Source organism: Acidaminococcales bacterium, from assembly GCA_031290885.1.
Lineage (GTDB): Bacteria > Bacillota > Negativicutes > Acidaminococcales > JAISLQ01 > JAISLQ01.
In genome coordinates, this window is the sequence record JAISLQ010000063.1 from 1 (window position 1) to 41,998 (window position 41,998).

Genomic DNA, 41,998 nt, shown 5'->3' on the forward strand with positions numbered 1-41,998 from the left:
AATGCTTATTCGCGCCGGCGCTCTTTCCGGCTGCGTACCCGGTGGAAAAAGCCGCCTGCAAATTAAAGCCGCCGGTATAGCCGTCAATGTCCAACACTTCGCCGGCAAAATAGAGACTGTCGACGATCTTGGAACGCATGGTGGCCGGGTCTATCTCTTTGGTGGAAACCCCGCCTGCCGTAACGATCGCCTCCGCCCGCGGCCGGGTATTTGTTACAGCAAACCGCAGATCCTTGAATGCGTTCAAAAGATCGCGCCTTTCTTTTTTCGTCAGTTGATTGGCGAATTTATCGGCATCAATCCCCGCTTCTTGCAAAAGAACCGGGGCAAGGGCGCCGGGCGTAAGTTCCGCCAGCGCGTTCCCCATCTTTTTCCTGCTGTGTTTGGCAAAATCCCTTTGCAGCCGCGCGTCTAATATTTGTTCTTCCAGCGCGGGTTTTAAATCTATCGACAGTTCAACCCGCGCGCCTTTGTCAAGGTAATTTCGCGCAAGATTGCTCACAGTAAGGATTATCGGCCCGGACAACCCGAAATGCGTGAAGATTAGTTCGCCGAACTCTTTTTTGCCCTTTAGCCCGTTGGCTACAAGCGCCGCCGTGACGTTGCGCAGCGACAATCCTTGCAGCCTTTTTGCATAAGGAGAATCGGTTTCCAGGGGAACCAGCGAGGGACGGGGCGTTACTATGGTATGCCCGCAACTTTCCGCCAGTTTGAACCCGCTGCCGTCAGAACCGGTAGAAGGATAGGACGCGCCGCCGGTGGAAACAATCACGCCGCGCCCGGCGATAAAAGTATTGTCGCGAAGCCTGACGCCGGTTATCCGGCGATTTTCAACAACCAGGCCGCAAACTTTGCTGCCGAGAAAAATCCTGCCGCCATAGCCGGCAAAAACTTTCAGCAAAACATCCCGCACGTCAGCGGCTTTATCGCTGGCGGGAAACACCCGTCCGCCCCGTTCGGCCTTGGTGCAAAGCCCATGCCCATGAAAAAAATCGATGAGCTTCCGATTGTCGAACGCCTGCAGGCAGCTATGCAGGAAAACGCCGTTGCCCGGTATGTTCTTTATCATTTCATTTATATCACAAGTATTGGTAATATTGCAACGCCCTTTGCCGCAAATAAGAAGTTTGCGCCCGGCTTCGGCCATGTGTTCAAGTATGAGTGCCGAACGCCCGGACGCGGCGGCGGTTATGCCCGCCATCAGGCCGGCCGGGCCCGCTCCGGCAATGATAACGTCATAGATCATTTTTCCCTCTCGCCAATTCATAGAGCCGGGCAACTTCGCTTTCGTCAAGTTCCCGGACGCCGCCGCGTTTAAGCCCGGCGAGCGACAAACCGGCGAATTTTGTCCTTTTCAAGGCGCGCGCGCAATGCCCTATAGCGTCGCACATGCGCCGCACTTGGCGATTGCGCCCTTCGTGGATGGTTATGTCAAAAACCGTCATGCCTTTTTCCGGCAGGTATTCCACCAGGGAAAGCGCGGCCGGGGCGGTCATTCCGTCTTCCAGCTCTATTCCGATGCGCAGCCTGTCAAGTATTTGCTCGGATATTATGCCCAGTGCCCCTACACGATAGGTCTTGCTGACTTTATGTTTGGGATGGGTGAGCAGTTGCGACAATTCGCCGTCATTGGTCAAAAGCAGGGCGCCTTCCGTGTTGTAATCCAAACGGCCTACCGGGAAAACCCTCTCCGGCAAATCTTTGACATAATCGCCGATGGACGTGCGCCCTTCCGGGTCGGACAAGGTCGTTACAACCCCGCGCGGCTTATAGAACAAATAATAACGCTTTGCCCGCGCTTTCACCCTTTTGCCGTCAAGAAAAATTTCATCGGCCGCCGGGTCAACCTTGCTCCCCAATTGCGTAACCGGCCGGCCGTTGACCGCAACGCGCCCGGCGCTGATTATTTTCTCGGCTTCGCGCCTTGACGCTATGCCCGCCTTGGCCAAAAATTTCTGCAATCTTTCCCGCATTTGCTAAATCCCCATTGTTAACCGCTTACGGCTTAATCGTTGCCCAAAGGCGCGTTTTGCACGCCAACCTCCGCTTTGGTAAAAAGCGGGATGGCCTTTATTTCTTCACCATCATACAAAATTCTGAGCGTACCGGCGTGTTGGCTGACGTTTACAGGCGCGAACAACATGCTTTCCGCCTTTATTTCCAGAGTATATTTGTCATAATCGCCAACGACCGGCAGCACAACGTCTTCTTGGGCAACCAGTTCGGCGGCCGACTCGCCTTTATATACGTAAACGGCCTTAACTGGCGCGCCTTTTTTATAAACTACTTTCGGCGTTATCAGGGAAAAGCCGTAGTCCAGCAGTTTTTGCGCATCGTTCCAACAGAAAGGCTCCGAATAAAACAGCACGGCGATCAACTGCAGGCCGTTACGCTTGGCGGACGCCACCAGGCAGTGTTTTGCCGAACGCGTGGAGCCCGTTTTTATGCCATTGGCGCCAAAATAGCTTCGCAAAAGCTCGTTGGTGTTCTTTAATACAAGCGGTTGATCACGGTTTTTTCGCGGCCACGCCTTTTTATCGGTAGCGACGATCTCGGCGAAAGCCGGATGACGGATGGCGTAACGGGCAATCATGGCCATGTCGCGGGCAGTGGTGTAATGGTCAGGATCAGGCAGGCCGGACGGGTTGTTAAAATGGCTGTTATAGGCGCCAATGTCTTGGGCGGTGCGGTTCATCATTTGCACAAAGCCCTTCACGCTGCCGCCGATATGCTCGGCAATGGCGATCGCCGCATCGTTTCCCGACTCCAGCATCATCGCGTAATAAATGTCCGCCAGAAAATATTCCTCATCCGCCCTAAGATAACAGCTTGAACCTTCAGCGCCGGCCGCGTTGGCGCTTACGGTAACAATGTCTTTGCGCCCGCTGTTTTCAAGGGCGGTGATCAGGGTAAGTATTTTGGTCGTGCTGGCCGGATAGGCTTTGCTGTCGGCGTTTTTCTCATAAAAAACCTTGCCGGCGTAAGCGTCGATCAAAATAGCGAAACGCGCGTCGGTTTTCGGCGGTTCTGGATGCGCGGCCGATACGCCCGTCGCATTGAGGAAAAAAGCGGCAAGCAAAAGTGCCAGAAATCCTGTTGTTAAGCGCAAATTAAGTCTGTTCATCAAAAAATTTGTCCAATTCTTCCTCGGGAAATATTTTGTCAGGCAATTTCGGCAGATCCAGCAGCGAATTTAACCCGAAAGCAACCAGAAACTCCTTGGTCGTGGCGTAAAGAATCGGCCGGCCCGCAGCGTCTTTGCGCCCGGCTTCCTTGATCAAGCCGGAATCCAAAAGGTTGTTTAATATCCTATCCGACTTGACGCCCCTGATAAATTCTATCTCCTGCTTGGTTGCCGGCTGGCGGAAAGCAATTATGGCCAAGGCTTCCATGGCAGCCGGCGACAGATTGGCGTCGCGCGTCATGGACAGTTTCTCGACCGTTTCCGCCAATTCCTTCTTCGTGCACATCTGGTAGCCGCCGGCGACCTGCCTTATGGTTATGCCGTGATTGTCCCTGCCGAACTCCTCTTTAATGTCAAAAATAATATCTTCGATGTGCTCGGTGGGAATGTCAAGCATTTTGCCGATTCTCTCCGCCGCGATCGGCTCTCCGCTGGCAAACAGGATAGCTTCCACGTGGGCGCGGAATTTATCGTAAAACACTTTTATCATCCCCGGCATAAAGGTAAATGGCGCCAAATTTTTCCGGCTGCGTTATTTTTATCAAGCCTGTGCGCAAAAGTTCCAGCGCCGCGAGAAAGGCGGCGACAAGTTCGCCGGCGCTTCCCGACCTGATAAGCGTTTCTTTCAGGGTAAGCGCCCCTCCCTTTATTTTCAGGAGGCTGAGGATATCGGCAATTTTGTCCTGGACATTAAACTCATCGGAATGTATATAAGCGTCTATGCCGCTTTTTTCTCCTAATAGCGAAATTATGGCGGCCAACAGCCGCTCCACAGGGAAACGCCCCGGCAGCATGGCGCCGGTGCCCACGACAAGCGGCTTGCGCGTGGCGAACAAAGAATTTTTTTTCAACAGCCCGGCCAATTTCTCACCCATAAACTTAAAGCGCCGGTAATTAACCAAGCGTTCGGTCAACGCCTGTTTGGGATCGCTTTCTTCCTCGCCGCCAAACGCTTCCTCTTGCGCAGCCGCCTGCTTAGGCAGCAGCAAGCGGGACTTTATCTGCAAAAGCATTGCCGCCATCACCAAAAATTCACTGGCAATGTCCATATCAAATTCCCGCATGGCAAAAATATAGGCAAGATATTGCTCCGTAACTGCGGCGACAGGTATGTCATAAATATCGATCCGCTCTTTGTTTATAAGATGCAGCAGAAGGTCGAGCGGGCCTTCAAATTTTTCGGTTATTATTTTATACTTTTCCGCCGCCTCCGTTACCAAAGCCGCATCGCTTCCCTGACGGCCAGCATGGTCTCCCCCGCCGCTTGACGGGCGCGCCCGGCGCCGTCTTCCAGCACTTCCCTTATGTACTGCGGTTTGCGCAAAAGGTAGCTGCGCCGCTCATGGATCGGCGCGAGCGCTGCGATCATGTTGTCGGCCAGGAGCTTCTTGCAGGCCACGCAGCCGATTGCGCCGCTTTCACATTCTTTGCGCAAATTTTCGTATACGGAGCCGCCGAAATGCTTATGGAAAGCATATACTGTACACACATCCGGATGGCCTTTATCGGTTTTTCTGACCCGCGCCGGATCCGTTATCATCTGCCGCACTTTTTCCCGCAATTCTTCCGGCTCCGCGCCCATAGGTATGCAATTGTCATAAGATTTGCTCATCTTTCGCCCGTCAATGCCCGGCAGAATCTTGGCTTCGGTCAAAAGTGCCTCCGGTTCGGGGAAAACGCGCCCGTACAAATAATTGAAACGCCGCGCCATCTCCCTCGACAGTTCCACGTGCGGTATCTGATCTTCGCCCACCGGCACGTAATCGGCCTTATACAGCACGATGTCGGCGGTCATCAGGACAGGGTAGCCTAAAAAACCGTAAGTATTTATGTCTTTGCCCTGCGCCCCCAACTGCTGCAATTTGTCTTTATAGGTAGGCACGCGCTCCAGCCAGGAAAGCGGCGTGTTCATCGAAAGATACAAATGAAGTTCGGCGTGTTCTTTTACCTGAGACTGAAGAAAAATAATGTTCTTTTGGGGATCCAGCCCAGCGCTCAGCCAATCGACCGCCATCTGGAAGATGTTTTCCTTGAGCTGGCCGGTGTCGCTGTAAGAAGACGTAAGGGCGTGTATGTCAACAATGGAAAAATAACATTCATAGTCATATTGCAAATCCACCCAATTCTTCAAGGCGCCCATATAATTGCCCAAATGAAAGCGCCCTGACGGCTGCATGCCGCTAAAAATACGTCTGTCAGGCATTTTTGTCTCCTTAGGATTAAAATATCAGGCCCACAAACACGCGCATGGCCAAAAGCAGAGTTTGCGCCAGCGGCGACAAAAGCTTGCCCGCCAGGCCGGTAAACACTATCGCCAGAAGTATTATGTTGCTGTAGTCGCCCAGCCTCGCCAATTGCCACGCGTACCGCCCCGGCAGCGCCCCCATGAGTATTTTTGACCCGTCAAGCGGCGGCAGGGGGATAAGGTTAAAGAGGCCGAACCACACATTGTAAAGCTGTACCCAATAAAGAAAAGAATATACGCCGACGCTTAAAAACCCGGCAAAATTCAAAGCGCCGAGCAGAAAAGTCGCCAAGAAAGCCAAAAAGAAATTAGCGCCCGGCCCGGCAAAGGCCACCGCCATCAAAGATTTGGGCACATTGCGAAAATACCGCGAGTTTATCTGCACCGGTTTGGCCCAGCCAAACCCCGCCACCAGGAGCATAAGCGTGCCGATAGGGTCAAGATGCGCCAAGGGGTTCATCGTCAGCCGCCCCATATAACGCGGCGTCGGATCGCCTAACGAGTCGGCCACCGCAGCGTGGGCGTACTCATGTACCGTCAGCGCGATCAGCAGCGCGGGTATGCGATATATAACATTAATGTCAAAATCCAGCATGTGTTTTCCCCCAAAGCCATATCGAACGCTTTCATTATACTAAATTTTTGCCGGCGAGTAAAACATTGCACAATAATAGGGCTGCGGGTTTGCTCCGCAACCCTATGCCGCGCGGCTTAATTCATTTGCCGGTAAAAACGGGCGCGCGTTTTTCCTTGAACGCCTTTATGCCTTCCGCAAAATCATCCGTGCCCAAAAGCATGCCGGTAGCAAAAGCCTCGAAATCCAAAGTTTCGCCCAGCGCCGCGTTGTAGGTATTGTTCAGCGCCCGTTTGGTCATTTCCATGGCCAGCGGCGCCGAAGACGCCATCGCGTCCGCAAAATCCATTACCTGCCCGTAAAGCTCCTCCGGCGGCAGCACGCGGTTTACGAGCCGCAACTGTAAACATTCCTGGGCGCAAAGCATGTCGGCCGCGAACATAATTTCCTTTGCTTTAAGCAAGCCAACGATCCGCGGCAAATGGTAAAACCCGCCGCAGTCAGGCGAAAGCCCGACCCGGGCGAAACTTTGCACAAATTTCGCCGTGTCGGCGGCGAACACAAGGTCGCAGGAAATCGCTATGTTAAAACCCGCCCCGGCCGCTACCCCGTTCACCATAGCGATGACCGGCTTGGGCATTTCGTAAATAGCCTTTATAATTTTGCCCGCTTTGGCGATGAACGCCCGGCGTTCGTCCGCCGTTGACAAGGTGGAGAGAAAATCAAGGTCGCCGCCGGCGCAAAAAGCCCTTCCCGCGCCGGTAACGACAACCGCACGTATGTCCTTGCCGTTTTCCGCCCGGGCAAGGCTTTCGGTTAATTCGTCCACCAAGCCGCCGGTAAGGGCATTTAATTGTTTGGGGCGGTTCAAGGTGATAAGGGCCGTTCTACCTTTAGTTTCATATAGTACCGCGTTTTCAGACATACCGATCACCCTCTCATAAGCTGTAATTAGGAGCTTCTTTGGTTATGACTATATCGTGCGGATGGCTTTCCTTGAGCCCCGCGCCGGTCATGCGGATAAATTTTGTCTTGCTGATCATCTCTTCGATATCGCGCACGCCGCAATAACCCATTCCCGCCCGCAGGCCGCCCACCAGTTGATAAAGCGTGTCCATGACAAAACCTTTGTAAGGTACGCGCCCTTCAATGCCTTCCGGCACAAGTTTGCCGACATTTTCCTGGAAATACCGGTCTTTGCTGCCGTGTTCCATCGCCCCCAAAGAACCCATGCCGCGATAGACTTTGTAGGAACGGCCCTGATATATGACCTTCTCGCCCGGGCTTTCCTCCGTACCGGCCAATATGCCGCCAATCATGACGCAATTGGCTCCGGCCGCGATCGCTTTGGCAATGTCGCCCGAATATTTTATGCCGCCGTCGGCAATCACCGGCACGCCCTTGCCCCTGGCAATCCGCGCGCAGTCGTACACGGCGGTTATCTGCGGCACGCCAATGCCGGCAATGACGCGGGTAGTGCATATCGAACCGGGGCCTATGCCTATCTTCAAAGCGTCCGCCCCCGCTTCAATGAGGGCTGCCGCAGCCTCGCCGGTGGCAATGTTGCCAGCGATAAGCTCAACGCCCGGAAAGGTTTTTTTGATATTGCGCACCGTTTGGATAACCCCTTGAGAATGGCCGTGCGCCGTATCCACCACCACGACGTCCACTTTCGCGGCCACTATGGCGTCCAGGCGATCGATCAGGTCGCTGCCAACCCCTACCGCCGCAGCGACCAAAAGCCGGCCATTGGAATCTTTCGCCGAATTTGGATATTTCAGCGCCTTTTCAATGTCCTTGATGGTGATGAGCCCTTTTAAGTTCCTGTGTTCATCGACCAGCGGCAGCTTTTCTATTCGGTGTTTGCGCAATATCTCCTTGGCTTCGGCCAGCGATGTCCCGACCGGGGCTACAATAAGGCCGTCGCTGGTCATGCTTTCTTTTATCTCACGGCCAAGGTTTGTCTCGAACCTAAGGTCGCGGTTTGTTATGATTCCGACCAGTTTGCCGTTTTCGGTTATCGGCACGCCTGATATATGGTATTTTTCCATCAATTCGGTGGCATCGGACAATTTGTGCGCCGGCGACAAGTATATCGGGTCAACTATTACGCCGTGCTCCGATCTTTTAACTTTGTCTATTTCGTCCGCCTGCGCCGCTATAGGCATATTTTTATGGATAACGCCGAGGCCGCCTTCCCTGGCCATGGCAATCGCCATGCGGCATTCGGTTACCGTATCCATGCCGGCGCTCATGATAGGGATGTTAAGCGCGATGTTTCTGCTTACCTTTGTCGACACGTTTACTTCGTGCGGCAACACATCCGACTGACTGGGAACGAGCAGCACATCGTCAAAAGTAAGGCCTTCTTTGCCAAATTTATCATCGCGCATGTCCAACTTCCCCCTTTTGCGAAACAACCAAAGCGTACCGTCAATTTATTCCTTGCGGCGCACGCCGCCCCGCCCGATTCCACGGCCGGACTATTTTAAACATGATAGCACAATCTTCCCCCGCAGTCTACACAAAATATTCGCCGCCCCCGGCAAGGATATTTGTCGAGCTTCGTATTGCAATATTTTTACATTTATTATATATTAAGGATATGTTAAGGCAAAGTAAAAAATTCCCCTGTCAGTCATGCTGACCGCCGAAATAATTATTATTGGAAACGGCTGATGTCAAAATGCTGAACGAGTGTACGCGCGATATGCAAAAACTAATGGCGGAACTGGAAGTTTGCCGCAGCCAATTAGCGCGGGCGCGACTGGTTGCTACGGAATTGGAACGGGAAAACAAACTTTTGGCCGCCAAGTCCGGGCGGAATCCTTTCGCCGCCGCAGAAGAAAAAAGTCTGCATTGGCTGTATAACAAGCTCGTGCTGGAAAGCTGCCCAGAAATAATTGTGTTCTTTGACGAAAATCTCCGTTTTGTCATAGGGTCCCGTGCCTGTATAAACGAGCTCGGGCACTGCGAAAACACAAACATCGGCGGATTTGCCCTAAAGGATGTTTTTGCTCCGAAAGTCGCGGAGAGCTGGATTGCGAACATCGAAAGGCAGTGCGCGAAAGTATTGAGGACGCGCCTTTCCTGCCGGGACAGCGGCGTGATACCTTATATTGGCGGCACTTTCGGTTACGCGCAGACGAGCGTTTCCCCAGTTATGGACGAGTCCGGGGTTTGCCGCGGCGTCCTGCTGGTAATCAATGATATAACCGAACTTACCTTGACAAAGGAAAGAGCTGAAGCGGCGGCCTTGTCAAAGAGCAGTTTCCTCGCGAACATGAGCCATGAGATCCGAACGCCGATGAGCGCGGTAAAAGGGCTTGCCGAGCTTTTGCTGCGGACGGGCCTTAACCATCTGCAAAAAGACTATGCCCGCAATATATTAAAATCAGCCGATATGCTTTTAAGCATTATAAATGACATATTGGATTTTTCCAAGATAGACGCCGGCAAGATGGATATAACTACAACCGCTTACAAATTTGCGGATTTTCTTGACGACATTGTTGTGCTCGTGAATTTGCGCGCAAAAGAAAAAGGGCTTTTGTTTTTTGTGGACATTGATCCGGCGTTGCCGTCCGTATTAAAGGGCGATGAAATAAGGATAAAACAAATAGCTTTAAATATTTTGTCCAACGCGGTTAAATATACCAAAACCGGCTGGTGCCGTTTTTCTGTGAAAGGCGAGCGTTTTGACGATAAGGTTAAGATGGTTTTTCAGGTCGCCGATACCGGCATCGGCATCAAAGAGGAGGATTTGCCGGGCATCTTTGACGCTTTCTTCCGTTCCGACCTGCACACAACGCGCGGCATAATGGGCACCGGCCTCGGGCTGGCCATAGCCAAGCGGTTGCTTTTGGCAATGGACGGCGATATTTCCGTTAAAAGCATATATGGCCGGGGCACGGTTTTTACCTTCCAATTAGCGCAGGAAATTGCCGATCCTACGCCGTTGGCGGATACAGGCGCTAACGCCGGAAAATACGCGCTGGTTCTGGATGACGGACTGCGCGGCGCGCAGCTTAACGGCATAATCAAGTTGCTGGGGGTAAAGACCGCTTATTGCTCTGACATTGAAGATATCAGCGTATTCAGTTCCGAGCGCTTTACCCATTGCGTTTATTCCGAGGAGTTAGTCGGCGGGTCGCTGTCTAAAATACAAAACATGTTCGCGGACTGTGAATTTGTCGCCATAAAGGATACGCGCTTTTCTTTGCGCGATACTGAAAACAGCGGCGAGACAGCAATATATGAGCCGTTTACCCTCACTAAAGTAAACGCGCTTTTCAATAAGGATCGGCGCGATGCCGAACCGGCGGACGATTCCTTCGGCGGCAATGTCAAATTTACCGGCGCCAAGGCCCTGCTCGTTGACGACAATGATATAAACCTGATGATTGGCGGCGAAATGCTGCGCTCTTACGGGCTGAACGTGACAGAAGCCGAAAACGGGCAAAAGGCGGTTAATTTTTGCCGTGAAAAGAAATTTGATATAATTTTCATGGATCATATGATGCCGACAATGGACGGCATAGAGGCCGCCGCCCGGATACGCGCCTTAGGAAGCGGCCTTAACGGGGACACCCCCATTGTTATGTTCACCGCCAATGTCGTGAGCGGCGTAGCCGATGAATACAAGGCGCTCGGGCTACAGGATTTTGTCGGCAAACCTGTCGAGATGAAGGAATTGTACAGGGTACTATCCAAATGGCTGCCGCCGGAAACCCAGCACGGCGGGGCAAGCAAAGATAAGGCGGCGGATGCGCCGCCGCAGGCGGTTTTTGATTTGCTGGAAGCGATGGAGGGCTTTGGAGTGTACGCAACTGACGCGGTGAGGGAATTGGGCGGCGACTTGCGTGAATATATAACGCGGCTTGAAACAATTGCAAGCATTTTGGCCGACGTGCCCAAACAGCTCAAAGCCTTGGCCGCTGCCGGCGATTTGGAAAATTTCTCCGAACAGATAGAACAGGTGCAGGATCTGCTCTATCAGATCGGCGCGCGCGATTTTGCCGGGCGGGCCAAGAGTTTGGCCGCCGCCGCCCGAAATGGCAATACTGCTTATATAAACATGGATTTTAATAATTTCCTGGACAGCTTGCATTTGCTGGAAAAAAAGTTGGAAGTCTTAGCGCCGCTGGCCAAGGGCAAAAGCATGCAAACATCCTTGCTCAACAACTCTTCATATATCAGGCTGTGCATAACCAAGGTGCAAAAAGCCTTGCAGGAAAAAAAGACCTACGAAGCGCTAGCCAACGTGGAAATACTTTTGGGCGTTTCGCTTGACAAGCGGCTTGACGCGCATTTTATCCAGATAATGAAAAGCATAGAAACGCACGACTACGACGGCGGGATAAAATTATGCGAAAACCTGCTGCAAAATTATTGAACGCCGGAGTTGCCCAACATTCAGCGGCAAACACAATCTCCCGCCGGACAGTGCCCCGTTCAATGGAAAATCGCCTCTATTTGCCGCATTTCGCTTTATCGGTATTGCCCGCAAGGTAATCCAAGCTCACGGCAAAGTATTCTGCGAGCAAAATCGCTTTGGAAAACAATAAATCCGCCCCGCCCGATTCTATGTCACGGTAATGCCGTTCGCTGCAATTTAAAAGATACGCCATATCCTTCAGAGTAAATTTGCTTTTTTCCCGCAATGTTTTTAAGCGATCGTGAAAAACAGCCATCGCCATTCCCCCTTAATGCAGCTTAGCTTAATTTTAGCCCGATTTTGTGCTTTTCAATAGCAACTGCCAGTTTTTTTTACATTTTTTGCGATATTTTTACTTTGCGGCGCGCCGCGCTCTCCCGCTTGTGCAAATTGCGCGCGCAAAACAAAACGCAGCGGAAAAGCCGCCGTTAAACGGCGGCGGCGACACGCCTTGGCAAAGCTATGCTGCTCTAAGATTTAAGATTTGCGAGGTAATTTGCGCGCTGCGCGGCTCAAACGCAGGCGAACCCGTAGGTTCGGCGATGCTTCAGGGCAAAGCAGGGCGATAAATCGGCCGCAAAGTCAGTATGCCTTTAACCTGACAACAGTATTAGTCGCATGATGGCCACAAGCATGAATAATTTTAAAAGGAGTGTTCGGTTATGAAAAAGTTATTGCGAATTTTCTCGTTCGCGGCTATTTTTATGCTGCTGTCTCACGCGGCGGTTTTCGCGGCCAGCATTGACTGGAGCGATGCAAGCATCACCGCCGAAGGGATTGGCGTCTTTCCCGCGATTGACAATCCCGGCCAGGCGAGAGCGATGGCGCGCAGGGCGGCTATCGTGGACGCTTACCGAAATCTGGGCGAATATGTCGAGAGCGTACGCGTTACCTCAGAAACTACTGTGAAAAATTCCATAGTGGAAAACGATGTTGTCAAAACAAAGATGTCCGCAGTCATAAAAGAAGCTGTAGTCATCGCGGAGAAACCTGACGGCCACGGCAATTACCTGGTCGTGCTGAAAATGCCCATTTATGGCAAGAACAGCCTGGCCAGCGCGGTACTTCAGCCGCCGGCAACCGTTAAGCCCTTCCTGCCGCCGACGGCAAGCGAGCCGTCCCCGCCGCCTGCCATTGGCAAGCCGGCGAAAGGCGGCTATACCGGGCTGGTTGTCGATTGCCAGGGACTTGAATTGTCGCCGGTCATGTCGCCGATCATTTATGATGAACACAGGCGGCCGATATACGGCTACGACAATCTCGATTACCAGAAGGTGATCAGCCTTGGCATGGCGGACTATGAAAAAAGCGGCAAAAATTTCAGAAGGTCCGGCGACAATCCGCTGATCGTAAAAGCCATCGCGCTTGACGGCCACGGCGGCAACCCGGTCATTTCGGAAGCCGACGCCAACTATATATTGGCGGAGAATACAAAGACTCATTTTCTGGACAATTTAGCCGTTGTGTTTATTTCGTAAACAGAGAGCCGGTGAATTACATTGAAAAAGCGTATCGTAAATATTATCCATAGCGCCGCGCTGATTGTAGTCGTGGCTGTTTGCGCGCTGGCTGTCCTCCCCTGCCCGCTTGCGGCGGCGAAAAAACGCATCGCCGTCCTTCCGTTTAAGAACGAGTCGCAGATGCATGATTCTTTTTTCGGCAATGGCTTGGACGATCATCTTAACGCAGGGCTGTTCCAGACCAAAACTTATGAAATCATAGACCGCAGCAATTTAGATGCCGTCCTTAAAGAACAGCGCCTTGGCGCCACGGGAATCATTGACCCGCAGACAGCGGTTAGGATCGGGAAAATACTGGGGGTCGACTACCTGGTAATCGGCAACATAATATACGCCGGAATCGACGATTCCATTTTTTTAAATACCGGCGCGAAAGTTTCCATTGCGGTACGCATGATTGACGTCGCCACCGGCGAGATAATATTTGCGGAAAAAGCGGATGGGCGAAAAAACGCGAGCAAACTTTTAGAAAAATATTCCAACAGGTACAACCTTAGTCTGCCGGACGCCAAATTTATTTTCGCGGAAGCCGCCCGGCGGGCGGTCGAAAAAATAGTGTCGGCCCTTTATGACATCAATCCGCTGGAGGGCTACGTGGTGGCGCTTGACGGGCGCAACGCGATGATCGATCTTGGCCGCGCACATGGGATAGCCAAGGGGCAGGCTTTTGTCGTCTATCGCGCGGGCGAGGTCATCCGACATCCAGCAACCGGCGCGGTGGTCGGCGTAAAAAGGTTGGAACTGGCCAACATCAAAATCACGGAAGTTGACGCCGCCACCTCCATCGGCATCCTTTCCGGCGAGGACAAAGACTTGGTGCGGCCGGGCGACAAGGTAAGGAAAAAAGCACCCTGAGCAAGGAGCGTAAATTGGCATGGCTACAAAAATATCGGTTTTTTTGTTGCTTTTGTTTCTGTCTTTGGCCTCGCCGGCTTTGCCGGCGGACGCCAAAGAAGTGATCGCGCAAGGAAGCGGCGACACGCGCGACGCCGCCGTAAGCGATGCCTTGCGCAGCGCCATCGAGCAGACCGTCGGCACATTTGTTTCTTCGGAAACATTAGTGCGGGAGCAAGTGCTGGTCAGCGATCAAATTTACGCCAATTCCAAAGGTTTTGTCAACGGGTTTTCCGTAATCTCCGAGCGGGTGGATGCCAACGGCCGCCATGTTGTTTCCGTCAGGGCCAATATTGATACCGCTCCTGATTCCGCGCTGATGCGGGAGTTGGAGAAACTAAATTTGATCAAGCATTTGCTGCGCGACCCCCGTATTGCCGTTACCATACCCGAGTACCATATCGGCGCCCGCTTCCCGGATCCGGCGGGAGAGACCGAAGTGGTCAACGCTTTGATCGAGGCGGGCTTTACCCGCATTGTGGACGTTGGCCATGTGGAAGCCGTAAAAAGCGGCAAGGCGGCCAGAGCCGCGCTTGGCGGCGACAGAGCCGGCGCGCGCGCGATCGCGGCGGGATATGGCGTTGATTACTTAATCGTTGGCGAGGCGTTCAGCGAATACGTAGGCAATATCGCCGGCAGCGGCATGTTTTCCTGCCGCGCCCGCATAGAAGCCAAACTGCTCAAAGCCGACACCGGCGAAATTATCGCCGCCAAAGGATTGCACGCCGGCGGCGCGGACATCAGTCCGGGCGCGGCCGCGAAGGCGGCCCTGCAAAATGCGGGCAAATTGCTCGGCGAGTATATGGTAGACAAACTGCTGCCGTACGCCGGAACCTTAGACAAAGGATTGCAAATAACCATTACGAACGCCCATAACTTTTCCCGCCTTTCCATGCTGGAGTCCGAACTTAAAAAGACGAGCGGCGTTAAGGAAATTTATATCAGAGAGTATAACAACGGCGTGGCGATCATTGATATAAATTACAGCGGCAGCCCACAAAGCCTTGCCCGGATATTGGAACAGTCCCCCGTTTTGCCTTTGACGATTACGGCGATCGCCGGCAATTCCATCGGCGCGTCGGCGCTTTGACGGCTGCGGCGGCTGACTTAAACGCCAATACATAATACAAGCGCGGATGTTTTTTACTTTGAGTAAAATATCCGCGCTTGTTTGTCCGCCAAGCCGAAAGTGAAACGTTTTGAGGTTGCCGGGAAACAATACGGCGGCAAAGGATGTATAAGGGATATGCCTATATGCCGGCGGGCGGTTTGCGTCCCGGCGTCCGCTACGCGTGTATTATCGTTTGCAAAAAAGCCTGTGTGCGGCTTTCGCGCGGACAAGTGAATATGTCCTCCGGCGCGCCTTCTTCGATTGTCAATCCATCGTCCATATACACTACCCTATCCGCGACTTCCCGCGCAAAGCCCATTTCATGGGTAACTATCAGCATGGTCATGTTCTCCTCCGCCAGATGGCGCATGGTTTTCAATACCTCGCCGGTCAGTTCCGGATCAAGCGCGGAAGTAGGCTCGTCAAACAGCATGATGTCAGGCTGCATGGCAAGAGCCCGGGCGATAGCGACCCTTTGTTTCTGCCCACCGGAAAGCCGGCTGGGGTAGCTGTCTTTTTTGTCTGTCAGCCCAACCTTGCGCAAGAGTTTTTCCGCTTCCGGCATTATGCTTTCCGCAGCAATTTTTTTCACCAGCATGGGCGGCTTAATTATGTTTTCCAGCACGGTAAAATGCGGAAAAAGATTAAAATGCTGAAATACCATGCCCATCTTGGCGCACAGGCGGCGCGCATCCGCATCCCGCGCGTATCTTGCCCTGCCGTCCGCCCCCGTGGCGGCCAGCGTCTCGCCCGCGATGTTTATTTCACCGCTGTCAATGTTTTCCAGACGGTTAAGGCAACGCAAAAAAGTGCTTTTGCCGGAACCGCTGGCGCCGATAATGGCGATTACTTCACCTTGCCGGACGCGAAGCGATACTCCCTTAAGCGCCATAGTTTCATGAAAGCTTTTGCGGATATCGACCGCGTTTATTATGTCCATGACTGCTTTGCCGCCTGTTTTTTACGATTATTTTTCATAGGCCGAGTAATGTTTTTCCAGACCTTTGAATATCCAAGTCAGGATAAGGGTCATGCCGAGGTAAAAGGCGGCGGCTACGCCGAAAGGGGCGGTATTGAAGTCCCTTTGCACAATGCTGCGGGTAACGCGCATGAGATCGCCCATGGCCAGAACGTAAATAAGCGAGGTGTCTTTGACCAAAGTTATTATTTCATTGCCGGCCGGCGGCAGGATATGCCGTATTACCTGCGGCAGGACGATATGGCGCATTGTTTGCGCGTAGGTCATGCCGAGTGTTTTAGCCGCCTCATACTGCCCGCGGTCTATCGCCTGTATGCCGGCGCGAAATATTTCCGCGAAATAAGCGGCGTAGTTGAGCGCGAAAGCCGCCAGCGCCGCAGGAAAATCCGCCAGCGTGATGCCAAAGCCCGGCAACGCGAAATAAAAAAACAAAAGTTGCAGCATGAGCGGCGTGCCGCGCAGCAGCCAAACATAAACCCCTATCAGCGTACGCAAAACCCGCCAGGGAGACAGACGGGCAAGCGCGAGAAAAAGACCCAGCGGCAAAGACAGGACAAGCGTCGCGAAGAACATTTTTAACGTTACGCCAAAGCCTTCCAGCAAGGGCGGCATTATGCCGATAAGATAGTCAAAGCGCATTTTGGGTCAAAATTTTAAAGCTTTTCATTTCAAGATGTCCGAGCCAAACCATTTTGTGGAGATTTTCGCGGACGTGCCGTCCTTTTTCATTTCATCCAACACTTTTTGCAGCGCCGCGAGCAACGCCCCCTCGCTTTTGCGCAATCCCACGCCGTATTCTTCCGTACCGAAATTGTCGGCTAAAACCCGGTACTGCCCGGGCTTCATAGCGGTGTAATAGCGCCCGACAATTTCGTCAATGACAACGGCGTCCAGGCGCCCAAGGTCAAGATCCATCAAGGCCGCAATAAAATCGCCGTATTTTTTGAACTCTTTAAAAGATTTCAGCACGGCGGGTTCTTTCTCGACGGCGTCAACGCTGGTGCTGCCGTCCTGGGTGCCGATGGTTTTACCTTTCAGGCCGGCTTTGTCTTTGATGGGCGATTTGTCTTTGACAACGATTATTTGCCTGTTTTCCATATAAGGTTTGGAAAACAGGATGTTTTCTTTGCGTTTTTCTGTTATGGTCAATCCGTTCCACAGCATGTCCACGCGCTTGCTGGTCAGTTCGGCTTCTTTGCTGTTCCAGTCAATAGGCTTGAATTCAACCGCCGTTTTTAGGCGTTTGGCGGCTTCCTGCGCCATTTCAATGTCAAAGCCCGTAAGTTTGCCATCTTTGTCGCGAAAACCCATCGGCGGGAAATTGTCGTCAAGCCCTATGATGATTTTAGGCGGAATTTCGGGCGGCTTACCGGCCGGCGCCGCCGGCGAAGAACCGCAGCCGGCGCATAAAGCGGCCAGCAGCGCCACGGCAGCCGTTAGCATTAAAAGATTTTTCCTCATCAAGTAGCACCTCCCAAATATTGGCAGTTGTTTACGTTCCCTAGGCATCGCTTGCTACACATTATATTAAATTATGTGGCGCGGCAAGGGCAAAAGGAATATTGGGGCAAAAACGGAAGATTTCCGGCACAAAACTTGCTTGGCAATTAAAAATAGCGTATTTTGCCCTATTTTCCCGATAGTTGAAAACCCAGTATGGTGATATAGTATTAGGTAGCGCAGAAAAATGGGCGGGGGGATTTATTTGCAAAGGGAAAAAATATACGCTGTCCTTTTAAAACACGTACATTCCGAACAGCTTTTAAGGCATGGGGCGGCGGTGGAAATAGCTTTGCGCGCCTATGCTGAAAAATTCGGCGCCGATCCTGATTATTGGGGAGCGGTGGGTCTTTTGCACGATATTGATTTTGAAAAATATCCGAACGAACACCTCAAACATTCGCGTGAAATACTTCTGTCGGAGGGTTTTGCCGAACAATTTGTCATTGACGTCATATCGCATGATCGGGAATGGGAAAAAGAAAGATCACTTTTGCAAAAGGCGCTTTTAGCTTGCGATGAGATGACCGGTTTTGTGCTGGCCTGCGCTTTGGTTCGCCCCGACAAAAGCCTCGACGCGCTGGAAGTCAAGTCGGTTGTGAAAAAAATGAAGGACAAAGCCTTCGCCAGGGCGGTGAGCCGGGAACTTTTGGCGGAAAGCGCCGCCGATCTGGGCGTTGATTTGAAGGAGCATATAGATTTCGTGCGCGCGGCTTTGGCCGCGAAAGTAAAAGACGAGCCTTACGCCGGGCTGAAATTTCTCGGGTAGGTGCTATTTCCCGGTGATTCAGGCATTTTGCGTTGAAGGACGCTATTACTTGTGGTATACTGTTCTAAAATATACTATGAGTAGTTATTGAAGTCAAGGCGGCAAAATCAAATTTTTCCAACGGCCGCCCGAGGGAAGCGAAAATATGGGAAAATCACCGCCGCCCGCCGATAGCAAGCGCCATTATATTATGAGCCGGATAAAAAGCAAAAATACCTCCATTGAGCTCTCTTTGCGCAAAGCTCTCTGGCGCTCCGGCATAAAATACAGAAAAAACTATGCGAAACTTCCCGGGACGCCGGACATAGCCATCACAAAATATCAAATAGCGATATTTTGTGATGGTGATTTTTGGCATGGTAAAGATTGGAAAACTAAAAAGCCAAGAATCAAAAGCAACCGGGAATATTGGTTCAAAAAAATTGAGCGCAATATAACCCGCGACAATGAAACTAATAGGTTGCTGCGCGGCATGGGTTGGACGGTCGTAAGGTTTTGGGGCACTGAAATATGCGGCAATCCGGGCAATTGCATCGACAATATAAAAGAAGCCATATTCCAAAACCAAGTGGATGCCGGCGATGTCTGGTTTGGCTCCGACGAGCCATGACAAAGGGGCGCGCGCAGGGTGTAAAGGGGCACGGCCATGAGTTTTGCGCAAACTGTTTTGTTGGATTTTGCGAAGGCGCTATGCGGCCAAGTTGAGACGGCCTTGCCGCAAATTACGAACGTGTCCACCGGCGTTTTACGCCTCGCGGCGCGGCAAATCAGCCCGCAAATCTTGCCTGTGTTTCAACCGGGGCGCATTATTAAGAGGTGAGCGGTAATTGCCTGGGTTTCACGTCATAAATTACGGCTGCCAAATGAACCAAAGCGATTCGGAGCATTACGCCGGGCAGCTTGAAAGCCTCGGTTACGAGGAGACGGCCGACTATAAGAAGGCCGCCGTTGTCATTTTAAATACCTGTTGCGTCCGTGAGGGCGCGGAACAGAAGATCCGCGGCAAAATCGGCGAGTTCAAATTTTTCAAAAAAGAGCATCCGGACGCAGTGCTCGCCATCGCCGGCTGTATGGCGCAAAAAGGAGGGGAAGCGCTCCTTTCCGAATTCAAACAGATCGACCTGGTTTTGGGCACTTTTTATATAAGCAGTTTTACCGGCATACTGCAGGAATTTCTGCAAACGCGCCGGCGACAGGCTTTTGTCGATGAGAAAGCGGACAGGGAAGATTTTTCCGGCGGCATATTGCGCAAAAGCGCCTTTTCCGCCTGGATACCCGTGACGCATGGCTGCAACAATTACTGCTCTTATTGCATAGTCCCCTATGTCCGCGGCCGCGAACGCTCCCGGCCGTTTCAGGCGGTCATGGACGAGGTGGCGTCCGTCGCCGGACGGTACAAAGAGATCGTGCTTTTAGGCCAGAACGTCAATTCTTACGCCAGCGGCGGCACAAACTTTGCCGGTCTGCTCAGCGCGGTTGACCAAACGCCCGGCGTGGAACGGATACGTTTTATGACAAGCCATCCGCGCGATATGGGCGAAGATGTCATAAAGGCGGTGGCTGCCGGAGAGCGCATCTGTGAGCATTTCCATTTGCCGGTACAGGCGGGCGGCGATCGTGTCCTGAAAGCCATGAACAGGGGCTACAGCCGGGACGGTTATTTGCGCCTTATCGAGTCGGTGCGCCGCCATGTCCCCGCCGCGAGCGTTACCACCGATATTATTGTGGGATTTCCCGGCGAGACGGAAGAAGATTTCGCCGATACTTTATCTTTGGTGGAAAGCGCGCGTTATGACGCGGCCTATACCTTTATCTATTCGCCGCGTTCCGGAACGCCGGCCGCCGGCATGGACGGACAGGTGCCGGAACCGGTCAAAAAAGCCCGCCTGAAAGCCCTCATGGAGTTGCAAAACAAGATAAGCCTTGACATTAACGGCAAATTGGCAGGAAGCGTGCAAACGGTAATGGTGGAAGGCGCAAGCGCGACAAACGAAAGCAATCTGTCGGGGCGCACGCGCGCCAACAAGATAGTCATATTTCCCCGGGACGGCCGTTCTATCGCGGCTGGCGAAACAGTGCCGGTAAAAATAACTTCCGGTCAGACCTGGCTGCTGAAAGGGACGATCGCCAAGCGATGATTTTGATCGACAGAGAGGCTTGAGGATGGACAATCAAAACTATACTCCCATGATAATTCAATACCAGGAAATTAAAAGCCGACATCCGGGCGAAATACTTTTTTTCCGTTTAGGCGATTTTTATGAGATGTTTTTTGACGACGCCCATCTGGCGTCGCGCGAGCTTGACATTACGCTCACTTCGCGCGACGGCGGCGCCGATGAGCGCATCCCCATGTGCGGCGTGCCGTATCATTCCGCCGACGGCTATATCGCCAAGCTTATCAAAAAAGGTTACAAGATAGCTATCTGCGAACAGGTGGAAGACCCCAGAGACGCCAAAGGACTGGTAAAACGCGAGGTAATAAAAATAATTACGCCGGGCACGGCGATGAACGACCAACTGCTGGATGAGAAAACCAATCAATATCTTGCCTTGCTCTATGAAGAAGCCGGCTGTTTAGCTTTTGCCGCTGCGGACGTATCCACCGGCGAATGTCTGTGGGCGGCCTGCCGGGGCGTCGCCCGCAGGGAAAAGGCACTGGATCTTATTTTTCAAATAGCGCCGGCGGAAATGGTAACTGTGGGAAAGGTCGAGAACTGGTCGGATTTGGAAAGTTTTTGCCGGCAAAAACTGCCGGGGTGCTCATTCAGCCTTTATTGCCCGGAGGATTTGGATGGCGCGGAGGCGTTGACTTTCAAGCACTTCCCCGGGCACAAATTGCCCGCAGAGGCAAAGACGGCCGTCGGCTGTCTGCTGTCTTATCTTTATACGCTTTTAAAGTCCGATTTGTCGCATATTGGCAATTTGAGCGAATTAAATTATGAAACGGCCATGCTGCTTGACGCCGCCGCCGCGCGCAATCTCGAGCTTCTGCGAAACTTGCGCGACGGCTCGCGCAAGGGCACTCTGCTGGATATTATTGATTTTACGCAGACCGCCATGGGCGGGCGCCAGCTTAAACGCTGGATAGAGGCGCCGCTTCTGAATCCGGCCGCGATAATAGCACGCCAGCAAGTGATTGCCGAACTGCTGGGGGAATTTCATTTGCGGGAACTGCTGAAAACGCAATTGGCTATGATCAGCGACATGGAACGCATACTTTCGCGGATAGAGGTCGGCAACGCCAACGCCCGCGACTTGGCGGCGCTGTCCGCCTCATTGGCGGCGCTGCCCGATATAAGGCTCGCCCTTAAAAATGCGCAAGGCGGCAAATTGCATGAGCTTGGCGATTCTTTGGAACTGCACTCTTCCTTGCGCACTCTCTTATTCAACGCCTTGGTTGACGATCCGCCTTTTTCCGTGCGCGAAGGCGGCATGATCCGGGAGGGGTATGACCTGGAATTGGATGCCCTGCGGCGCACCTCCCGCGACAGCCGGGAATGGATGAACGATTTTGAGGCGAAGCAGCGCGCCCTTACCGGCATTAAAAATCTTAAAGTAGGCTATAACAAGGTATTCGGGTATTATATTGAAATTACCCGCTCAAACCTCGGCGCCGTACCTGACAATTTCGTCCGCAAACAGACGCTGGCCAATGCGGAAAGATATATCGTGCCTGAACTTAAAGAGTTTGAAAACAGAATCCTCGGCGCGCAGGAACGTATCGAGCAGTTGGAATACTATATTTTCAACTGTCTGCGCGAAAAAGTGCGGGAACACACGGCGGAGCTGCAAAATACCGCCAGGGCTCTGGCGTCCGTAGACGTTTTTCTGTCGCTGGCCACCGCTGCGGACAAATATAAATATATACGCCCGGAATTAAACAGCCGCCAGGAAATAACAATCAAGGACGGACGGCATCCGGTGGTAGAGCGGCTGTTGCGGCAAGAACTGTTTGTGCCAAACGACGTGTCCCTCAACATGGGCGATCGCCGCATGTTGATAATAACCGGTCCCAACATGGCCGGCAAGTCAACTTATATGCGCCAGATCGCCTTGCTTACGCTGATGGCGCAGATCGGATGTTTCATCCCGGCCAGGCAGGCTTGCATTTGTCCGGTCGACCGCATATTTACCCGCGTAGGCGCCAGCGACGACCTGGCCAGCGGGCAAAGCACCTTCATGCTGGAAATGACCGAAGTCGCGCAGATTTTAAACCGCGCGACCGAACGCAGCCTGATCATCCTTGACGAAGTGGGGCGCGGTACCAGCACTTATGACGGCATGAGCATAGCGCAGGCGGTCATTGAATATATAAACTCCAAAATAGGCGCCAAAACGCTTTTCGCCACCCATTACCACGAACTCATGCAGCTGGAGAGCCAGCTTGACGGATTGCGCAATTGTTCGGTCGCGGTCAAAGAAAAGGGGGGCGAGGTAGTTTTTCTGCGGCGCATCGTGCCCGGAGGGGCGGACAAAAGTTACGGCATACACGTGGCGCAATTGGCCGGCCTGCCTAAAAGTCTTTTGGCAAGAGCGCAGCGCCTGCTCAATGAATATTCGGGCGAGACGCCCACCGGCGAAACGCAAAAGAAGGAAACTTCCCCCCGGCAGGAAACGCTCTTCGCCGGCGCGCTCAACAGGGAACTCCTGGAACTCGACGTAGCCGCCATGACGCCGATTGAAGCTATGAACAAACTGTATGACCTGCAAAAGGAAGCGAAAAAGGAAGCGGGTATTCCCTGATGGACAACAGGATAATATTGCTTGACGCCAACACGGCCAATAAAATCGCCGCCGGCGAAGTGGTGGAAAAACCGGCTTCGGCCGTTAAAGAACTGATCGAAAATTCTTTGGACGCCGGAGCGCGCGCGATCGAAATTGAAATCGCCGGCGGCGGCGTAAAATACATCCGCGTTACCGATGACGGCGTAGGCATGTCGGAAGGCGATGCCCGTCTGTCCGTATTGCGCCACGCCACCAGCAAAATCAAGACGGAAAGCGACCTTATGTCCATTAAGACAATGGGGTTTCGCGGCGAGGCTTTGCCCAGCATCGCGTCCGTATCAAGGTTCTCCCTGCTGACCCGTCCGCCGGATGCCGAGTTTGCCGTTAAAGTTACGCTCGTGGGCGGGGAAGGCCTCGATGTAACAAAAACCGGCGCCGGAGTCGGCACAAGCGTGATCGTCGAAGACCTATTCTTTAACATTCCCGCCCGGCGCAAATTTTTGCGCACCGAAAGCACGGAAAGCCGCTACGTAAGCGAAGTTGTGGAAAAGCTCGCCTTGTCGAGGCCCGATGTCCGCTTTTCCCTGGTCAGCGGCGGCAGGCAGGTTTTAGCTACCCCGGGCGGCGGAGAACTGGCCGACGCCATAGAAAGCATCTTTGGCGCGAAAACCAGGGAAGAACTGCTGCCGGTAAATTACGAAAAAGACGGGTTTAAAATCACCGGGTATGCCGGAAATCCTTCCCTGCTCAAAAGCTCCCGCCAGTGGCAGACCATGATCGCGAACGGGCGCGTCATAACCAGCCGGTTCATTGCCCGCGCGCTTGACCACGCCTATCAATCGCAACTGCCCAAAAACGGCTATCCTTTCGCGGTCGTGGTGCTGGAACTTGACATGGAGCAGACAGACGTTAACGTACATCCGCAAAAAAGCGAGATAAAGTTCAGCGACGAGCAGGGCGTGTACCGTGCGGTGTACCGGGCGTTTTCCGACGCTTTGGCGCGGCCGCTTCGGGACGGAACAGCCCCCATCGAGGCGCGGACGGAAAGCGGCGCTTTGGCGCGGCCGGCAAAGCAGGAAACAAAGCGCGCCGCGCCTTCGTCCTACCAGATGGATATATGGAAACAGTCGCCTTTTACCGTCAGGGAAGAAGTTACGGTTTACGGCAAACAGGCGGTACGTGATTTCTTTGCCGAGCGCGCGGCGCTGCTCGCCGAAAAAGAATTGCCGCCAAGCAGTGCCGCGCCGGAACGGAAAGCGGATTCCGACGAAACTCATTCGATCTGGCCGCTAGGTCAAATCGCGCGCACGTACATAGTGGCGCAATCCGCAGACGGCCTTTATATCATAGATCAGCACGCCGCCCATGAACGGATCGTTTTTGACCGGCTGACCGCAAACAAAGGCGATATGCCGGTGCAGGAGCTGCTTTTGCCCGTATATATACAGTTGCCTGCAGACGAAGCCGATCTGGCGCTTGCCCATAGCCAAACCTTCAAGTCCCTGGGCTTTGATTTGGAAGCCGCCGGGCCTGACGCGCTCAAACTGACTGCCGTGCCGGCCGATCTGTCGGCTGATGAGTTGGAAAGCTTTGTCAGGCAGTCGCTGGTTTTTATTGCCGGAATGAAAACCCCCGATCCGGGTGAGATGCGCAGCCGCCTGGTGTCCTTGGCCTCCTGCCGGGCGGCGATCAAAGGCGGGCAAACTCTTAACATAAGGCAGATGCGCGAACTCATCGCCCAACTGATGGACACCCGGCATCCTTTTACTTGCCCGCACGGGCGTCCGGTCATAATTAAATATTCCGAACAGGAGCTTGGCCGGATGTTCAAAAGGACTTAGATGAATTTCGCGGTTACCGTAGGCAAAAACGGCGCGCCCGGCTTAACGGGCAAAGCGCGGGCATGGAGCGAAGAACTGGGCCTGCCGTTTATCGGGCGGGACAAAGGGACGCTTGACGAATTTATAACGCGCGGCGGCTTTGATGGCGCCTTAGTCGCTACCGCCAAAGGGCCGGAGCTTTATTCGGCCGGCGGCCGGCTGTTTTTTCATCCGGGCATGAGCGTGCGGCGCATAGGGAATCTTTGCGCGGGCGCCGGCGACAGGATGGTCAGGGCCATGGGTCTAAAAAGGGGCATGAGCGTATTGGATTGTACGCTGGGGCTGGCCGCCGATGCCTGCGTCGCTTCTTGGGCGGTTGGGCGCGAAGGGCTCGTGGTAGGAGTTGAGGCGGTTAAACCCGTGGCTTTTGTGATAAGGGAAGGGCTGTCAAATTACCGGGCCGACAACGAAGAACTGACCGCGGCCATGCGCCGGATACGGGTAGTGTTTTCCGATGCCCTGGCTTATCTCAAAAAAGCGGCGGACAACTCTTTCGATATAGTTTATTTTGATCCGATGTTTGAGCGCATTTTGGAAAAATCACACAACATGGAACCGCTGCGGCCGGTAGCCCATGCCCTGAAACTGGACGGCGCGCTGCTGGCCGAAGCGCAAAGAGTCGCCGCCGGCAAGGTAGTAATAAAAACCATTGAACCCGGGAAGCATTTTCCTTGGCTTTTGGCGCGCCTTACCGGCGATGGCCGCTACAGCAAACTAAAATACGCAGTGCTGGAGGCTGGCGGGTGAAGGACAAATTGATCGTCATTCTCGGCCCGACCGCCACCGGCAAGAGCAAACTCGGAATTTCCCTCGCGCAAGAGCTGGGTACGCAAATAATCTCAGGCGACTCCATGCTGGTCTACCGGGGAATGGACATCGGCACGGCCAAACCGGCAGCGGACGAATTAAAGCGGGTGCGGCACCACCTTGTCGATATTCTTCGGCCGTGTGAAATTTTCAGCGCGGCGCTGTTTCAAAAAGAGGCCGCGCGCCTTATAGCAGAACTCAACGGCAAGGGGATGCTTCCGCTGCTGGTGGGCGGGACAGGCCTTTATATCCGTTCGCTGCTCGAAGGATATGATTTTTCGGCGCCGGAAGCGGATCCGGCATTGCGCGCGCAACTGGAAGCTTTCGCGGACGAATTCGGCGACGCGGCGCTGTTTGCCCGCTTGCGCGCTTTGTCGGCCAAAGCCGCCTCCGGCATACATCCCAACAACCGGCGGCGGGTTATAAGGGCGATAGAAGCCGCTACGCTTGGCCAAGGAATATCGCGCGAAAAACAGCGGGAATTGGTTTATGACGCGCGGGTATTCGGGCTTTACGCGGACAGGGATTTTTTATATGAGAAAATAAATCAACGGGTAAAGAACATGTTTGACGCCGGGCTGATCGAAGAAGTGCGAGGCCTAATGGGCGCGGGCGTGGACAAGCGGGCGCCGGCCATGCGCGGCATCGGCTACAAAGAAGTAATTGAATATATGGACGGCGCTTGCACGCTGCCCGAATGTATGCGGCTTGTCGCCAGAAATACCAGGCGCTTCGCCAAACGCCAGTTTACCTGGTACAGAAAAATGCCTTATATAAAATGGCTGAAAGTGGAAGAAGGCCCAAGCGTCAAAAGGCTTGCGAATATTATCCGCGAAAACTTGTGGAATGAGCGAAACTAAGGTAAAATAAATTACAATCGATAAAGATCAGCGGCAATTCCTCTCTTTATTTATGGGCGCAAAGTCCCGCCGCAAATTTTCTGCGGCAACCGGTCGGACGCGGCTTCATTATAGCGGACAGGTTCAACTTTTCGTTGAGCGGCCATGCCGGGGACTTAGCCGCCCTTTGTACCCAGTTGCCCCAAAACCGGGGATGCTTGGGGCGGATCAGTCCAGCGTTCAAATTGGAGGGATAGATATGGTTGCAACAAGCAAAAGCATCAACTTGCAGGACAGCTTTCTCAACCAAGTAAGAAAAGAAAATGTCGTGGTGATTGTTTATCTTGTCAACGGTTTTCAGCTTAAAGGTTTGGTAAGGGGCTTCGACAATTTTACGGTCATTTTGGAAAATGACGGCAGGCAGCAACTTATTTACAAACACGCTATATCGACCGTCACGCCTTTGCAGGCCATGCAAATAATGTCGCCGGAAAAGGCGCATTGCTGCAAAGTGCCGGGGGAACGGCAGGAATAACAGCGTAACGGGGCGGGAAATTTGGAAAAGTCGTTAAAAGTTTTTTTGCAGTATTTGGCAGTGGAAGAAGGGTTTTCCGCAAACACGATTGCGGCTTATGCTTCCGACATAAGAAAGTTTATGCTTTTTGCCGGCGAGCATGCCGTAAACTCCGTTAAAGAGGTTACGCACGATCTTATCAAAGCGTTTTTGCAGCAAGAGCGCAAAAACGCTTTGTCTTCCGCTACCGTAACCCGCCGGGTAGCGGCTTTAAAGTCTTTTTTCTCCTTTTTGCGGGAAGAGAAGCTGATCGGCGCCAACCCGGCGGAGACAATATCATCCTCGCGCAACTCCCTGCATCTGCCCAAAGTGCTCTCCGCCGCAGAAATTGACGCGCTTTTGCGTCAGCCGGAAGCGACGAGCGCCGAAGGGATACGCGATCGCGCCATGTTGGAGACGCTTTACGCGACAGGCATGAGAGTTTCCGAACTGACAGGGATAAATTATGAAAACATCAACCCGGACGCCAATTATATAATCTGCTTTGGCAAAAGGGCGAAAGAGCGCCTTGTTCCCATAGGAAACGCGGCGCGCGCCTGTTTGCGCGATTATTTGGAAAACGCCCGTCCGCTTCTCGCCAAGGGCAAAAACGATGCGGCGCTTTTTTTGAACGCTGACGGCCAGCGGCTGACCCGGCAGGGGCTTTGGTTTATCCTGAAAAAACACGCCAAGCGCGCCGGCATAACAAAAGCAATCACCCCCCATACCCTGCGCCATTCTTTTGCCACTCACCTTTTGGAAAACGGCGCCGATTTAAGGGTTGTGCAGGAAATGCTTGGACACGCGGACATTTCGACAACCCAGATCTACACCCACCTGACCAAAAAACATTTGCGCGACATATATGACCGGACGCACCCGCGGGCTTGACGGCCGTTTTATTTAGCGGCGGCGGACGGCAGTTGTGGCGGCGGAAAGGCTGAAAAATCAGATGAAAAAAAGGAAAATCAGGATCGCGCGGCTTTTGTCCATGTTTCTGATCGCCTGCGCCGCAGCCGTGGGGGCTTATTATTATTTCAAGACGGGACCCGCGCCCACGGCACCGCCGGCAACGGACGGCCGCGATGCGCAGACGCGCGGACGCGGCCTGGATTATAAAGAACCGTCGCTGGCCTTGCAAGCCGAGGTAAATGGCGTGCTAAAGGCAAATAAAGCGCAGGTAAAAGAAACCAAGCATCTTGAGAAAAGCGCCGGCGGCAAACAAAACACGAAGATTGACTGGCTGGAGCGTTCGCAATTGGTAACCATTGACGCTTCCGCCAGCATCGAAGAAATAAAAGATGATTTAAACAAACGGCTCAAAAGCAAAAGCGGCGCGGTTGCGAGGCAGGAGCAAGACAAATGGGAAGGCCAGAACGTCGAAAGGATTGATATCGCCCTCATCACCGATGACGGCGATATATCCGAACTCATTGTTGACAGGATTTACTTCGCGCCGCCGGCCAAAGCGAAAAAGGCCGGCCACGGCAGGCTTGCCGTTATAGTCGACGACTGCGGTTATGATGCCGACATTGTCCGCAAGATAACCGGCCTGAAACAGAAACTGTCTTTTGCCGTCATACCCTACCGTAATTTTTCCGCCGAAGCGCTCGCCATAATTAAAAAAAGCGGCAAAGAGGCCTTGCTGCATCTGCCGATGGAACCGCTTGACCGCAGCCAGCAGTCAGAGAAAATAACCATAGCCGTAAACATGTCCGATGACGAAGCAAAACAAATAACGCGAAAAGCCATAGAGCAATTGCCGGGCATAGTGGGCGTCAACAACCACCAAGGCTCGCGGGCGACGGCCGACGAACGGATCATGAGGGCAGTCTTGTCGGTCATAAAAGAAAAACGTTTGTTTTTTGTCGATAGTTTCACCCAACCTAAAACCCTCGCCTACAAGGTCGCCGGGCAGATGGGCGTAAGAACTGCGATCAACCGGGCGTTCATGGACGGCGAAGCAGACGTCGGTTACATTAAAGGCCGTCTGCGCCAAGCCGGGGAACAGGCCCTGAAAGAAGGATCCTACATTGCCATTTGCCATGCCCGACCCCAAACCGCCATCGCTTTGTCGGAAACGCTGAACGAACTGGAAGCCATAGGGGTGGAGTTTGTTTTCGTCTCCTCGCTCGTGTCGCGTTAAAAGCCGCCGCAGGGCAAGGCGAAACATGGGCGAAAGAAAAGGGATGCTGAAACATGCGCGATTTTAACATTGTTTTGTTTGAACAGTTTGAAACGCTCGATGCCTTCGGCCCGGCCGAAATAATCGGCAAATTGCCGGAGATGTATAATTTGGGCTATTTTTCGCCAAAAGGCGGCGCGGTAACCAGCAGCCAAAATTTAAAGGCGTTGACCAGGCCGCTAAAAGAAATCAACGGCGGGGGCATTTTGCTCATACCCGGCGGCATGGGCACGCGGAACTTGGTGCGCGACGAAGCTTTCATAGAGGCGCTGTCTTGTCTTGCGCGCGCGGCCGAATATGTCCTGACCGTATGCACAGGTTCGGCGCTTTTAGCAAAGACCGGCCTGCTTGACGGGAAAAAAGCCACCTCGAACAAAAAAGCCTTTGACTGGGTTTGCGCGCAAAACGCGCGGGTCAACTGGCAAAGGCGCGCGCGCTGGACGGTTGACGGGCGTATCTATACGGCTTCCGGCATATCCGCCGGCATGGATATGGCGCTGGGCTTTATAGCGCAAATGCACGGCGGGGAACTGGCCGGCGATATAGCGGGGCGCATTGAGTATGTTTGGAACGCCGACAAGGAAAACGACCCGTTTGCCTTGTCCTGAATGTGCGCCGGGCGTTTGCCCCTGACCGGGTTGAAATTTGATATTATGCATAATATCTACAAAATATTTATGCTATAATTATAGGCAAAGGCAGAAAACATTCTGTTGGAGGGCTATAAAAATGAACAATTTCAAAACAGCCGTTTTGCTTTCGTTGATGATGATACTTTTGATGCTGGCAGGACGCGCCTTTGGCGGGCAAAGCGGCATGATCATGATGTTTGGCTTTTCCCTTTTGCTCAATTTCGTCAGTTACTGGTATAGTGACAAAATCGTCCTGAAAATGTACAAAGCCCGGGAAGTGGACGCGCAAAGCGCCCCCGAGCTGTTCAGGATGGTTTCCGCTCTGGCGCGCCGCGCACGGTTGCCCATGCCCAAAGTATATGTAATTAATACCGACGTCCCGAATGCCTTTGCCACAGGCCGCAACCCCGAACACGCGGCCGTTGCCGCCACCAGCGGCATTATGCGCGCCCTAAGCTATGAGGAGCTGGAGGGCGTGCTATCCCACGAACTGGCGCATGTCAAAAACCGCGATACGCTCATCTGCACTGTTGCCGCCACCATGGCGGGCGCGATTACAATGCTTGCCGATATGCTCCGCTGGGGCATGATACTCGGCGGCGGCCGCCGGGACAGCAATGACAATAATTCCGCCGGCGCAATCGCCACCATAGCCATGGTCATTTTGGCGCCCCTTGCCGCCATGCTCATACAAATGGCCATATCGCGCTCGCGCGAATTTGTGGCCGACGAGACCGGCGGCAGGATCAGCGGCAAACCGCTCGCTTTGGCCAGCGCGCTGCGCAAGATTGAAAACTACGCCCAGCGCAAAGTGCTGCCGGACGCTACGCCCGCCACCTCAAACATGTTTATCATAAATCCGCTGGGCGGCGTCCGCAGCCTTTTCGGCAATCTTTTCAGCACGCACCCGGCGACCTCCAAACGGATCGCGAAATTAGAGGAACTCGCGCGCAATTTGCGCTAAAAATACCCGTCAGGATTCGCCGCGCAGTTTACCCGGCAAGTATATTATTTGTCAGGGAAGAACACATCCCAACCGGCGTATAAAAGCACGAGGATGCTTGCGACAATCAACCCAAAATCGCCGATATATTCATATTCAGGCATGATCGGCACCTCTGCGAAAGGCCTGTTTTCATACGGTGAAAACAGGCCCTTGGTTTTTGTCCGACTGACGGGCAACCGCGCGCGGCAAACTGCGTTTTGACAGCAAAAGCCCGGCGCGCGGCACCCTTTTGTTCCAAAACTTTGCCCCACCGCTCAATATAAATCATCGCGGCTTTGTCTTTGCTGTTTACGGCAAACCCGATGGCGGAATTGTCGGCGGATGCCGGGCTCTGCTTTTTCATGGCGTAAATGTAGTGGATATAGTCCTTGTCCCTTCTCCTTTTGAAAACGCGCCCGTATTTTTCCGTAACACCCCGCAAAGACATGCCCGCGGCAACCCCGCTGCCGCTGTGTCCGGTCATTTTCTGCGCGAAGTTGCCCCGGCGGTCTTTGCTGCTCGGATGGGTGGAAGCGACAAGCACAAAGCGCAGGCGTTTCCGGTTCTCCTTCATCTGCGCGCTGTCCGTGATGTCCTGCCAGATTGCCGCCGGCGCCGGTATTGCAGCCGGCCTCGGCCAGAAAATGACAGGTTGTCGGCCTCCCATTCGTTAGGCTTGGTGATGCCGGCGCTCCTTATATTGGCGGTAGCCAGATCAAGAAAGAAAACCTACCGTAAGATCCTATCTCAGACAACCCCGCGCGCCTTTGCCCTCTCAGGCCTTTTGCCCGTATTCTTCCCGGCCGCGCGCGCCGGTTATTCTGTTTTGCCCGTCCACCAGCACGGTGGTGGGAACAAAAGTTTCCGCTTCTTCTTTGCTCATCTGCGCGTAAGCGATGATGATGACCTTGTCGCCGACGGCAACTTTCCTGGCGGCCGCGCCGTTTAAACAAATGACGCCGGAAGCGGGCGGGCCGGGAATGGCGTAAGTTTCAAAGCGGCTGCCATTGTCAATGTCGACAACCTGCACAATTTCATAGGCAAGAATGCCGGCCGCCGCCAAAAGCTCCCGGTCAATGGTTATGCTGCCGGCGTACATGAGATTTGCCTCAGTAACGGTTGCCCTGTGGATCTTTCCATGAAACATCGTGTATTGCATTTTGTCCTCCTTGTTTTAGCGTCAGGCGCTTACCCGGGACAAAAAATATACCGTTAAAACGGAAAGGGCACAAAACAACAAATCCTACCCGTCTCGGTCATATAAACGATCCAAGCGGCGAACGCCGGCGCGTCGGTTACGTCATGTATTTTAGCATATAAAAGGCGAAGGTACAAGCCTGGTTACTTTTGAATCACGGAAATCAATTTTCAAAAGAATACGAGCCGTATTTTTGCGGCACGGAGGATGCAATCACTATCGTAATCGTAGGGACGTTCTGCGGATTCCGCAATTTGCAACAAATATACGAATGGGCAAGCCGCAAAAAAACATCCGCATGTCCGCGCCGGAAACTCTCCGTTGGCCACGTGCCCGGCTGCTATTGGTTAACGTGCTTGCCGAAGATGTTGGAGCCAAAATCCCTGAGCGAATGTTTTACGAGAAGGGTTATGCCGCTTTTGCCGGAGAAAGCGGAAGGGTGCGCCGTTTCCTTCGATGGCAAGACCACATGTTCCACGGCAAATGCGCAGATTGAAACTGCTTCCCGCTTGGCAGTTACGCGAAATTTGAAAATTGATTTCCGCGCAACCGCGGCGAAACATCTTGCCAAGCGGACGGCGGCGTGTTAGAATATCAGCAATATTAACAATAAAATTATTGTTTCGGTCATTGAACGATGCTCCGTTTCGCGAGAGATTTCGTTTTGCCAAAGGCTTGTTCGTTGGATGCATTGCGCCAGGTAACATTTTGTAAAGAATGTTACCTGGCAAAGAGGCAATTCCCGCTTGGAGAGCCGCTTTTTGTTTTGCGCAAAAAAATATTTACAAAAATCGCAAAATTAAAAAGCGCGGAAATCCCCGCGCTTGCTGGATAAATTAAAAAACGCCGGGCAACATTCTTTACATTGTGTTGCATGGGCCGCCAAATAAATTTTAAAAACAGATTGTTGTAATTTTACATACATTCCGCGCCGTTGTCAACCAGATTGTTCGTTCGCCGTTTTGCGTCAAGTTAATGTTCCAAATCAAAGGTTAAACCAAAGATCTTCAATAGATTTGGCAAAAAAACATAAGGGGCGATATTTATGCGTAATGTAGCTAAATTCAAGAAGAAATCGCGGCACCTGCCCTTTGGTTTCCCGAGCGGCGAAACTGCGTTCCCCTGGCCGGGAGCGCGGCGGGCGGCGGTTTTTTTGTGCGCGGCCGGCCTTTTGGCTCTGTCCGCGCCGGCGTACGCGGGAACGGTAACCCAATCTGCCGAAACCAGTACGTCCACTCCGGGCGATTTAAGAGATGCCGCATCCTACGGCAGCGCCGTAACTTTCTCCGTCCCCGGCGTTATGTTCGCCCATGACGCTGCCGCCGTTTCAGTTAACGCCGGCATAACAGTCATCCGCGGCGGCTTGATCAGCGGCTTCATGACAAGGATCTCTTCCCTCAACGCCGACATCCTGCGGCAGGCCGACCTGCGGACGGACACGGCGTTAAGCAGCCTTACGCTAAACAGCGATGTTTTACCGTTTGCCCAGCCTGCCCTGACCGCCGGCATGACCTATATCAGAGGCGACGAAACTCCTAGAACATTGGGCTTACCTCCTTTTAATAACGCCAGATGGCTGACCATCGACAATAAGCTGAATTTAGAAAACCTGCATTTTGATGCGGTAAAAATCACAAACGAATTTGACTCCGTTTCCGCCGGCGGCATGACCAACGGGCTGATTGGCAATACAAGCAGCCACACGAATGATATAAAATTCGGCGATCTTACCGGTAACGCCTTTACCGGCATAGACATTACTTTTATTGGGCACGAAGATACGCACTATCTGGCCGGCGGCGGGTTGATCGGCTTTCGGGCGACCGGCGAGTCAAGTCCGCCAAGTGCCTCGGTTGATGTCGGCGACATAACCGGCAATGTTTTTCGCGGCATAAAAGTAACTACCACCTTTTCAATCTCAAACCCTACCGAAAGCGCCTATCTTGAGGGCGGCGGGCTGATCGGCTTGGACGCCGTGTCTTCGCCGTCCAATGTACCGGGGCACGCCCTGCTGCAATCACTCAATTACAACCTTTTCACCGGTATAGCAATAGATTCCGGCGACATCATCCTCGGCGGCGGCTTGGTGGGCGTCAACAACAACAGCCGAGATATTGGCGGCAAAGATGTTACCTATGCCCGGATAGTTGACGTCAGGGGCAATGTCTTCGGCAACAACAACCTGGGCGACATCACGGTCAAGGCCGGCTATTCCCTGCGCGGCGGCGGCGTGCTCGGTATCAACGGCCTCTCTAACGCGGCCGTTAAGCTGGACTACCTCGCCGACAACATCTTCGCCGGCGTGGCGGTGGATGTGGGCAGCTACCTGCGGGGCGGCGGCCTCGTCGGCCTCAACACTAATTACAATGACGGGAAAAGCCCTGATCCCGGCCCCGACCCTGATTATCCCATCAATGCGTCCACTGGTTCGGTTTACGGCAACCTTTTCATCAACAGCAGCGTCGCTGTCGGTACCCGCGACAATGGTTCCGGCGGCTTTTTGGGGGGAAACTTGGAGGGCGGCGGGGTTGTTGGCCTGCGTTCCAACGCCGGTTATACGGAAATGCTCTCTTTGCGGAACAATATTTTTTACAACTTGGATGTAACGACACACGCGGAAACCTCACCTACAGCCTCACTATCCAATAAGGGCGACTTGCTGGGCGGCGGCGTGGTCGGCCTGTCATCCAAACAATATGTTACCTTGGACACTGCGGACAACAACTGGTTTAGCGGCATCAACGTCGATATCGGCCGCAATCTGTTCGGCGGCGGCCTGATAGGTACTTATGCGGAGAAGCAGGCGATTAAAGGCGGCGCCGACTCAATTATCGGCGCCCTGGAAAACAACACTTTCCGTGCTTCTCGTGTCAGCGCGGCGGAGAGTCTGCGCGGCGGCGGCGTAGCCGGCGTTTATGCCACCGATACTGTTAGCGCGGGAAACGTGCTCGCCGGAATCGGATTCTTTTCGGGCAATCTTTTTTATGACGGCATAGAAGTCAAAGCCCGCGACCTCACCGGCGGCGGCGTGGTCGGCGTCTACTCCAATGACGGCGGTGCCGCGATCTTGAGCGTGCAAAACAACGTGTTTGGGGACAAAGACTCGTTTGGCGCCCTGAAGGTAACAACGGAGCGGTACATCGCTGGTGGCGGCGTATTGGGCGTTTATTCCGGCAATAATATCGCCTATATCAATGAAATCGCCGGCAACGGCTTCTTTGGCGCGCAAATTACCGCCGGTACCTACATCGATGGCGGCGGCCTTATCGGGGCGACCGGCTTAACCGGCAGTGCCGCCGGGCATGGCCTCGGCCTTTTGAACCGCAATGCTTTCGTCGACAATGAGGTTACGGCGGAAAACGGGCAAATCATGGGCGGGGCAGTCTACAGCTACGGGTTGGCCGCTCCCTTGGAAATCAGGGACAGCGAGTTCAGAAACAATACTTTTACATCGGTCGTGAATGACACCTCCCTCAAATACGACACAATTCCCTCCGCCAAAGTTTACGGCACGGTTACCGTGGATACCGGCCTTGATTTAGGTGCGCCACATACCAATGCCCTGACCCTGTCCGCCACCGCCGGCAAAATGACGTCCTTTGTGAACAATGGAATCGTTGAACACAACGGGCCAGGCCCCATCCCCACTGTTCCGACGCGTTACAACTCCCTGTATTTCGGCGTTGTTGACGGCTATACCACCGACGACAGTACCGGCAATATCGCAACAGTCCCCGATGCCGCCGATTCCGACGCGGCGCTCATCGTCCAAGCCGAAGCCGGCGGCGTGGTGCTCCTTTTTGACCCCATCGCGGTAAATCAGAACAATGGCAAAACCTTTAGCATGCGGGTTACAGGCAATGGTGTGTTTCTATGGGGCGGGGACAACACCTTCGCGTTAGATGGCGCGAACGGTACCGTCGCCCTCGAAGGAGGCAGCAACACCGTCTTTATTAACAACGAGCTGTCCGGCAATCGGGCGTTCACGCTCGATGGCGGCGGCGGCAAAGCCCCCTTCGCCTTTACGCTCAACTCCGGCGCGGCGCTCCTGGTCATGGGTTACAACAAAATGAATGTTAGCAGCGCAAATTTCGCGGGCAATGTTACTTTCAACATTGATAACGGCGATGGCTTCGGCAAGCTTTCCGCGCTCGGCGACGATAGCGGCGCAGCATCGGCCAGCGGCGGCGCCCTCCTCGCCTTTACCGATCCTCTGGCAAACAATGTCGATGTAACCGGAGCCAAGGTGTCTTTGAGCAACTTCCGGGCCGGCGACCCGCTCACGATGGGCGATGTCTTCTACCTGATGGACACCGGGGCAGGCAATGCGCAGGTAGCCGGCGCGGACGCGCTGACGAACGACCAAAACCAAAGCGGCCAGTACACGGCCTACGCCCGGCAGGGCATGACCCGCGGCTACAACTTTATCATCGACGACAAACCGGACGGCACGAACCGCAGCCCATACCTCGTCGCCCGCCTTTATAGCAGCGGACCCGCGCCGGGGGCGCGCATTATCAACGAAGGGCGGATCGCCGGCCTGGCCTTCGTCAGCAACAGCGCCGGCTGGCTGGCCGACCACAGTTACGAGTCGGCCGACCTTAACATCCGGGAAAAAGAGGGCGGCTGGGAATACGCCAGCTTCGGCGGCGCGGATGCCGGCTGGCAGCGCATTGAGACTGGTTCCCACCTCGATCTCGCTTCCAGCCACCTCATGTTGGGACGGACGGCCAAACGCGTCCGGGAGGACGGCTCGCTTCTTTACGGCGGCTTTGTGGACGCCGGGTTCGGGCATTACAGCGCCCGGGGCAACTTCGGCGACGATGGGCGAGTCAGCGGCCGGGGGAACCTGCGGGCGGTCGGCCTGGGCTTTATGACCCGCCGCGTGCGCCCCGACGGGCTGCGGCTGGAAGCGTCCCTGCGCGGCGGGCTGCTCGAGAACCGTTTCCGGTCCTACGAACTGACCGACGTGGACGGCAACATCGCCCGCTATGATGTCCGCGTCCCGTATTTTGGAGCGCATATCGGTATCGGCAAGGAGAAGAAGCTCAACGAGAAGGATACTTTCGACCTTCTCCTTCGTTACTACTACGCGCGGCAAAACGGCAAGTCCATCACGCTTCACACCGACGAAAGGGTGGACTTTGCCGCAGACGATTCGCACCGGCTGCGGCTGGGGACGCGTTTCACCCGCAAAAAAAACGATTATCGTTACTGGTATGTGGGCGCGGCGCTCGAATATGAGTTTGCCGGCAAGTCGCGCGGGGTCGCCGATGGGCAGTACCGACTGGGCGAGCCGGACATGGGCGGCTTAACGGGCATCGTTGAGGTGGGCGGCATCGCCAAGCCAAAACCTGACAGCCGTTTCTCGGCCGAATACGGCGTACAGTTCTACGCCGGCAAACGCGGCGGCTTGTCCGGTGGGATAAGGCTGTCTTGGGCGTTTTGAGCTTCGCCCGGCCAGGGCGCGTTGCCATAATAAAAACGGCGTGAGAGAGAGCATGCGCGCCCTCGCTTTGTTTTGTCCCCCGGCGGCCACAGCCGGCGCGCAAAAATGCGCATATATCCAGTATGACAAGGGGTTTTGGCCTGTCGCCCATTGCGCTGAATTTATTTTTGACTGCATTGCCATGATTATGTTAAAATTAAACGAGTATATCGTCCACGGCGTGTTTTGCCATAATTCAGCGTGGAGCGACTTCGGCGTTTTTAGTGCCGGGAAAAAATCGGTTTTGCGTGAACCTCGCCGGTTTATATGGCGGGATGAGGCCGCTTGGATGCTTGCCGCTAAGTAAGCTTAAAGACGCGGACAGCTTTAATGGACGGCCTGTTTCCGCAGGGGAAATAAACCGGCAATGCGCATCCCAGCCGCACCTTAATTTGGACGAGATAAGAGGCGGTTACAGAGAACTTGAAGGGCTTGGCGTTTTTTCGGGAACCAATTGCCGCCTATCCGCAATCAACAAAACATTTGACAAAACACCGCCAAATTTATTATAATAATCTTCGTTGATGACTCCGTAGCTCAGTTGGATAGAGCGTTTGACTACGAATCAAAAGGCCGCAGGTTCGAGTCCTGCCGGGGTCGCCAAAAAAATACAAGTTGTGAAGCGGGTTTTGGCGGTTTTGCCGGAACCCGTTTTTGTTGTGAAAATTGCTTGCACCACAAAATACCCGCAAAATATTTTTTGTGGATACTATCGAAAGCAATTAATATTCGCTCTTGCATGCTTTATCTGCGCATCTTTCCAGCCGGTTTCTCGTGTCCTTGTCCAGCGCGTCTGTCCACCTTTGGGGGATTGTCCGCGCTCCATACAACGCGCCCGCGAGTCCGCCTGTAATTGCCCCTATGGTGTCGGCGTCGCCGCCGAGGTTCACCGCCTGTATCAGCGCGCCCTCGAAACTGGACGTGTCCCGTATGGCGTTTATGGCGCATACGAGGCTGTTCAGGACGTACCCGTCCGGGCGCGGGCGCTCGTTGTCCGGCGCCAGTTCCCGTACACGCCTCATGCGGTACTCTATACGCTCTTTGCTCCAGCCAATCCCAGCGTCCGGGATTTTATCCGCTCCGATAATGTCCGCAACTGCTTCGGTGTATGCTATGACCGAAAGCGTGCTGTCATCATGCCAATGCGTCATGCGCCCAATAGCCGCCGCCGCTATCCGGGCGCTCTTGCGTCCGTACCAAAGCGCGGGGTAAATGGTTCGCATCAACGCGCCGTTGCCTGCCGTCATGCCGTTGGTGTCCGCGTGGACGCGCCGCGCGGCTTCGTGCCAGCCGTTCTCGTCCTGCGCGCCGTTTGCTTTCGCGTAGGCAATGGCGCTGCGGCAAGTAACGCCGATATCCTTGGGCCGGCTGTCATACCATTCGACAAACCGCCGCCCGATTCCGGGTATCGGGTCTTGCGGGTTTTCAACTATTCCTTCCGCGACGGACAGCGTCATCTGCGTGTCGTCGGTTATCTCGCCGGGCATGACGTTCAGCCAGCCGCCGCCAATCATTTCGCGCACGGTACCATGCTTTGCCCGTATCTCCTCCGCGCTCATGAATTCAAGCGGCGCGCCCAGCGCGTCTCCCACCGCTACGCCCAGCAAAGCGCCAAGTATCTTATCCGGGCTTTTTTTCATCGCCATCACCTGCCTCATCTTGTAGCAGCCCAAGGTCGCGCATATGCTTTTCCAGCGCCTCGTTGAAAAAATCCGAGCGGCTGTATCCTTTGTTTTTTCGCTGCCTTTCTGCTACGTATTCATCCATCGCGTCCAGCAAACTTCCGGCGATATAGCAGTTTATGCCTATGCGTCGGTCTTTGCTTTTTTTGGGCCTGCCGAGCGATTTGGGATCGGTCTTCACTTTCCAAGTCCCCCCATCATTTTGCTATAGGTTTCTTCAAGCGCGGCTTTTAGCGGCGCGCTGGGAATGCGGTTTTGCCGGAAGCCCTCCATAATCCCTTGGTAATACAGTTTCGAGGGAAGCGCTGGTTTGCTGTGCGCGGCGGTCATGACGTAAGCCATCGCCCTGTACGGCGTTCCATCCTCGGCATAAACCGTGACCTTGCGCTTTTCATACAAATGCGGGTAGCCCTCATATCTGTCGAGGCTTTGTTCACATTCTGGCGTAATCGTCCATAAGAGGCCGTTAACAACCTTGCCGCGCTTATGTCGAATGTTCGCCACCCCCCAGTTGCTTGTCTTTCCGTTGAGTTCAAGCGCGTAGTTCAGTAATATGGCCGCGCCGACAACTGCCGCCCTGGGGCAGCGAACTGCCATCTGATCCAGATGGCAGTTGCTCCCGTATGCGAAATAGTAACGCTTTGTTTTTGCTCTTGTTGTGTTATTTATGCTTAGCCCTCCCTGTCAAAATGCCATGCGCCGATTTCCGATATCGCCTCAAACATCGCTATCGCCCGCGCCTCGATGTCGCCTTTGGGTAATTTCAGTTTCTTGCCAATCATGCGTTTGTAAGTGTCCTCTTGGATTGCGATATAGCCCTCTGCGTCGGTGTCGGGCTTCACGCCCCAGTTCATGTCTTTGATTTAATCAATCAATGCGACCGCCGTCGCGCCGTAATGCTCCCGGTCGTCAATAATTACTTTCATGGCATTGCCCCCTTTGTTGTTTACCTTGGCCGCCCTCAAGCGAGGGCGGCTGTCATATTGTTGCTTGCTATGGTAGCGGGGTGCGTCGGGTAACGCTCCGGCGCAAACCTCCACGCCGCGTTGCCGTCAAGGCGCTTCAACAAATGCTCGCGGGTGTTGGCAAACTCGTCGCCTATCAGCCCAAGCCGCAAAAGCCAAGTGCGGAAAGTGAATTTTTCGTTGTCGCTTGCCGTTTTGGTTAACTGCGTCGACTTCTGCCGCATTGCCTGTGCGCTTATGGCAAGCGCCAGATGTACGTAGGCTTTTACTTCCCCGGCGTGCAAGGTGCTGTTGAAAAGCCTGAACTCTACGGTCTTTTTGCTGGATGTCGCGTGCAGGTTCAGCGCATGGTAGCGGCTCGGCGCGTAGTGTTCGCCGGGATTGTCGCGATAGTCGTTTTTATCGTACCATATCGCCTTTAGGCTATCCAGAGTGAGATTCTTGTCTTTTCGCGCTGCCAGCAAAACGCTTTCGCGGGTCTTTTTGCAGTATCTGACACGGTCGTCGCTTACCCGCAAGGCTTTGAAAAGCAAATCTTCTTTGCCGTACATAATGCCGAGCAGGTTTCGCAGGCTCTTGGCGGTGTGGTTCGTTGCGTCAACATGGATGTGTATGCCGCAACTTCTGTTCACTTTTGCTCCCGCGTGGCGTACTTGCCGCACTATCTCCTGCACCGTAGGCAGTTCGTCGTAGTGCAGTATCGGGCTTACGACTTCGACGCTGTAGCACTTATCGGTGATCGGACGATATTGCTTTTTATCGTATTTGCACTCCTTATCAATGCTTGCGTCACTCATCACCTTCCACTTTCTGCCCTGCCAGTCACACACTTCGTATGCGTTGTACGCGCCGCCGATGTATGTTTCCGTTGCGCCAAAGTGCTTTGCTATCGTCTTTGCTGCTTCCTCGCGGGTTACCCCGGTCATTTCAATCTCAATGCCAAAATTCTGTTGCTTCATCCTTGTTCGCCTCCGTAGTTTTTTGCCTTGGCTGCTTTCGTTACCCATATTATAATTAGGCGCAATTATAAAGTCAATGGCTTTTGGTTAAAAATTCATATTTTTGCCAAAAATATTAGCGCACAAAAAAAGAAAAAACCTCTTGCGATTGGCTTAGGCAAGAGGGTTTTCTTTTTAAATTTTACGGATTTTCATACTTTTTAATAAAAACTTCCGCTGCCGCCCGGTCGCCTTTTTTCACTATGCGCTCAAAGGCTTTGATAAGTGCCCATTCGTCCTCGAAGGCTCTCATCTGGGGGCGCTGCGGGCGCGTGGGGCGCGGTTCTTTTTTCGGCCCCCTTGTCCGCGGTGAACTATCCTTAGAACCCGATTTCCTGCCCGCTCCCGCTCTTGCGCCTCCCCATCCGTCTTTAGTACCGTCTTTCATATACGGCTAACCCCACGATAATCAACTCACCTGCTGCCAACAGCCCTATAAATGCCGCTTTTGCCGCATTTATGTCCCAATCGATTTTGCTGGCCAAAAAAGATATTACAATTAAATTAAGTATAGTGGATATCGCTTGCCTTTTTGACATTTTTCGCACCTCCTGCTATAATGTAGGCAGCGGGGGCTTTCGCCCCCCTGCCTTGCCCTCGGTTACCGCTTGTGCTTTGGTCGGCTTCGGCGGTTGCCGGGGCTTTTGGTTTTGCGGCGGCTTTTCAGCTTGTCCAGCCTGTCCCAAATCTGGAGCAGGAGTGTCGCTGTCGCGACCGCTGCAGCATATATAGTCAAATAGCATTGAAAATGTGACAGTAAATTGATAATATAAAATTGCTATGAGCTATGATAAAAAATATAGAAAACGGACAATTGAATATCTGAACGCTGGACACACATACAG

The 41,998-nt window shown here is 53.5% G+C and carries 38 protein-coding genes and 1 tRNA gene; 18 read left to right on the forward strand and 21 right to left on the reverse strand.

Translation table 11 applies throughout. From position 1 onward, the window contains the following. The 9 genes from LBO03_07580 to guaB form a co-directional block, all read right to left on the reverse strand. A partial coding sequence (locus LBO03_07580) for an NAD(P)/FAD-dependent oxidoreductase (GenBank protein MDR3349446.1) occupies positions 1-1,246 on the reverse strand: 1,246 nt, incomplete at its 3' end. Then, entirely contained in the window at positions 1,236-1,973 is a 738-nt protein-coding gene (locus tag LBO03_07585; protein MDR3349447.1) for an rRNA pseudouridine synthase, read from the reverse strand. The genes LBO03_07580 and LBO03_07585, both read right to left, overlap by 11 nt. 32 nt (positions 1,974-2,005) lie before the next feature. Next, positions 2,006-3,124, reverse strand: a complete 1,119-nt coding sequence (locus LBO03_07590; GenBank protein ID MDR3349448.1) for a D-alanyl-D-alanine carboxypeptidase — start codon at positions 3,122-3,124, stop codon at positions 2,006-2,008. Beyond that, positions 3,111-3,665 (reverse strand): SMC-Scp complex subunit ScpB, encoded by a 555-nt coding sequence (scpB, locus tag LBO03_07595; GenBank protein MDR3349449.1) that lies wholly within the window; start codon positions 3,663-3,665, stop codon positions 3,111-3,113. The genes LBO03_07590 and scpB overlap by 14 nt, the downstream gene beginning before the upstream one ends. After that, positions 3,652-4,404 (reverse strand): segregation/condensation protein A, encoded by a 753-nt coding sequence (locus LBO03_07600; GenBank protein MDR3349450.1) that lies wholly within the window; start codon positions 4,402-4,404, stop codon positions 3,652-3,654. Before LBO03_07600 ends, scpB begins: the two co-directional genes overlap by 14 nt. Further along, positions 4,398-5,387: a tryptophan--tRNA ligase gene (gene trpS, locus LBO03_07605; protein ID MDR3349451.1), complete on the reverse strand. Its 990-nt coding sequence runs from the start codon at positions 5,385-5,387 to the stop codon at positions 4,398-4,400. Before trpS ends, LBO03_07600 begins: the two co-directional genes overlap by 7 nt. 16 nt (positions 5,388-5,403) lie before the next feature. Then, complete coding sequence (locus LBO03_07610; protein ID MDR3349452.1) at positions 5,404-6,024, reverse strand: site-2 protease family protein; 621 nt, start codon at positions 6,022-6,024, stop codon at positions 5,404-5,406. Between the two features lie 121 nt (positions 6,025-6,145). Next, positions 6,146-6,928, reverse strand: a complete 783-nt coding sequence (locus LBO03_07615; protein ID MDR3349453.1) for an enoyl-CoA hydratase/isomerase family protein — start codon at positions 6,926-6,928, stop codon at positions 6,146-6,148. Positions 6,929-6,941: 13 nt separating this feature from the next. Next, a complete protein-coding gene (gene guaB, locus LBO03_07620) occupies positions 6,942-8,396 on the reverse strand; it encodes an IMP dehydrogenase (GenBank protein ID MDR3349454.1) in 1,455 nt (484 codons plus the stop codon). Between the two features lie 293 nt (positions 8,397-8,689). Between guaB and LBO03_07625 the strand changes: the two genes are divergently transcribed. Further along, positions 8,690-11,398, forward strand: coding sequence for a response regulator (locus LBO03_07625; protein MDR3349455.1), 2,709 nt, complete (start codon positions 8,690-8,692; stop codon positions 11,396-11,398). A gap of 76 nt (positions 11,399-11,474) precedes the next feature. Here the strand turns inward: LBO03_07625 and LBO03_07630 are convergent, their stop codons facing one another. Then, positions 11,475-11,696 carry a helix-turn-helix transcriptional regulator gene (locus LBO03_07630; GenBank protein ID MDR3349456.1) on the reverse strand — a complete coding sequence of 74 codons (222 nt, stop codon included), beginning with the start codon at positions 11,694-11,696 and terminating at the stop codon, positions 11,475-11,477. Positions 11,697-12,102: 406 nt separating this feature from the next. Between LBO03_07630 and LBO03_07635 the strand changes: the two genes are divergently transcribed. Genes LBO03_07635 through LBO03_07645 form a run of 3 tightly spaced genes read left to right on the forward strand, consistent with a single transcriptional unit; the run spans position 12,103 to position 14,944 of the window. Then, positions 12,103-12,918, forward strand: a complete 816-nt coding sequence (locus LBO03_07635) for a hypothetical protein (GenBank protein MDR3349457.1) — start codon at positions 12,103-12,105, stop codon at positions 12,916-12,918. 21 nt (positions 12,919-12,939) lie between these two features. Next, positions 12,940-13,815 carry a hypothetical protein gene (locus LBO03_07640; protein ID MDR3349458.1) on the forward strand — a complete coding sequence of 292 codons (876 nt, stop codon included), beginning with the start codon at positions 12,940-12,942 and terminating at the stop codon, positions 13,813-13,815. A 19-nt stretch (positions 13,816-13,834) separates the two neighbouring features. Beyond that, positions 13,835-14,944: a hypothetical protein gene (locus LBO03_07645; protein ID MDR3349459.1), complete on the forward strand. Its 1,110-nt coding sequence runs from the start codon at positions 13,835-13,837 to the stop codon at positions 14,942-14,944. A 196-nt stretch (positions 14,945-15,140) separates the two neighbouring features. Here LBO03_07645 and LBO03_07650 read toward each other — a convergent pair whose 3' ends face one another. Genes LBO03_07650 through LBO03_07660 form a run of 3 tightly spaced genes read right to left on the reverse strand, consistent with a single transcriptional unit; the run spans position 15,141 to position 17,405 of the window. Next, positions 15,141-15,905: an amino acid ABC transporter ATP-binding protein gene (locus tag LBO03_07650; protein MDR3349460.1), complete on the reverse strand. Its 765-nt coding sequence runs from the start codon at positions 15,903-15,905 to the stop codon at positions 15,141-15,143. A 27-nt stretch (positions 15,906-15,932) separates the two neighbouring features. Then, entirely contained in the window at positions 15,933-16,583 is a 651-nt protein-coding gene (locus tag LBO03_07655; protein MDR3349461.1) for an amino acid ABC transporter permease, read from the reverse strand. A 24-nt stretch (positions 16,584-16,607) separates the two neighbouring features. Beyond that, entirely contained in the window at positions 16,608-17,405 is a 798-nt protein-coding gene (locus LBO03_07660; GenBank protein ID MDR3349462.1) for an amino acid ABC transporter substrate-binding protein, read from the reverse strand. 226 nt (positions 17,406-17,631) lie between these two features. On the opposite strand from LBO03_07660, the gene LBO03_07665 reads away from it, so the two are divergent. The 12 genes from LBO03_07665 (at position 17,632) to htpX (ending at position 30,801) form a co-directional block, all read left to right on the forward strand. Further along, on the forward strand, positions 17,632-18,213 hold the full coding sequence (locus LBO03_07665; protein ID MDR3349463.1) for an HD domain-containing protein: 582 nt from the start codon (positions 17,632-17,634) through the stop codon (positions 18,211-18,213). 145 nt (positions 18,214-18,358) lie between these two features. Then, positions 18,359-18,823, forward strand: a complete 465-nt coding sequence (locus tag LBO03_07670) for a very short patch repair endonuclease (GenBank protein ID MDR3349464.1) — start codon at positions 18,359-18,361, stop codon at positions 18,821-18,823. Between the two features lie 217 nt (positions 18,824-19,040). Continuing rightward, complete coding sequence (gene miaB, locus LBO03_07675; protein MDR3349465.1) at positions 19,041-20,351, forward strand: tRNA (N6-isopentenyl adenosine(37)-C2)-methylthiotransferase MiaB; 1,311 nt, start codon at positions 19,041-19,043, stop codon at positions 20,349-20,351. Positions 20,352-20,376: 25 nt separating this feature from the next. Beyond that, on the forward strand, positions 20,377-22,959 hold the full coding sequence (gene mutS / locus LBO03_07680; protein ID MDR3349466.1) for a DNA mismatch repair protein MutS: 2,583 nt from the start codon (positions 20,377-20,379) through the stop codon (positions 22,957-22,959). Further along, positions 22,959-24,782 (forward strand): DNA mismatch repair endonuclease MutL, encoded by a 1,824-nt coding sequence (gene mutL / locus LBO03_07685; GenBank protein MDR3349467.1) that lies wholly within the window; start codon positions 22,959-22,961, stop codon positions 24,780-24,782. Before mutS ends, mutL begins: the two co-directional genes overlap by 1 nt. After that, positions 24,783-25,568, forward strand: a complete 786-nt coding sequence (locus LBO03_07690) for a class I SAM-dependent methyltransferase (GenBank protein ID MDR3349468.1) — start codon at positions 24,783-24,785, stop codon at positions 25,566-25,568. Beyond that, positions 25,565-26,488, forward strand: a complete 924-nt coding sequence (gene miaA / locus LBO03_07695) for a tRNA (adenosine(37)-N6)-dimethylallyltransferase MiaA (protein ID MDR3349469.1) — start codon at positions 25,565-25,567, stop codon at positions 26,486-26,488. The genes LBO03_07690 and miaA overlap by 4 nt, the downstream gene beginning before the upstream one ends. Positions 26,489-26,726: 238 nt before the next feature. Beyond that, entirely contained in the window at positions 26,727-27,002 is a 276-nt protein-coding gene (hfq, locus tag LBO03_07700; protein ID MDR3349470.1) for an RNA chaperone Hfq, read from the forward strand. Between the two features lie 21 nt (positions 27,003-27,023). After that, positions 27,024-27,911: a site-specific tyrosine recombinase XerD gene (xerD, locus tag LBO03_07705; GenBank protein MDR3349471.1), complete on the forward strand. Its 888-nt coding sequence runs from the start codon at positions 27,024-27,026 to the stop codon at positions 27,909-27,911. 61 nt (positions 27,912-27,972) lie between these two features. Next, positions 27,973-29,166, forward strand: coding sequence for a divergent polysaccharide deacetylase family protein (locus tag LBO03_07710; GenBank protein MDR3349472.1), 1,194 nt, complete (start codon positions 27,973-27,975; stop codon positions 29,164-29,166). Between the two features lie 53 nt (positions 29,167-29,219). After that, positions 29,220-29,813: a DJ-1/PfpI family protein gene (locus LBO03_07715; protein ID MDR3349473.1), complete on the forward strand. Its 594-nt coding sequence runs from the start codon at positions 29,220-29,222 to the stop codon at positions 29,811-29,813. A 121-nt stretch (positions 29,814-29,934) separates the two neighbouring features. Further along, positions 29,935-30,801: a zinc metalloprotease HtpX gene (gene htpX / locus LBO03_07720; GenBank protein MDR3349474.1), complete on the forward strand. Its 867-nt coding sequence runs from the start codon at positions 29,935-29,937 to the stop codon at positions 30,799-30,801. Between the two features lie 106 nt (positions 30,802-30,907). Here the strand turns inward: htpX and LBO03_07725 are convergent, their stop codons facing one another. Together LBO03_07725 and LBO03_07730 are read right to left on the reverse strand one after the other, a co-directional pair. Further along, positions 30,908-31,489 (reverse strand): hypothetical protein, encoded by a 582-nt coding sequence (locus LBO03_07725; GenBank protein ID MDR3349475.1) that lies wholly within the window; start codon positions 31,487-31,489, stop codon positions 30,908-30,910. A 108-nt stretch (positions 31,490-31,597) separates the two neighbouring features. Next, positions 31,598-31,981: an aspartate 1-decarboxylase gene (locus tag LBO03_07730; GenBank protein ID MDR3349476.1), complete on the reverse strand. Its 384-nt coding sequence runs from the start codon at positions 31,979-31,981 to the stop codon at positions 31,598-31,600. 1,084 nt (positions 31,982-33,065) lie between these two features. Between LBO03_07730 and LBO03_07735 the strand changes: the two genes are divergently transcribed. Both LBO03_07735 and LBO03_07740 read left to right on the forward strand, forming a co-directional pair. After that, positions 33,066-37,469 (forward strand): hypothetical protein, encoded by a 4,404-nt coding sequence (locus tag LBO03_07735; GenBank protein ID MDR3349477.1) that lies wholly within the window; start codon positions 33,066-33,068, stop codon positions 37,467-37,469. A gap of 565 nt (positions 37,470-38,034) precedes the next feature. Beyond that, a tRNA-Arg gene (locus LBO03_07740) sits at positions 38,035-38,111 on the forward strand. A 119-nt stretch (positions 38,112-38,230) separates the two neighbouring features. On the opposite strand, the gene LBO03_07745 is transcribed toward LBO03_07740, so the two are convergent. The 6 genes from LBO03_07745 to LBO03_07770 all read right to left on the reverse strand — a co-directional run bounded on the left by LBO03_07745 (position 38,231) and on the right by LBO03_07770 (position 41,692). Further along, the gene (locus LBO03_07745; GenBank protein ID MDR3349478.1) at positions 38,231-39,154 is read right to left on the reverse strand and encodes an ADP-ribosylglycohydrolase family protein; all 924 of its coding nucleotides are present in this window, start codon (positions 39,152-39,154) and stop codon (positions 38,231-38,233) included. Then, positions 39,129-39,371 (reverse strand): hypothetical protein, encoded by a 243-nt coding sequence (locus LBO03_07750; protein ID MDR3349479.1) that lies wholly within the window; start codon positions 39,369-39,371, stop codon positions 39,129-39,131. Before LBO03_07750 ends, LBO03_07745 begins: the two co-directional genes overlap by 26 nt. Further along, positions 39,368-39,859, reverse strand: a complete 492-nt coding sequence (locus tag LBO03_07755) for a gamma-glutamylcyclotransferase (GenBank protein MDR3349480.1) — start codon at positions 39,857-39,859, stop codon at positions 39,368-39,370. The genes LBO03_07750 and LBO03_07755 overlap by 4 nt, the downstream gene beginning before the upstream one ends. Positions 39,860-39,861: 2 nt before the next feature. Then, complete coding sequence (locus LBO03_07760) at positions 39,862-40,044, reverse strand: hypothetical protein (GenBank protein MDR3349481.1); 183 nt, start codon at positions 40,042-40,044, stop codon at positions 39,862-39,864. A gap of 107 nt (positions 40,045-40,151) precedes the next feature. Beyond that, positions 40,152-41,114: an amidoligase family protein gene (locus tag LBO03_07765; GenBank protein ID MDR3349482.1), complete on the reverse strand. Its 963-nt coding sequence runs from the start codon at positions 41,112-41,114 to the stop codon at positions 40,152-40,154. 410 nt (positions 41,115-41,524) lie between these two features. Next, the gene (locus LBO03_07770) at positions 41,525-41,692 is read right to left on the reverse strand and encodes a hypothetical protein (protein ID MDR3349483.1); all 168 of its coding nucleotides are present in this window, start codon (positions 41,690-41,692) and stop codon (positions 41,525-41,527) included. Positions 41,693-41,998: the final 306 nt, after the last annotated feature.

What these genes read in the sequence shown, in the direction of transcription:
- LBO03_07585 (MDR3349447.1), bottom strand. Translation starts at nt 1,973, where the DNA reads ATGCGGGAAAGATTGCAGAAATTTTTGGCCAAGGCGGGCATAGCGTCA.
- LBO03_07590 (MDR3349448.1), bottom strand. Translation starts at nt 3,124, where the DNA reads ATGAACAGACTTAATTTGCGCTTAACAACAGGATTTCTGGCACTTTTG.
- trpS (MDR3349451.1), bottom strand. Translation starts at nt 5,387, where the DNA reads ATGCCTGACAGACGTATTTTTAGCGGCATGCAGCCGTCAGGGCGCTTT.
- LBO03_07610 (MDR3349452.1), bottom strand. Translation starts at nt 6,024, where the DNA reads ATGCTGGATTTTGACATTAATGTTATATATCGCATACCCGCGCTGCTG.
- LBO03_07615 (MDR3349453.1), bottom strand. Translation starts at nt 6,928, where the DNA reads ATGTCTGAAAACGCGGTACTATATGAAACTAAAGGTAGAACGGCCCTT.
- guaB (MDR3349454.1), bottom strand. Translation starts at nt 8,396, where the DNA reads ATGCGCGATGATAAATTTGGCAAAGAAGGCCTTACTTTTGACGATGTG.
- LBO03_07625 (MDR3349455.1), top strand. Translation starts at nt 8,690, where the DNA reads ATGCTGAACGAGTGTACGCGCGATATGCAAAAACTAATGGCGGAACTG.
- LBO03_07630 (MDR3349456.1), bottom strand. Translation starts at nt 11,696, where the DNA reads ATGGCTGTTTTTCACGATCGCTTAAAAACATTGCGGGAAAAAAGCAAA.
- LBO03_07635 (MDR3349457.1), top strand. Translation starts at nt 12,103, where the DNA reads ATGAAAAAGTTATTGCGAATTTTCTCGTTCGCGGCTATTTTTATGCTG.
- LBO03_07645 (MDR3349459.1), top strand. Translation starts at nt 13,835, where the DNA reads ATGGCTACAAAAATATCGGTTTTTTTGTTGCTTTTGTTTCTGTCTTTG.
- LBO03_07650 (MDR3349460.1), bottom strand. Translation starts at nt 15,905, where the DNA reads ATGGACATAATAAACGCGGTCGATATCCGCAAAAGCTTTCATGAAACT.
- LBO03_07655 (MDR3349461.1), bottom strand. Translation starts at nt 16,583, where the DNA reads ATGCGCTTTGACTATCTTATCGGCATAATGCCGCCCTTGCTGGAAGGC.
- LBO03_07660 (MDR3349462.1), bottom strand. Translation starts at nt 17,405, where the DNA reads ATGAGGAAAAATCTTTTAATGCTAACGGCTGCCGTGGCGCTGCTGGCC.
- LBO03_07665 (MDR3349463.1), top strand. Translation starts at nt 17,632, where the DNA reads ATGGGCGGGGGGATTTATTTGCAAAGGGAAAAAATATACGCTGTCCTT.
- LBO03_07670 (MDR3349464.1), top strand. Translation starts at nt 18,359, where the DNA reads ATGGGAAAATCACCGCCGCCCGCCGATAGCAAGCGCCATTATATTATG.
- mutS (MDR3349466.1), top strand. Translation starts at nt 20,377, where the DNA reads ATGGACAATCAAAACTATACTCCCATGATAATTCAATACCAGGAAATT.
- mutL (MDR3349467.1), top strand. Translation starts at nt 22,959, where the DNA reads ATGGACAACAGGATAATATTGCTTGACGCCAACACGGCCAATAAAATC.
- LBO03_07690 (MDR3349468.1), top strand. Translation starts at nt 24,783, where the DNA reads ATGAATTTCGCGGTTACCGTAGGCAAAAACGGCGCGCCCGGCTTAACG.
- hfq (MDR3349470.1), top strand. Translation starts at nt 26,727, where the DNA reads ATGGTTGCAACAAGCAAAAGCATCAACTTGCAGGACAGCTTTCTCAAC.
- LBO03_07710 (MDR3349472.1), top strand. Translation starts at nt 27,973, where the DNA reads ATGAAAAAAAGGAAAATCAGGATCGCGCGGCTTTTGTCCATGTTTCTG.
- LBO03_07715 (MDR3349473.1), top strand. Translation starts at nt 29,220, where the DNA reads ATGCGCGATTTTAACATTGTTTTGTTTGAACAGTTTGAAACGCTCGAT.
- htpX (MDR3349474.1), top strand. Translation starts at nt 29,935, where the DNA reads ATGAACAATTTCAAAACAGCCGTTTTGCTTTCGTTGATGATGATACTT.
- LBO03_07725 (MDR3349475.1), bottom strand. Translation starts at nt 31,489, where the DNA reads ATGGGAGGCCGACAACCTGTCATTTTCTGGCCGAGGCCGGCTGCAATA.
- LBO03_07730 (MDR3349476.1), bottom strand. Translation starts at nt 31,981, where the DNA reads ATGCAATACACGATGTTTCATGGAAAGATCCACAGGGCAACCGTTACT.
- LBO03_07735 (MDR3349477.1), top strand. Translation starts at nt 33,066, where the DNA reads ATGCGTAATGTAGCTAAATTCAAGAAGAAATCGCGGCACCTGCCCTTT.
- LBO03_07745 (MDR3349478.1), bottom strand. Translation starts at nt 39,154, where the DNA reads ATGGCGATGAAAAAAAGCCCGGATAAGATACTTGGCGCTTTGCTGGGC.
- LBO03_07760 (MDR3349481.1), bottom strand. Translation starts at nt 40,044, where the DNA reads ATGAACTGGGGCGTGAAGCCCGACACCGACGCAGAGGGCTATATCGCA.
- LBO03_07765 (MDR3349482.1), bottom strand. Translation starts at nt 41,114, where the DNA reads ATGAAGCAACAGAATTTTGGCATTGAGATTGAAATGACCGGGGTAACC.
- LBO03_07770 (MDR3349483.1), bottom strand. Translation starts at nt 41,692, where the DNA reads ATGTCAAAAAGGCAAGCGATATCCACTATACTTAATTTAATTGTAATA.